The sequence below is a fragment of the Streptomyces sp. NPDC001410 genome, from assembly GCF_042895235.1.
Classification (GTDB): Bacteria; Actinomycetota; Actinomycetes; order Streptomycetales; family Streptomycetaceae; genus Streptomyces.
Genome location: NZ_JBIAWE010000030.1, coordinates 1 through 56,696, shown reverse-complemented (window position 1 = coordinate 56,696; position 56,696 = coordinate 1). Strand labels below are relative to the sequence as shown.

The 56,696-nt window shown below is 71.4% G+C and carries 51 protein-coding genes and 1 pseudogene (1 of these 52 running past the window's edge); 33 read left to right on the top strand and 19 right to left on the bottom strand.

The window, feature by feature from the left end; translation table 11 throughout:
- Positions 1–414, bottom strand: the beginning of a protein-coding gene (locus ACFY3C_RS42850) for a ricin-type beta-trefoil lectin domain protein (protein ID WP_390774763.1). The gene continues 1,134 nt to the left of window position 1, outside the view; only the first 414 of its 1,548 coding nucleotides appear in the window; it begins with the start codon at positions 412–414; the stop codon falls past the left edge of the window.
- Positions 415–595: 181 nt separating this feature from the next.
- Positions 596–1,501, bottom strand: a complete 906-nt coding sequence (locus ACFY3C_RS42845; protein ID WP_390774762.1) for an RNA polymerase sigma factor SigF — start codon at positions 1,499–1,501, stop codon at positions 596–598.
- Between the two features lie 249 nt (positions 1,502–1,750).
- Between ACFY3C_RS42845 and ACFY3C_RS42840 the strand changes: the two genes are divergently transcribed.
- The 6 genes from ACFY3C_RS42840 to ACFY3C_RS42815 all read left to right on the top strand — a co-directional run bounded on the left by ACFY3C_RS42840 (position 1,751) and on the right by ACFY3C_RS42815 (position 7,027).
- A complete protein-coding gene (locus tag ACFY3C_RS42840; RefSeq protein ID WP_386573152.1) occupies positions 1,751–2,128 on the top strand; it encodes an STAS domain-containing protein in 378 nt (125 codons plus the stop codon).
- Between the two features lie 231 nt (positions 2,129–2,359).
- Complete coding sequence (locus ACFY3C_RS42835; RefSeq protein ID WP_390774761.1) at positions 2,360–2,932, top strand: ATP-binding protein; 573 nt, start codon at positions 2,360–2,362, stop codon at positions 2,930–2,932.
- 179 nt (positions 2,933–3,111) lie between these two features.
- Positions 3,112–3,798 (top strand): LPXTG cell wall anchor domain-containing protein, encoded by a 687-nt coding sequence (locus ACFY3C_RS42830; RefSeq protein ID WP_390774760.1) that lies wholly within the window; start codon positions 3,112–3,114, stop codon positions 3,796–3,798.
- A 48-nt stretch (positions 3,799–3,846) separates the two neighbouring features.
- Entirely contained in the window at positions 3,847–4,692 is an 846-nt protein-coding gene (locus tag ACFY3C_RS42825; RefSeq protein ID WP_390774759.1) for a hypothetical protein, read from the top strand.
- Entirely contained in the window at positions 4,689–5,762 is a 1,074-nt protein-coding gene (locus ACFY3C_RS42820) for a hypothetical protein (RefSeq protein ID WP_390774758.1), read from the top strand. Before ACFY3C_RS42825 ends, ACFY3C_RS42820 begins: the two co-directional genes overlap by 4 nt.
- A 2-nt stretch (positions 5,763–5,764) precedes the next feature.
- Positions 5,765–7,027 (top strand): hypothetical protein, encoded by a 1,263-nt coding sequence (locus tag ACFY3C_RS42815; RefSeq protein WP_386573146.1) that lies wholly within the window; start codon positions 5,765–5,767, stop codon positions 7,025–7,027.
- A gap of 70 nt (positions 7,028–7,097) precedes the next feature.
- On the opposite strand, the gene ACFY3C_RS42810 is transcribed toward ACFY3C_RS42815, so the two are convergent.
- Positions 7,098–8,603, bottom strand: a complete 1,506-nt coding sequence (locus tag ACFY3C_RS42810) for a peptide MFS transporter (protein WP_390774757.1) — start codon at positions 8,601–8,603, stop codon at positions 7,098–7,100.
- A gap of 493 nt (positions 8,604–9,096) precedes the next feature.
- On the opposite strand from ACFY3C_RS42810, the gene ACFY3C_RS42805 reads away from it, so the two are divergent.
- Entirely contained in the window at positions 9,097–9,774 is a 678-nt protein-coding gene (locus tag ACFY3C_RS42805; protein ID WP_020940464.1) for a response regulator transcription factor, read from the top strand.
- A 41-nt stretch (positions 9,775–9,815) separates the two neighbouring features.
- Entirely contained in the window at positions 9,816–11,090 is a 1,275-nt protein-coding gene (locus ACFY3C_RS42800) for an ATP-binding protein (protein ID WP_386573144.1), read from the top strand.
- Positions 11,091–11,123: 33 nt separating this feature from the next.
- On the opposite strand, the gene ACFY3C_RS42795 is transcribed toward ACFY3C_RS42800, so the two are convergent.
- Positions 11,124–11,627, bottom strand: coding sequence for a GtrA family protein (locus ACFY3C_RS42795; protein WP_386581491.1), 504 nt, complete (start codon positions 11,625–11,627; stop codon positions 11,124–11,126).
- A 183-nt stretch (positions 11,628–11,810) separates the two neighbouring features.
- Between ACFY3C_RS42795 and ACFY3C_RS42790 the strand changes: the two genes are divergently transcribed.
- Genes ACFY3C_RS42790 through ACFY3C_RS42780 form a run of 3 tightly spaced genes read left to right on the top strand, consistent with a single transcriptional unit; the run spans position 11,811 to position 14,679 of the window.
- Positions 11,811–12,974: a 5-(carboxyamino)imidazole ribonucleotide synthase gene (locus ACFY3C_RS42790; protein WP_390774756.1), complete on the top strand. Its 1,164-nt coding sequence runs from the start codon at positions 11,811–11,813 to the stop codon at positions 12,972–12,974.
- Positions 12,971–13,495 (top strand): 5-(carboxyamino)imidazole ribonucleotide mutase, encoded by a 525-nt coding sequence (purE, locus tag ACFY3C_RS42785; RefSeq protein ID WP_386581487.1) that lies wholly within the window; start codon positions 12,971–12,973, stop codon positions 13,493–13,495. Before ACFY3C_RS42790 ends, purE begins: the two co-directional genes overlap by 4 nt.
- A 5-nt stretch (positions 13,496–13,500) precedes the next feature.
- Positions 13,501–14,679, top strand: a complete 1,179-nt coding sequence (locus ACFY3C_RS42780; protein ID WP_390774755.1) for a dipeptidase — start codon at positions 13,501–13,503, stop codon at positions 14,677–14,679.
- Here ACFY3C_RS42780 and ACFY3C_RS42775 read toward each other — a convergent pair.
- A complete protein-coding gene (locus ACFY3C_RS42775) occupies positions 14,628–15,089 on the bottom strand; it encodes a hypothetical protein (RefSeq protein WP_390774754.1) in 462 nt (153 codons plus the stop codon). The genes ACFY3C_RS42780 and ACFY3C_RS42775 overlap by 52 nt on opposite strands.
- Before the next feature lie 215 nt (positions 15,090–15,304).
- On the opposite strand from ACFY3C_RS42775, the gene ACFY3C_RS42770 reads away from it, so the two are divergent.
- Positions 15,305–16,411, top strand: coding sequence for a dipeptidase (locus ACFY3C_RS42770; protein WP_390774753.1), 1,107 nt, complete (start codon positions 15,305–15,307; stop codon positions 16,409–16,411).
- A gap of 12 nt (positions 16,412–16,423) precedes the next feature.
- Here ACFY3C_RS42770 and ACFY3C_RS42765 read toward each other — a convergent pair whose 3' ends face one another.
- Positions 16,424–16,780, bottom strand: coding sequence for a VOC family protein (locus tag ACFY3C_RS42765; RefSeq protein ID WP_386581482.1), 357 nt, complete (start codon positions 16,778–16,780; stop codon positions 16,424–16,426).
- 115 nt (positions 16,781–16,895) lie between these two features.
- On the opposite strand from ACFY3C_RS42765, the gene ACFY3C_RS42760 reads away from it, so the two are divergent.
- Complete coding sequence (locus ACFY3C_RS42760; RefSeq protein WP_390774752.1) at positions 16,896–17,402, top strand: CGNR zinc finger domain-containing protein; 507 nt, start codon at positions 16,896–16,898, stop codon at positions 17,400–17,402.
- 129 nt (positions 17,403–17,531) lie between these two features.
- Here the strand turns inward: ACFY3C_RS42760 and ACFY3C_RS42755 are convergent, their stop codons facing one another.
- On the bottom strand, positions 17,532–18,875 hold the full coding sequence (locus ACFY3C_RS42755; RefSeq protein WP_386581479.1) for a UDP-glucose dehydrogenase family protein: 1,344 nt from the start codon (positions 18,873–18,875) through the stop codon (positions 17,532–17,534).
- A gap of 180 nt (positions 18,876–19,055) precedes the next feature.
- Between ACFY3C_RS42755 and ACFY3C_RS42750 the strand changes: the two genes are divergently transcribed.
- The 4 genes from ACFY3C_RS42750 (at position 19,056) to ACFY3C_RS42735 (ending at position 22,503) form a co-directional block, all read left to right on the top strand.
- A complete protein-coding gene (locus ACFY3C_RS42750; RefSeq protein ID WP_390774751.1) occupies positions 19,056–20,213 on the top strand; it encodes an acyl-CoA dehydrogenase in 1,158 nt (385 codons plus the stop codon).
- A 125-nt stretch (positions 20,214–20,338) separates the two neighbouring features.
- Positions 20,339–21,118: an SDR family oxidoreductase gene (locus ACFY3C_RS42745; protein WP_386581475.1), complete on the top strand. Its 780-nt coding sequence runs from the start codon at positions 20,339–20,341 to the stop codon at positions 21,116–21,118.
- 125 nt (positions 21,119–21,243) lie between these two features.
- Positions 21,244–21,609, top strand: coding sequence for a four-helix bundle copper-binding protein (locus ACFY3C_RS42740; protein WP_386581474.1), 366 nt, complete (start codon positions 21,244–21,246; stop codon positions 21,607–21,609).
- 75 nt (positions 21,610–21,684) lie between these two features.
- Positions 21,685–22,503 carry a class I SAM-dependent methyltransferase gene (locus ACFY3C_RS42735; RefSeq protein WP_390774750.1) on the top strand — a complete coding sequence of 273 codons (819 nt, stop codon included), beginning with the start codon at positions 21,685–21,687 and terminating at the stop codon, positions 22,501–22,503.
- Here ACFY3C_RS42735 and ACFY3C_RS42730 read toward each other — a convergent pair.
- Positions 22,500–23,801, bottom strand: a complete 1,302-nt coding sequence (locus ACFY3C_RS42730; RefSeq protein WP_390774749.1) for an LCP family protein — start codon at positions 23,799–23,801, stop codon at positions 22,500–22,502. The genes ACFY3C_RS42735 and ACFY3C_RS42730 overlap by 4 nt on opposite strands.
- A 119-nt stretch (positions 23,802–23,920) precedes the next feature.
- Here ACFY3C_RS42730 and ACFY3C_RS42725 point away from each other — a divergent pair, with 119 nt between their 5' ends.
- Positions 23,921–24,469 carry an acyl-CoA thioesterase gene (locus tag ACFY3C_RS42725; RefSeq protein ID WP_386581469.1) on the top strand — a complete coding sequence of 183 codons (549 nt, stop codon included), beginning with the start codon at positions 23,921–23,923 and terminating at the stop codon, positions 24,467–24,469.
- Positions 24,470–24,483: 14 nt separating this feature from the next.
- On the opposite strand, the gene ACFY3C_RS42720 is transcribed toward ACFY3C_RS42725, so the two are convergent.
- On the bottom strand, positions 24,484–25,866 hold the full coding sequence (locus ACFY3C_RS42720; RefSeq protein WP_390774766.1) for an LCP family protein: 1,383 nt from the start codon (positions 25,864–25,866) through the stop codon (positions 24,484–24,486).
- A 248-nt stretch (positions 25,867–26,114) separates the two neighbouring features.
- On the opposite strand from ACFY3C_RS42720, the gene ACFY3C_RS42715 reads away from it, so the two are divergent.
- Complete coding sequence (locus tag ACFY3C_RS42715) at positions 26,115–27,143, top strand: glycosyltransferase family 2 protein (RefSeq protein ID WP_386581467.1); 1,029 nt, start codon at positions 26,115–26,117, stop codon at positions 27,141–27,143.
- 55 nt (positions 27,144–27,198) lie between these two features.
- On the opposite strand, the gene ACFY3C_RS42710 is transcribed toward ACFY3C_RS42715, so the two are convergent.
- The 4 genes from ACFY3C_RS42710 to ACFY3C_RS42695 all read right to left on the bottom strand — a co-directional run bounded on the left by ACFY3C_RS42710 (position 27,199) and on the right by ACFY3C_RS42695 (position 32,966).
- Positions 27,199–28,797, bottom strand: coding sequence for an LCP family protein (locus ACFY3C_RS42710; RefSeq protein WP_386581495.1), 1,599 nt, complete (start codon positions 28,795–28,797; stop codon positions 27,199–27,201).
- A gap of 128 nt (positions 28,798–28,925) precedes the next feature.
- Entirely contained in the window at positions 28,926–30,680 is a 1,755-nt protein-coding gene (locus tag ACFY3C_RS42705) for an LCP family protein (RefSeq protein ID WP_390774748.1), read from the bottom strand.
- Between the two features lie 232 nt (positions 30,681–30,912).
- Positions 30,913–32,112 (bottom strand): LCP family protein, encoded by a 1,200-nt coding sequence (locus tag ACFY3C_RS42700; RefSeq protein WP_390774747.1) that lies wholly within the window; start codon positions 32,110–32,112, stop codon positions 30,913–30,915.
- A 98-nt stretch (positions 32,113–32,210) separates the two neighbouring features.
- Entirely contained in the window at positions 32,211–32,966 is a 756-nt protein-coding gene (locus ACFY3C_RS42695; protein ID WP_390774746.1) for a TIGR03089 family protein, read from the bottom strand.
- 74 nt (positions 32,967–33,040) lie between these two features.
- On the opposite strand from ACFY3C_RS42695, the pseudogene ACFY3C_RS42690 reads away from it, so the two are divergent.
- A pseudogene (locus ACFY3C_RS42690) lies at positions 33,041–33,292 on the top strand (hypothetical protein); the annotation flags it as partial.
- A 34-nt stretch (positions 33,293–33,326) separates the two neighbouring features.
- Positions 33,327–34,409: a sugar phosphate nucleotidyltransferase gene (locus ACFY3C_RS42685; protein WP_386581460.1), complete on the top strand. Its 1,083-nt coding sequence runs from the start codon at positions 33,327–33,329 to the stop codon at positions 34,407–34,409.
- Between the two features lie 229 nt (positions 34,410–34,638).
- Here ACFY3C_RS42685 and ACFY3C_RS42680 read toward each other — a convergent pair whose 3' ends face one another.
- From ACFY3C_RS42680 to ACFY3C_RS42665, 4 genes are all read right to left on the bottom strand, one after another.
- On the bottom strand, positions 34,639–35,652 hold the full coding sequence (locus ACFY3C_RS42680) for a DNA-3-methyladenine glycosylase family protein (RefSeq protein WP_386581459.1): 1,014 nt from the start codon (positions 35,650–35,652) through the stop codon (positions 34,639–34,641).
- Between the two features lie 116 nt (positions 35,653–35,768).
- A complete protein-coding gene (locus ACFY3C_RS42675) occupies positions 35,769–37,076 on the bottom strand; it encodes a coenzyme F420-0:L-glutamate ligase (RefSeq protein ID WP_390774745.1) in 1,308 nt (435 codons plus the stop codon).
- Complete coding sequence (gene cofD / locus ACFY3C_RS42670; RefSeq protein ID WP_390774744.1) at positions 37,073–38,032, bottom strand: 2-phospho-L-lactate transferase; 960 nt, start codon at positions 38,030–38,032, stop codon at positions 37,073–37,075. The genes ACFY3C_RS42675 and cofD overlap by 4 nt, the downstream gene beginning before the upstream one ends.
- Positions 38,033–38,114: 82 nt before the next feature.
- Entirely contained in the window at positions 38,115–38,621 is a 507-nt protein-coding gene (locus tag ACFY3C_RS42665) for a cysteine dioxygenase (protein WP_386581456.1), read from the bottom strand.
- A gap of 632 nt (positions 38,622–39,253) precedes the next feature.
- Here ACFY3C_RS42665 and ACFY3C_RS42660 point away from each other — a divergent pair.
- The 3 genes from ACFY3C_RS42660 (at position 39,254) to ACFY3C_RS42650 (ending at position 44,841) form a co-directional block, all read left to right on the top strand.
- Entirely contained in the window at positions 39,254–39,517 is a 264-nt protein-coding gene (locus ACFY3C_RS42660) for a WhiB family transcriptional regulator (protein WP_003975777.1), read from the top strand.
- 171 nt (positions 39,518–39,688) lie between these two features.
- Positions 39,689–43,336, top strand: a complete 3,648-nt coding sequence (locus ACFY3C_RS42655; RefSeq protein ID WP_390774743.1) for a glycosyltransferase — start codon at positions 39,689–39,691, stop codon at positions 43,334–43,336.
- Positions 43,333–44,841 (top strand): DUF5719 family protein, encoded by a 1,509-nt coding sequence (locus ACFY3C_RS42650; RefSeq protein WP_390774742.1) that lies wholly within the window; start codon positions 43,333–43,335, stop codon positions 44,839–44,841. The genes ACFY3C_RS42655 and ACFY3C_RS42650 overlap by 4 nt, the downstream gene beginning before the upstream one ends.
- Positions 44,842–44,911: 70 nt before the next feature.
- Here the strand turns inward: ACFY3C_RS42650 and ACFY3C_RS42645 are convergent, their stop codons facing one another.
- Complete coding sequence (locus ACFY3C_RS42645) at positions 44,912–45,364, bottom strand: metallopeptidase family protein (protein WP_386581493.1); 453 nt, start codon at positions 45,362–45,364, stop codon at positions 44,912–44,914.
- A 306-nt stretch (positions 45,365–45,670) separates the two neighbouring features.
- Between ACFY3C_RS42645 and ACFY3C_RS42640 the strand changes: the two genes are divergently transcribed.
- The 8 genes from ACFY3C_RS42640 (at position 45,671) to ACFY3C_RS42605 (ending at position 54,058) form a co-directional block, all read left to right on the top strand.
- Complete coding sequence (locus ACFY3C_RS42640) at positions 45,671–46,093, top strand: DUF3499 domain-containing protein (protein ID WP_351812215.1); 423 nt, start codon at positions 45,671–45,673, stop codon at positions 46,091–46,093.
- A 162-nt stretch (positions 46,094–46,255) separates the two neighbouring features.
- Positions 46,256–47,620 (top strand): phosphomannomutase/phosphoglucomutase, encoded by a 1,365-nt coding sequence (locus tag ACFY3C_RS42635; RefSeq protein WP_390774741.1) that lies wholly within the window; start codon positions 46,256–46,258, stop codon positions 47,618–47,620.
- Positions 47,621–47,800: 180 nt separating this feature from the next.
- Complete coding sequence (locus tag ACFY3C_RS42630) at positions 47,801–47,971, top strand: Trm112 family protein (RefSeq protein WP_078936097.1); 171 nt, start codon at positions 47,801–47,803, stop codon at positions 47,969–47,971.
- Positions 47,972–48,056: 85 nt separating this feature from the next.
- Entirely contained in the window at positions 48,057–49,184 is a 1,128-nt protein-coding gene (locus ACFY3C_RS42625; RefSeq protein ID WP_386581449.1) for an SIS domain-containing protein, read from the top strand.
- Positions 49,185–49,279: 95 nt separating this feature from the next.
- A complete protein-coding gene (gene manA / locus ACFY3C_RS42620) occupies positions 49,280–50,431 on the top strand; it encodes a mannose-6-phosphate isomerase, class I (RefSeq protein WP_386581447.1) in 1,152 nt (383 codons plus the stop codon).
- A gap of 132 nt (positions 50,432–50,563) precedes the next feature.
- A complete protein-coding gene (locus ACFY3C_RS42615) occupies positions 50,564–51,544 on the top strand; it encodes a cation diffusion facilitator family transporter (RefSeq protein ID WP_390774740.1) in 981 nt (326 codons plus the stop codon).
- 333 nt (positions 51,545–51,877) lie between these two features.
- Complete coding sequence (ahcY, locus tag ACFY3C_RS42610; RefSeq protein WP_390774739.1) at positions 51,878–53,335, top strand: adenosylhomocysteinase; 1,458 nt, start codon at positions 51,878–51,880, stop codon at positions 53,333–53,335.
- 108 nt (positions 53,336–53,443) lie between these two features.
- Positions 53,444–54,058, top strand: a complete 615-nt coding sequence (locus ACFY3C_RS42605) for a hypothetical protein (protein ID WP_390774738.1) — start codon at positions 53,444–53,446, stop codon at positions 54,056–54,058.
- 46 nt (positions 54,059–54,104) lie between these two features.
- Here the strand turns inward: ACFY3C_RS42605 and ACFY3C_RS42600 are convergent, their stop codons facing one another.
- Complete coding sequence (locus ACFY3C_RS42600; protein ID WP_390774737.1) at positions 54,105–55,145, bottom strand: RDD family protein; 1,041 nt, start codon at positions 55,143–55,145, stop codon at positions 54,105–54,107.
- Positions 55,146–55,288: 143 nt separating this feature from the next.
- Between ACFY3C_RS42600 and ACFY3C_RS42595 the strand changes: the two genes are divergently transcribed.
- The gene (locus tag ACFY3C_RS42595; protein ID WP_390774736.1) at positions 55,289–56,296 is read left to right on the top strand and encodes a stage II sporulation protein M; all 1,008 of its coding nucleotides are present in this window, start codon (positions 55,289–55,291) and stop codon (positions 56,294–56,296) included.
- Positions 56,297–56,696: the final 400 nt, after the last annotated feature.

The window sequence follows — 56,696 nt, the reverse complement described above, 5'->3', positions numbered from 1 at the left end:
CGTCTGGAACGCCGGGAGGAGGGGAGGGGTCGGGCCGTCGGGCAGGCCGCTGGAGTTCAGGACCAGGAGCAGGGCCGGGTCCACGCCCGCGGAGCGTTCGTCGGCCGCCCAGCCGGCGGCCAGTTGCGCGGTGAGCAGCAGGAGTTGGTGGCGCAGCGGGACGCTCGGTTCCCGGCCGCGGGCCGTCTCACGGGCCGCCGTGGTGATGGCCTCCGCCGCCAGCCGGCGTGCGGCGGACTCGCTCGCGGTGCACAGCCGGGCGTAGGCGAGCACCGCCGGGTGGTGCCGGCGGCGCAACTCCTGCAGTGCCGGGTAAGCCGTCGGGGTGGGGGCGCGCAGCAGTTCCGTCAGCCGCGCGTCCGGTGCGGCCGCGTGTTCCGCACCCGCTTCGGCCCGGTCGCCGCCCTGAGCCATCCCGCACACTCCGTCCCCCGAGGCCTTTGACGTACCAGTCAGTTGTGGGGGCCCATCGTGGTGGAGGGGTGCGGTTCGGAAAAGACGTTTCCCGGGGTAACCACATAACGGTTCGGGTGCTCGAACACGGCGAAGCGGCCCGGCGCCGTCGGCCGAGCCGCTTCCCACGGGTGACGGAGGGTCACTCCTCCAGGGTCAGGCCCCTGCGCAGCCGCACCAGGGTCCGCGACAGCAGGCGGGAGACGTGCATCTGGGAGATGCCCAGTTCCTCGCCGATCTCCGACTGGGTCATGCCCGCGACGAAGCGCAGGGAGAGGATCTTCCGGTCCCGGGGCGGGAGTTCGGCGATCAGGGGCTTCAACGACTCGACGTACTCGATGCCTGCGAGTCCGTGGTCCTCGTATCCGATGCGGTCCGCGAGCGCGCCCTCGGAGTCGTCCTCCTCGGGCTGGGCGTCCAGGGAGGAGGCGGTGTAGGCGTTCGAGGCGGCCATGCCCTCGACGACCTCGTCATTGGACAGGCCGAGCCGCTCGGCGAGTTCCCCGACCGTGGGGGCGCGGTCCAGCTTCTGGGCCAGTTCGTCCCCGGCCTTGGCCAGGTCCAGGCGCAGTTCCTGCAGCCGGCGCGGTACGCGCACGGACCACGAGGTGTCGCGGAAGAAGCGCTTGATCTCGCCGATGATGGTCGGCATCGCGAAGGTGGGGAACTCCACACCGCGAGTGAGTTCGAAGCGGTCGATCGCCTTGATCAGGCCGATGGTGCCGACCTGGACGATGTCCTCCATCGGTTCGCTGCGGGAGCGGAAGCGGGAGGCCGCGAACTTGACGAGCGCGAGGTTCAGTTCGACGAGCGTGTTGCGGACGTACGCGTACTCGTGCGTGCCTTCCTCCAGCGACGCCAGCCGCTCGAAGAGGTTCTTGGACAGGGCCCGCGCGTCGACGGGGTCGACCTCGTCGAAGGGCGGGATCTCCGGGAGCCCCGCGAGGGGGTCATGGGTGTCGACGGGATCGAGGGGGTGATCCAGTTGTTCCCGTGGGGGTGTCGACGTCGCGTTACGGGTAGGCGATTCGTCGAGCCGGGGTGACATGGGTGTCCTCCGTCGTTCTCGGCATATGGCTGCCGAAGCCAATACGTGCACTGCGGTGTGCGGCGCCTCCGAAGCCGGCGTGTAGGGATGTGTGTCCCTACTAGCCCTACCTGCTTCGGCAAGTCGATCGCAAGTACGTTCTGTAGTGATCTGTCCTACTATGTGAGGTTGTTCGGGTGTCGGAGAGTGTGAGGAAGGCGTAGTGTTCGAGGGCGTCAGTAGCAGCCACGACCTCGGGAGAGAGACGGCATGGACCACGGGATGGTCGGCAGCGCACAGTCGGGCCGGCTACTGGTGGAGGTGCGCGAAGTGGGCTCCAGTGCCGTAGTGACACCGGCCGGTGAGCTCGATCACCACACCGCCGATCTTCTGCGCGAGCCGTTCGACGACCTCCTGGGCAAAGGATTCTCACGCCTCGTGGTGGACTGCTCACGGCTGGAGTTCTGTGACTCCACCGGCCTGAACGTATTGCTCGGAGCCCGGCTGAAGTCGGAGGCCGCCGGTGGCGGAGTGCACCTGGCCGGGATGCTCCCGGCGGTCGCCCGGGTGTTCGAGATCACGGGAGCGGGGGCGGTCTTCACTGTCCATGACTCCCTGGAGGCGGCGCTGGCCGGCGAGGCCGACTGAGACCCGCGCCCCGGCCGTCCCCTTGTGGGGCCGTGGCCCGGCGTGGCGCGCGTCATGCCCAGGGCGGGGGTGTTCTCCCGGATCCGCCGGGCAGGAGAATGCTGAACGCGTCGGCCGTTGGGGGGGCGGACCGCCCGGGGAACCGGCGAAACGGCCCCCGGCGTGACGTATGAGCTATTGAGTCGTGTGCTTTTGAATCGTGTACTGGTGAATCGGTGAGGTGAAGCGCTGATGAGCACCACCCGGCCTTACTCGCCGGGCGACCGCGGCCCGGAGCCGAGCGGCGCTTCCGGGGCGTCCGAGGGGGGTGCGCCGGAGGACGGCGCGTCCACGGGGGCAGCCGCGCCGTCCGTGTCGTCCGAAGGCGTGCGGGAAACCCCGCGGGAGACCCCGGGGCGGCAGATCCGCAGGCTGCGCCTGGACGGTGAGAGCGGGGTCGTCCCGCTCGCCCGCGACTTCGCCCGCCAGGCGCTCTACGCGTGGGGCTGGCTGCCCGCCGCCTCCGCCGACCGGCGGGCCGCCGCCGAGGACGTCCTGCTCGTCGTGTCCGAACTGGTCACCAACGCCTGCCTGCACGCCGAGGGCCCGGAGGAACTGCTCCTCGCCCGCGACGACAAGGTGATCCGGGTGGAGGTGACCGACCGCGGCGCCGGCCAGCCGGCCCCCCGCACCCCGCACCGCGCCGGACGCCCCGGCGGCCACGGCATGTTCATCGTGCAGCGGCTCTGCCTGGACTGGGGCGTCGTCCGCACGCCGGGCCGCTCGGGCAAAACCGTTTGGGCAGAACTGGGCGCCCCTGTCTGAGTGTTCGGGTGGCCGGCCGGACCCGGTCACCTGAGTCTCCGTCTCCACTCGAACCCCCTTTCGCACGCGCCGGATCGACACAACTCCGGCGTGTGCTGCGTCTTCCCTCCTCAAGGCCCCCGGCGTACCTTGACGGCCGAATCTGATATGCCGTCAGGAATGAATGGGGTGGACCGACCGTGTCGTACCCGCAACGAACCGCCGCGCTCGTGTCCGCCGCGGCCCTGGCCGGCTCGGCGGTGCTGCTGGCCGCGCCGGCGGCCCACGCCGACGTCGTGGACGTCAACTACCACTGCAAGACGCCGATCGGCGACAAGAGCGCCGTCTCGCCCATCGACATCAAGGGCGTCAAGAGCGGCAACGGCTACAAGATCACCATGTCCTGGCAGAAGGGTGTCTCCTCCAGCCCGGTCGAGCTGGGCAAGGGCGCGATGAAGCCGAGCGCCACCATCAACCTCGGCGGCGCCGCCAGCGGCACCATCCCCGTCACCGGACCGGCCAACGCGGCCGCGATACCCGCCAACACCCCCATCAAGATCAGCGACTTGAGCGGCACCTACACACCGGAGAAGACCGGCAAGGTCACCTTCACGGCGGGCACGCTCACCATCAAGGCGCTCGGTACGACGACCACCTGCACCCCCACCAACAGCCCCAAGCCGTCCCTGACGCTGGACGTGACGGCGGCCGGCGGATCGTCCTCCTCGTCCTCGTCCTCGTCGTCGGGCGGCTCCGGCGGGCAACTTCCGCAGACCGGCCCCGAGGACTCCGCCGTCGCCCTCGGCACCCTCGGCGGAACGGTTCTCCTCGCGGGCGCGGCGGGCGCGTTGTGGCTGACCCGGCGGAACCCGGCCACGCGCCGCTGAACCAGCCGTACGCCGCAAAACCGCAGCCTCCGACCGCTGGAGCCGCCCATGCCGTCCGCCGCCGCCCGTGTCCTCGGCCTCGCCCTGTTCCTGCTGCCGGTCTCCGCACCGCACGCGGAAGCCGCGGCAGCCTGGTCCCTCGCGCCCGCCGGCGCCGGACGCCCCTCCTTCTATGCCGAGGGCGCCCCCGGAACGGTCCTGCAGGACACGGTGTCCGTGACCAACCGCGGCCAAAAGCCGCTCACCGTCCAACTGCGCGGCACCGGCGTGCGGATCGCGTTCGCCCGGACCGGGCTGCGCGTCCCGGCGCGCACCCGCGCCGAGGTGCCGTTCACGGTGACCGTGCCGACCGGCGCCGCACCCGGCGACCGCTCCGGCACCATCACCGCCCGGGACGCGGACGGCCGTACGGCGGCCGTCGCGCTCCGGCTGCGCGTGGGTGGCCCGGCCCTGTCCGCGCTGACCGTCGAACATGTGGCGGTGCACGGCGACCGGATCACGTACGAGCTGGTCAACCGCGGTACGACCACCCTCGTACCGAAACTCGCGGTCCACGCGGACGGCCTTTTCGGCCCGGTCCTGGACCGCCCCGCGCGCACCCTGCCGGTCCAGCTGCCCCCGACCTCCCGCCGCACCCTCAGCGAGCCGTGGCCCGACCGGCCCGCGCTGGACGACGTCGACGTACGGCTGACGGTCACGGCGGCGGGCGGCGCCCACGACACCACGCACACCTCGGCCCGGTTCGTGCCCTGGGGTGCGGTGACCGGGGTCCTCGGGGCGGTGGGGGCGGCGGCCGCACTCGTGGCCGTACGGCGCGGCAGGCGTCGTAGGAGTACCGCCGAGGACGACGAACACGCGGATATGGACGTCGAGTTGACGGGAGCGGTGACGTGAGCGGCAAGGCCCGGATCCCCGTGCTGGCGGTGGTGCTCGCACTGCTCCTGCTGCCGCTCTCCGTCCCCGTGGCCGCGGCGGACGGGCCCGTCGTCAAGCTGTCCACCTCCCAGGCGGGCACGGGCGGTTCGGTCACCGTCAGCGGGAGCGGCTGGCGGCCGCACACGCTGCTCATGATGCTGATCTGCGGCCGGTCCACCCCGTCCCGGGGCGTGATCGGTGGCACCAACTCCTGCGCCAACGGCGACGGCCGGGCCGTGACCACCGACGCCGGCGGGTCCTTCGCCAGGAAGCTGCCGGTCGCCGAGCCGCCCGTGCCGTGCCCCTGCGTGGTGCACGTCGCCACGGTGACCGGTGCGAAGGCCGAGGCGGACGCCGTGCTCCAGGTCGCCGGGCATCCCGTCGCCCCGCTGCCCGCCGAGCCCTCCGGCGGCCGACTGTCGATCCTCTCCGACACCCGGCTGACCGGCTCCAGCGGCGTGCTCACCTGGTTCGGGGCGCCGCCGAGCCGCACCCTCGTCTTCACCGCGGGCAACATCGGCTCCACCGAGATCAAGAACCCGGTCTTCCGCATCGGCACCGCGCACGGCGTCTTCGCGCCCCAGTGGGACGAGCAGCAGTGGCGCGGCACCCTCGCACCCGGGAAGAAGGCGCAGATCAAGCTGCCCGTCGAACTGTCGGCCGGGGCGCACGGCGACTACACCGTCTCCCTCCGGTACGACGGCAAGGTCCTGGCCGAGCAGCCGTGGGGCGTGGGCCGCCCCTGGGGCGTGACGCTGTTCTGGATCCTGCTCTGCCTGGTCGTCCCGGCCGCGCTCTTCCGCGTCGGGATGGCCGTCGTGGACCGGGTACGGCCGCGCCGGCCGGGCGGCGTCCGCCACCGGAAGCTCACCCGCCCGGCGCTGCGACTGCCCCGCTCCCGCACCCCCGGGCCCGGGCCCGAACCGACTCCGACCCTGCCGTGGTTCACCCCGGACTCCGCTCCGGGCGGCCCGGCCGGCCGGCTCTCCGCACCGCACGACGACAGCCCGACGAGTCCTACGACTCCCACCACGAAGGGACCCAAGTGAGCATGCGAAGGAGAGTCACACCGGCCCGCAGGACGGGCGCCGCCGGCGCCGCACTGGTGCTCTGCTCGGCGGGCGTGCTGCTGGGCGTGGCGGCCACGCCCGCGCAGGCGGCCGAGGTGTCGTTCGCCACCCACTGCGTGCCGCCCGCGGGCATCGACCCGGTCGACGGCACCACGAAGGTCGAGATCACCGCGCCGGCCACGGCCAAGGTGGGCGACACGGTCGACATCGTGTGGAAGTTCGTCCAGGCCGCCTCCAAGAACCCGGACATCATCGACCTGCCCGCCAACTCGGTGCAGCCGTCCGGGGTGCTCAAGGCGGCCGGTGCGCAGACCGCCGACATCGCCATGCAGGGCCCGCGGGAGAACCCGGCGATCCCCAAGGGCGGCGACATGGTGCTGTCCGACATGAAGGGCACCCTGAAGCTGACGACGGCCGGCGAGGTGACGCTGACGCCGGACGCGTACACGGTCAACGCGATGTCGACGGACACCAAGTGCACGCCGAAGGAGACCGTGCAGAAGGCGGCGACGATCCAGGTGACGCCGGGCGGCGGCGGCACGTCCAGCTCGCCGCCGACGCAGTCGGCCACGCCGACGAAGAGCGCGACCCCGACCGGCGGCACGGGCCAGACCGACTTCCCGGGCAAGGAGGTCCAGGTCCCCTACGCCTGCAAGACGCCGATCGGCGACAAGAACGCGACCTCGCCGGTGCAGATCAACGCCAAGAAGAACGGCGGTGACTACGCCCTCACGGTGCAGTTCAAGAAGTCGGTGATGAACAGCCCCGCCGACATCCCGAAGGACTCCGTGAAGCCGTCGATGGAGGTGGTGCTGGGCGGCGCGGACAAGGGCACCGTGCATGTGGAGGGGCCGACGAACGCGCAGCCCATCAAGTCCGGCGACCCGATCGAGATCCCGGACCTCACCGGCACCTACAAGCCGGGCGCGAGCGGCACCTCGACGCTGGCGCCGGGCGTCCTCACCATCAAGGCCCTGGGCACGACGACGACCTGTACGCCGGAGAAGTCGCTGGTCTCCCTCACCCTGGACACCGCCCAGCAGCCGGGCGGCGCCTCGGGCGGCACGTCGGCCTCCGGAGGTTCGTCGTCCACCGGCGGCGCCGGCAGCAGCGGTGCGGGCGGCCTCGCCGAGACCGGCTCCGGTGACCACGGCGCCCTCAAGGCCCTCGGCCTGGTGGCGGGCACGGCGATCCTGCTGGGCGCCGCGGTGTTCACGTTCATGCCGAAGCGCAGGACGCGCTAGTTCCCGGACAACGGAAGAGGGCCACCGCACCGTCAGGGATGCGGTGGCCCTCCTCAGAGCCTGGGCTACGTCAGTGGACGTCGCCCATGAGCTTGTTGACCTTCTTGCGGTACATCCACACCGCGACACCGGCGACCACGGCGAGCACGGCCTCCAGGGTGACGAAGCCCGTCTTGTCGAGGTTCACCCCGCCGACGGCCGGGTTGGACAGCAGCGCGGTGAGCGAGTCGCCCGCGGTGACCGCGAGGAACCAGACGCCCATCATCTGCGAGGCGTACTTCTTCGGCGCCATCTTCGTCGTGACGGACAGACCCACCGGAGACAGCGTCAGCTCACCGACCGTCTGGACGAAGTAGATCGCGACCAGCCACATCGCCGCGGCCTTGTGACCGCCCTCGGCGATCGACAGCGGGGCGAGGAAGAGGAAGAACGACGCACCGATCAGCACCAGGCCGGAGGCGAACTTCACGATCGTGCTCGGCTCCTTGCCGCGCCGGTTCAGCCACAGCCACAGCCAGGCGAAGACGGGCGCCAGGGCCATGATCATGACCGGGTTGACCGACTGGTACCAGGAGACCGGGAACTCCCAGCCGAAGATGGTGTTCTCGGCCTTGCCCTCGGCGAAGAGCGAGAGGGTCGAACCACCCTGGTCGTAGATCATCCAGAAGATGGCGGCGGCCACGAAGAACCAGATGTAGGCCGACACCTTCGAACGCTCGGCCCGGTCGATGTCCTTGTCCCGGAGGATGCGGGAGATGACGATGATCGGCACGATCAGACCGATGAGCGTGAGCGGAATCAGCGCCCAGTTCAGGGTGAAGTGACCGGTGAAGCCCACGACGCCGTAGAAGACGACGGCGATCGCCAGCCAGATCAGGCCCTTGCGCAGCGTGACGGCCTTCTCCTCGCCGGACATCGGCGTCGGGACGACATTGCTCTTCGCGCTCAGGTGGCGGCCGCCGAGCAGGTACTGGGCCAGACCCAGCGCCATGCCGAGCGCGGCCAGCGCGAAGCCGAGGTGCCAGTTGACGTTCTCACCGACGGTGCCGATGACCAGCGGAGCGGCGAACGCGCCCGCGTTGATGCCGATGTAGAAGATGGTGAAGCCACCGTCACGGCGCGGGTCGTCCGGACCCTTGTACAGGTGGCCGACCATCGTGGAGATGTTGGCCTTCAGCAGACCCGAGCCGATGGCGACGAGGCCGAGGCCGACGAAGAAGCTGACGCTGGCCGGCAGTGCCAGGCACAGGTGGCCGAGCATGATGATCAGGCCCGCGAACGCGACCGTCTTGCGGGGGCCGAGGAAGCGGTCGGCGACCCAGCCGCCGGGCAGGGCCAGCAGGTACACGAGCGACACGTACACCGAGTAGATCGCGGTCGTCGTGCCCGGGCTCAGGTGCAGGCCGTTCGGGGCCAGCAGGTACAGCGGGAGCAGGGCCCTCATGCCGTAGTAGGAGAATCGCTCCCACATCTCGGTCATGAAGAGAGTGGCCAGTCCGCGGGGGTGGCCGAAGAAGGTCTTCTCGGAACCGGGGGTGCCCGGGTGGACCGAGTCCTTCGTCAGGCTGGACGCCATGGTCGTTCCTTGCTGGTCGGGACGCGGCAGCTGGAGCGTTGCGCGCCCGGTGGGGGTGCGGCCGGCACCGGCGGGGTCGGTCGTCCACCCCCACGCCCAGGGGGAGTCCGCTCCGGATCACGGAGCGGCGGACGGCGACCACCGGGATCCACGCCCTGGACGCGTCACTGCGTCCGGAGCCCGGCCAGAGGTCATTCCTTTCAAGGCTGATCTTCATCAGCCCGCACACAAAAGAGACCTTCAGCGTCATTCCCGCCAAAGGTCCCCGGTGTGCTACAGGCGTTCAGGGGTCACCATACGGCAGGACAGTGCCGGATATGGAAGGACTTGAGACGCGGATCACAGGTGTCGAGGGAACCGTGCAACCTGTTTCGAAGGCGTTATCTACGATCGCACCTCTCGGGCAATGGTTCGTACCAGGGGACCGGCAAGGTAAGAACTCCCGGAACCGATCACACCCCAGCACTGCGCGCGGGCGGTCTACCATCACCTCATGACCCGTGTACTGCTCGCCGAGGACGACGCGTCCATCTCGGAGCCGCTGGCCCGCGCCCTGCGCCGGGAAGGTTACGAGGTCGAGGTGCGCGAGGACGGCCCCACCGCGCTCGACGCCGGAATGCAGGGCGGCGTCGATCTGGTCGTACTGGACCTCGGCCTGCCCGGCATGGACGGCCTGGAGGTCGCCCGCCGGCTGCGCGCCGACGGCCACACCGTGCCGATCCTCATCCTGACCGCGCGGGCCGACGAGGTGGACACCGTCGTCGGTCTGGACGCGGGCGCCGACGACTACGTGACCAAGCCCTTCCGGCTCGCCGAACTGCTCGCCCGGGTACGGGCCCTGCTGCGCCGCGGCGCCGCGGAGCCGCAGCAGCCGCCGGCCACGCACGGCGTGCGGATCGACGTCGAGTCGCACCGCGCGTGGATGGGCGACGAGGAACTCCAGCTGACGGCGAAGGAGTTCGACCTGCTGCGGGTGCTGGTGCGGGACGCCGGCCGGGTCGTGACCCGCGACCAGCTGATGCGCGAGGTCTGGGACACCACGTGGTGGTCGTCCACCAAGACGCTCGACATGCACATCTCCTGGCTGCGCAAGAAGCTGGGCGACGACGCGGCGAACCCCCGGTACATCGCGACGGTGCGCGGCGTGGGCTTCCGCTTCGAGAAGAGCTGAACCCCGCACCGGGGTCCGGTAGTCCCTTCAGGTAACGGAACATGCGTCGACGTCTCATCCAGTCCACCCTCGCCGTAGTCCTCGTGGTGATCGCGGTCTTCGGCGTGTCCCTCGTCATCGTCGAGACGCGGACGATCAGCAACAGCGCCCAGGAGCGGGTGGAGTCCGAGGCGGTGCGGCTGGCCAGCATCGTGGACAGCCGCATCCTCGCGGCGGAGAACGTCAACGCCGACGTCCTGCGCAACCCGGTCAGCAAGGAGCAGTACGCCGAGATCCGGGTCCCGGGCCGGCCGGCGATCGAGATCGGCACCAAGCCCGAGGGCGAGGTCATCCGCTCCACGCAAAGGGGCGAGGAGGGCGAGATCGTCACCGTCGAGGAGCCCCGCTCCGCGGTGACCCGCGAGGTCGGCCGGACCCTGCTGATCATCGGCCTGGTGGCGCTGCTGGCGGTGGTCGCCGCCGTCCTGCTCGCCGTACGCCAGGCCAACCGGCTCGCCTCCCCGCTGACCGACCTCGCCGAGACCGCCGAACGCCTCGGCTCGGGCGATCCGCGCCCGCGGCACAAGCGCTACGGCGTCCCCGAGCTGGACCGGGTCGCCGACGTGCTCGACTCCTCGGCCGAGCGCATCGGCCGGATGCTGACCGCGGAGCGGCGCCTCGCCGCCGACGCCTCCCACCAGCTGCGCACGCCCCTGACCGCGCTGTCCATGCGGCTCGAGGAGATCACCCTCACCGACGACCCGGACACGGTGAAGGAGGAGGCGACGATCGCGCTGGGGCAGGTGGAGCGGCTGACGGACGTGGTGGAGCGGCTGCTGACCAACTCGCGCGACCCGCGCACCGGCTCCGCCGTCTCCTTCGACCTGGACGAGGTCATCCAGCAGCAGCTCGCCGAGTGGCGGCCCGCCTACCGCAGCGTGGGCCGGGCCATCGTCAGCTCCGGAAAGCGGCATCTGCGGGCCGTCGGCACGCCCGGCGCGGTCGCGCAGGTGCTGGCCGCGCTGATCGAGAACTCGCTGATGCACGGTGGCGGCACGGTCGCCCTGCGTACCCGGGTCACCGGCAACCAGGCCGTGGTCGAGGTCACCGACGAGGGACCGGGCGTCCCCGGCGACCTGGGCGCCCGGATCTTCGAGCGCACGATCAGCGGGCGCAACTCGACGGGGATCGGGCTGGCCGTCGCCCGCGACCTCGCGGAGGCCGACGGCGGACGCCTGGAGCTGCTCCAGTCCCAGCCACCGGTCTTCGGCCTGTTCCTGTCCCGCACGCCCCCGGCCCGCAAGCCGGCGGACGAGGACCAGCCGACGGTCCGCTAGTGCCCTGCCGGCGCACTAGGTCCTGGCGGGCAACTACGGGACGCGCTGCTGGGGTGCGGGCTTTCTCGACTCCTGCTCCAGGATCGATTCCGCACGCGCCACGGTCTCGCGGGCGGGCATCGTGCGGAACACCCAGGTGCGGTACGACCAGAACCGGAACAGGGTGGCGACGCCGATGCCGAGGAACTTGAAGACGTTGCTCTGCAGCGGGCTGTCCCAGCCGAAGCCGTACGTCGCGAGGAAGAGCACGCCGTTCTCGATCACCAGGCCGATCGCGCTGAACATCAGGAACAGCGTGAGTTCCTTGGTGCGGCCGCTCTTGTCGCGGTCCCGGTACGTCCAGTAACGGAAGCCGACGTAGTTGAAGGCGATCGCGACGACGGTCGCGATGATGCTGGCGCGCACCACCGGCAGGTCGGAGAAGTGCCGGACCAGGTTGAACACGCCGAGATTGACAAGGACGCCGGCGCCTCCGACAGCGCCGAACTTGGCCACCTCGCGTACGAGCCGTTGCAGCCCCGAGGAACGAGGTTCCATGGCTGTGCAGCTCCCGTCGGTAGGTTTCGTCAACCCAGTCATGCTATCCAGGCGACCTGTCCGCCGCCCCCGGACCAGGCCACAGCTTGGGAACGGGTCGGAAAGAGCCGGGAAAGCCCAGGGTAAGAGGGGGTGTGAGGGACGTAATCCGGTCCCGGTCGGCGTGGCCGATACCCTAGGGGTGTGACGTTCCCGGTAGTCGGCATGGTCGGCGGGGGGCAGCTCGCGCGTATGACGCACGAAGCGGGCATCCCGTTGGGCATCAGGTTCAAGCTTCTCAGTGACACCCCTCAGGATTCTGCGGCGCAGGTCGTCAGTGATGTCGTCATCGGCGACTATCGCGACCTGGACACGCTGCGTGAGTTCGCGCGCGGTTGCGATGTGATCACCTTCGATCACGAACATGTACCCACCGAGCATCTGCAGGCCCTGGAGGCGGACGGCATCGTCATCCGCCCGGGCCTCGACGCGCTCGTGCACGCCCAGGACAAGGGCGTGATGCGCGCGAGGCTCGACGCGATCGGCGTGCCGTGCCCACGGCACCGCATCGTGAGCGATCCGCAGGACGTGGCCGCATTCGCGACGGAGCTGGGCGGGCGGGAGGGAACCGGCACAGACGGCTTCCCGGTCGTCCTCAAGACCGTCCGCGGCGGCTACGACGGCAAGGGCGTGTGGGTCGTCGACTCCGTCGAGGAGGCCGCCGAACCGTTCAAGGCGGGCGTCCCGGTCCTCGCCGAGGAGAAGGTCGACTTCGTCCGCGAGCTGGCCGCCAACGTCGTGCGCTCCCCGCACGGCCAGGCCGTCGCCTACCCGGTGGTCGAGTCGCAGCAGGTCGACGGCGTCTGCGACACCGTGATCGCGCCCGCGCCCGACCTGGACGAGGAGCTGGCCCTCCAGGCCGAGGAGCTGGCGCTGCGCATCGCCAAGGAACTCGGCGTCGTCGGCCACCTCGCCGTCGAGCTGTTCCAGACCCGCGACGGCCGCATACTCGTCAACGAACTGGCGATGCGTCCGCACAACTCGGGCCACTGGACCCAGGACGGCGCGATCACCTCCCAGTTCGCCAACCACGTGCGTGCCGTGCTCGACCTCCCGCTGGGCGACCCGCGCCCGCGCGCCAGGTGGACGGTCATGGCGAACGTCCTCGGCGGCGACTACCCGGACATGTACTCCGCGTACTTGCACTGCATGGCCCGCGACCCCAAGCTCAAGATCCACATGTATGGCAAGGACGTGAAGCCCGGCCGCAAGGTCGGACACGTCAACACCTACGGCGACGACCTGGACGACGTGCTGGAGCGCGCCCGTCACGCAGCCGGCTATCTGAGAGGCACGATCACCGAATGAGCCCCGTTGTTGGCATCGTCATGGGGTCGGACTCCGACTGGCCCGTCATGGAGGCCGCTGCCAAGGCCCTGGACGAGTTCGAGATCGCGTACGAGGTCGACGTCGTCTCCGCGCACCGCATGCCGCGCGAGATGATCACGTACGGCGAGCAGGCCGCCGACCGCGGCCTGAAGGTGATCATCGCCGGTGCCGGCGGCGCCGCCCACCTGCCGGGCATGCTCGCCTCGGTCACCCCGCTGCCGGTCATCGGCGTGCCCGTGCCGCTGAAGTACCTCGACGGCATGGACTCCCTGCTGTCCATCGTGCAGATGCCGGCCGGCGTCCCGGTCGCCACCGTCTCCGTTGCCGGCGCCCGCAACGCCGGTCTGCTCGCGGCCCGCATCCTCGCCGCGCACGACGAGGACCTGCTGCAGAAGATGCGCGACTTCCAGCAGGACCTGAACGACCAGGCCACCGAGAAGGGCAAGCGGCTGCGCACCAAGGTCGAGGGCGCCGCGAGCGGCTTCGGCTTCGGGAAGTGACGCCCGTGACCTCGCTGGACGACGCCCGCGCACTGCTGCGCGAGTTCCCCGTCGTCGACGGGCACAACGACCTGCCGTACGCGCTGCGCAAGCAGGTCCGCTACGACCTCGACGCCCTCGACCTCGCCGCCTCCCAGAGCGCGAGCCTGCACACCGACCTGCCGCGGCTGCGCGAGGGCGGGGTCGGTGCCCAGTACTGGTCGGTGTACGTCCCCTCCGACCAGCCGGACGCGGTCCCGGCGACGCTGGAGCAGATCGACGGCGTCCGGCAGATGCTGGCCCGCTACCCCGCGCAGCTGGCCCCGGCCCTGACGGCGGCCGACATGGAGGCGGCCCGCGCGGACGGCCGTATCGCCTCCCTGATGGGCGCCGAGGGCGGCCACTCCATCGGGAACTCCCTGGGCACGCTCCGCAGCCTGTACGCGCTCGGCGTGCGCTACCTGACGCTCACCCACAACGACAACGTGGCCTGGGCGGACTCGGCGACCGACGCACCGAACGTGGGCGGCCTGTCCGCCTTCGGCCGCGAGGTCGTCCGCGAGATGAACCGGCTCGGCATGCTCGTGGACCTCTCCCATGTGGCGGCCACGACCATGCGGGACGCGCTGGACGCCTCGTCCGCGCCGGTGATCTTCTCGCACTCCTCCGCCCGCGCCGTCTGCGACCACCCGCGCAACATCCCGGACGACGTCCTGGAGCGGCTGCCCGGCAACGGCGGCATGGCGATGGTGACCTTCGTGCCGAAGTTCGTGCTCCAGGCGGCGGTCGACTGGACGGTCGCGGCCGACGAGAACATGCGCGCGAACGGCTTCCATCACCTCGACACCACCCCCGAGGCGATGAAGATCCACCGCGCCTTCGAGGAGCGGCACCCGCGCCCGGTCGCCACGGTGTCCACGGTCGCGGACCACCTCGACCACATGCGCGAGGTGGCGGGCATCGACCACCTCGGAATCGGCGGCGACTACGACGGCACCGCCTTCACCCCGGACGGCCTCAGCGACGTCTCCGGTTACCCGAACCTGATCGCCGAGCTGCTCGACCGCGGCTGGTCCCGGGCCGACCTGGCCAAGCTGACCTGGCAGAACGCGGTGCGGGTGCTGGGCGCGGCGGAGGACGTGGCCCGTGACGTTCAGGCCACGCGCGGCCCGTCCAACGCGACCATCGAGTCGCTGGACGGCTGAGCGTCGAGGGTGGGGTAGTCGGTGTAGCCGTCCGCCCCGCCCACGTACATCAGGTACCGGTCCCGGACCGGGTTGAGCGGCGCGCCCAGGCGCAGGCGCGTGACCAGGTCCGGGTTGGCGAGGAACGGCCGGCCGAGCGCCACCAGGTCGGTCCCGGCGGCCAGCATCCGCGCGCTCTCCCGGATGACGGCCTCGGTGGTGAGGTCGCTCAGGTCCGGGTTGCCGATCAGGGTGCCGGGCCAGTTTGCGCGGATCCGCCGGTACCAGCCGGCCTCCGGGGCGGGGCGCACCAGGTGCAGATAGGCGAGGTCCAGTTCCTTCAGGCGGGCCGTGAGGGCGGCGTAGAGGCCGTCGGTGTCGTCCTCCAGGACGCCGTTGACGGTGGAGCCGGGAGAGATCCGGACGCCCACCCTCCCCCACTCTCGGTTTCGCTCGAGCGGGGGACCCCCATTGGGAGACCCTCGACGAGGTGATCCGGGCGGCCGGCGACGCGTGACCGGCCGTACCCCCGAACGCCCCACTCACCAGGAAGGATCCCCGCGCCCCGTGCGACCGTGGCGGTACGCCAGCCGCATCAGACGTAGCTCACGACCGACGTAGCTCTCGACGACGTACGGAGCCCGCCATGGCCGACCTCCAGGACGACAGGCCCGCCACGACCGAGGTCGGCGGGGACCACGGCCTGCCGGACGACCCGTTCCCCGAGGAGGCGTACGCCCCGGCCGACGAGACGCTGCGGCGGGCGCACTCCCTGCTCGTCGACCACCCCGTCGCCGACGGCTACAGCGGACTGCCCTGGGCCCTGCGCCATCTGCCCTGGTACGACCTGGAGCTGGGCGAGCTGGCCGTCGACACCGACGTACCGCGGATGCGCGAGGGCCATGTGGGCGTCCTGTTCTGGTCGCTGCACCTGCCCGAGGGCCTGGCCGGGGACCGCGCCTTGGGCGCCACCCTGGAGCAGCTGGACCTCGTCCACTCGGTGATCGACTCCCATCCGGAGGGACTGCGCCTGGTGCGCACCGCCGGGCAGATCATCGACGCCCGCAACTGCGGCCGGGCCGCCGTCGTGCTGGGCCCGGCCGGGGCGCCCGCGCTCGACGACTCCCTGGGCATCCTGCGCGTCCTGCACGCCCTCGGCCTGCGCGTCCTCACCCTGACCGGCACCGCCTGGGCGAGCGACGCGGGGCTCACCCGGTTCGGCGAGGAGGTCATCCGCGAGATGAACCGCCTCGGCGTCCTGGCCGACCTCTCCGGCGCCTCCGACGCCACCGTCAGCCGGGCCACCGCGCTCTCCAAGACCCCGGTGCTGTGCACCCGCTCCGCCGCCCGCGCGCTGCGCCCGCACCCGGCCAACCTGCCCGACGACCTGCTCGCCGAGCTGGGCGCCGCGGGCGGCCTGTGCATGGTGCCGCTGACCGCCGAGCAGACCGGCCCGACCGTCCGGGACGTCGCCGACCACCTCGACCACGTCCGCGCGGTCGCCGGCCCCGAGTGCGTCGGCCTGTCCGGCACCTACGACTCCGGCGCCGCCCATCCCCACGACCTGGCCGACGCCTCCCGCTATCCCCACCTGATCGCCGAGCTGCTGCGCCGCGGCTGGTCCGAGTCCGAGCTGTCCCTGCTGACCTGGGGAAACGTCCAGCGGGTGCTCCGCAGCGCGGACTTCATGGCCCGCGCCGCACAGCACCGCCGGGAGCCGTCCAACGCCCGGATCGCCGAGCTGGACGGCTAGGGCCTGGCCCGCTCAGCAGGCGCAGAGGCAGAAGGGATGTCCGGCCGGGTCCGCGTAGACCCGGAAGCTGCTGCCGCCCTGCGCGGCCAGCGGCTTCGCGCCCAGCTCCAGCACGCCCTTCTCGGCCGCGTCCAGGTCCTCCACCACCAGGTCCAGATGGAGCTGCTGGGAGGCGTCGGCCGCGGGCCACTTCGGCGGCACGAACCCGGGCGCGCGCTGGAAGGCCAGCGCCTGACCGCCCGGCACGTTCAGATCGACCCAGTCGCCCTCGCCCTCCACCGTGCCGCCCAGCACCCCGGCGTAGAAGCCGGCCAGCGCACGGGGGTCGGGACAGTCCAGGACGACCACACCCAGCTTGGCGAGTGCCATGACTTCCTCCTCGAAGTCGGAGTTACCTTTAAAAGCATGTAACCGGTAACGCGTTACCTGATGCTCCCGCATCGGCGGTAACGCCGCAACCGCATTCGGGAGGTAACTTGCAGTCATGAGTGAGAGATCGCCCGCGCCCGGAGGCCTGACCCTGGTCGAGTCCCTGGTGAACACGCTGGACATCGAGTCGGGCGCCGACTCGCTCGACACGGTGGACGGACGGGCGCGCCTCGGACTCACCGAGGACGAGCTGCCGCAGGCCCGCGCGCTGCGCGAGTCGCTGCGGGCCGCGCTGCTCGCCCACGCCGGCCATCCGCCGCACCGCGAGGTCACCCCGCTCGGCGAGCTGCTGGCACACGCCCCCCTGTATGTCGCCGTGGACGACCACGACGGCTCCGCGAGCCTCGCCCCGGCCGACACCGGCCCACTGCTCTCCCGCGTCGCCGCCGCCGTGGCCGAGGCGCTGGTCGCGGGCACCTGGACCCGTCTCAAGGCGTGCGAGGCCGAGACCTGCCACTGGGCGTACTACGACCGCAGCCCCGCCGGACGGGGCCGCTGGTGCTCGATGCAGGTGTGCGGGGCGCGCGCGAAGATGCGCCGCTACCGCGCGAAGGAGGCGTGAACCACAGGGAGTTCATCGGCCATGTATGTGTCCGGTGGTGCAGAATGCGGGAAGACGCCGGTTCGGCCGACTGAGCCTCGGCCGAACCGGCGTCCTCGTGGATGCCTCTGCGGGGATGTTTTTGTGGGGCTACGCGGTCGGGCGGCCCATCGCCCGGTACGTCCACCCGGCCCGCCGCCACAGCTCCGGGTCCAGGGCGTTGCGCCCGTCCAGGATCAGCCGGGCCGCCGCGACGCTGCCCAGCGCCGCCGGGTCCAGCTCGCGGAACTCCCGCCACTCCGTCAGGTGCAGCACGACGTCGGCGCCCCGGACCGCGTCGAGGGCCGAGTCGGCATAGCCCAGGGTGGGGAAGACCCGGCGGGCGTTCTCCATGCCCTTCGGGTCGTACACGGTCACCTGGCCGCCCTGAAGATGGATCTGCCCGGCCACGTTCAGCGCGGGCGAGTCGCGGACGTCGTCCGAGTCCGGCTTGAAGGTGGCGCCGAGCACCGCGACCCGCTTGCCCAGGAAGGGACCGCCGCCCAGCGCCTCGCGGGCCAGCTCCACCATCTGGCCGCGCTGGCGCATGTTGATGGAGTCGATCTCGCGCAGGAAGGTCAGCGCCTGGTCCGCGCCCAGCTCACCGGCGCGCGCCATGAACGCCCGGATGTCCTTCGGCAGACAGCCACCGCCGAACCCGATGCCGGCGCGCAGGAACTTCTTCCCGATCCGGTCGTCGTGGCCGATGGCCTCCGCCAGCTTCACCACGTCACCGCCCGCGGCCTCGCAGACCTCCGCCATCGCGTTGATGAAGGAGATCTTGGTGGCGAGGAAGGAGTTCGCCGAGGTCTTCACCAGCTCGGCGGTCGGGAAGTCGGTCACCACGAACGGTGTGCCCTCACCGACCGGCGTCGCGTACACCTCCCGCAGCAGCTTCTCCGCGCGCTCGCCGCGCACGCCCACCACGATCCGGTCCGGGTGCAGCGTGTCCTGCACGGCGAAGCCCTCGCGCAGGAACTCCGGGTTCCAGGCCAGCTCGGCGTCCGCACCGGCGGGCGCGTGCTCGGCCAGATAGGCGGCCAGCCGCTCGGCCGTGCCCACGGGCACGGTCGACTTGCCGACCACCAGGGCGGGCCCGTGCAGATGCGGGGCGAGGGAGGCGAAGGCGGCGTCGACGTACGACATGTCCGCCGCGTACTCCCCGTGCCGCTGAGGAGTGTTCACGCAGACGAAGTGCACGTCACCGAAGGCCCCGACCTCGGCCCAGTCCTGGGTGAAGCGCAGCCGCCCGGTGGACCCCTCGAAGCCCGCGACGTGCCGGCGCAGCAGCTCCTCGAGCCCCGGCTCGTACATCGGGGTCTCGCCGCGCTCCAGCATCGCGATCTTCTCGGGCACGACGTCGAGCCCCAGCACCTCGAAACCGAGTTCGGCCATGGCCGCGGCGTGCGTGGCGCCCAGGTATCCGGTGCCGATCACGGTGATCTTCAGGCTCATGGATGTGCTCCAGATCGGGTACGTCGGTGATGCGGCCCCGAGCATAGTCGGGGCGTCCACCGGGCAATTTCCCGGCTGTCGCCCATCTCACGTAGGCGTCCTTCGGGCGGCCCTCTAAAATTTGAGTTACTTAACGGTAATTAGCGTCAGTATCACTGCGTCTTTGGAGCGTGAGAGACCGTGGCCGGATCGGCTGACTTCGACCTGTACCGCCCGTCCGAGGAGCACGACATGCTCCGCGACGCCGTCCGTTCGCTGGTCGAGGCGAAGATCGCGCCGTTCGCCGCCGCGGTCGACGAGGAGGCCCGCTTCCCGCAGGAGGCCCTCGACGCCCTGGTCGCAAACGACCTGCACGCCGTGCACGTACCCGAGGAGTTCGGCGGCGCCGGCGCCGATGCGCTCGCCACGGTCATCGTGATCGAGGAGGTGGCCCGCGCCTGCGTGTCCTCCTCCCTCATCCCGGCCGTGAACAAGCTGGGCTCGCTCCCGGTGATCCTGTCCGGCTCCGAGGACCTGAAGAAGAAGTACCTCACCCCGCTCGCCAAGGGCGACGCGATGTTCTCGTACTGCCTCTCCGAGCCGGAGGCGGGCTCGGACGCGGGCGGCATGAAGACGAAGGCGGTCCGCGACGGCGACCACTACGTCCTCAACGGCGTCAAGCGCTGGATCACCAACGCGGGCGTCTCCGAGTACTACACGGTCATGGCCGTGACCGACCCGACCAAGCGCACCAAGGGCATCTCCGCCTTCGTCGTCGAGAAGTCGGACGAGGGCGTCTCCTTCGGCGCCCCGGAGAAGAAGCTCGGCATCAAGGGCTCCCCGACCCGCGAGGTCTACTTCGACAACGTCCGCATCCCCGCCGACCGCATGATCGGCGAGGAGGGCACCGGCTTCGCCACCGCCATGAAGACCCTGGACCACACCCGCATCACCATCGCGGCCCAGGCCCTCGGTGTCGCCCAGGGCGCCCTCGACTACGCCAAGGGCTACGTCCAGGAGCGCAAGCAGTTCGGCAAGCCGATCGCCGACTTCCAGGGCATCCAGTTCATGCTCGCCGACATGGCCATGAAGATCGCCGCCGCCCGCGCCCTGACCTACCAGGCCGCGGCCGCCTCCGAGCGCGGCGACAGCGACCTCACCTTCCAGGGCGCCGCCGCCAAGTGCTTCGCCTCGGACGTGGCCATGGAGGTCACCACCGACGCCGTCCAGCTGCTCGGCGGCTATGGCTACACGCGGGACTACCCGGTGGAGCGGATGATGCGCGACGCCAAGATCACCCAGATCTACGAGGGCACGAACCAGGTGCAGCGGATCGTCATGGCCCGCAACCTGCCGTAAGGCACGCTCCCCCCGTTTCCCGGCAGCCCCCGTCCGCCTCGGACGGGGGCTGCCGGCGTATCGGCGTAGCGTGGACAGTGGGGGCGTTCCCGGGCCCGGTCCCGGTCACGGAAGGCACCGTCACCATGCCCACCAGCGAATCCCTCGACGGCCGGCGCGCGCTGGTCACCGGCGGCACCAGGGGCACCGGAGCCGCCGTCGCCGAACGCCTGCGCCGGGCCGGCGCGAGCGTGCTCGTCACCGCCCGCAGCCGCCCCGACGAGGTCGAGGAGAAGACGTTCATCGCGGCGGACCTCTCCACCGTCGAGGGCGCCGCCGAGGTCGTCTCCGAGGTGAACGCCCGCCTGGGCGGCGTCGACATCCTCGTCCACGCCCTGGGGGGATCCGAGGCTCCGGCCGGCGGCTTCGTGGTCCTCGGCGAGGACGACTGGGCCCGCGAGCTGACCGTCAACCTGCTGGCCGCCGTACGCCTGGACCGCGGCCTGCTGCCCGGCATGATCGAGGCCGGCCGGGGCGTGATCGTGCACGTCACCTCCATCCAGCGCCGGATGCCGCTGTGGAACGGCACCCTCGCCTACGCCGCCGCCAAGGCCGCGCTGACCACCTACAGCAAGGGCCTGGCCAACGAGGTCGCCGCGCACGGGATACGGGTCACCGCGGTCTCGCCCGGCTTCATCCGGACCAGCGCGGCGGACCAGTTGGTGACCCGGATCGCCGAGGAGGCGGGCGTCACCCGGGAGGTGGCTCTGGACCGGCTCATGGACTCCCTCGGCGGCATCCCGCTCGGTCGCCCCAACCGCCCCGAGGAGGTCGCCGACCTGATCGCCTTCCTGGTATCGGACCGCGCGGCTGCCATCCTCGGTGCCGAGTACGTCATCGACGGTGGCACGACCCCCAGCGTCTGAAGTCGCCCTGTGGGCCGAACGGGTGCGAAGCGGGACAGGCGTCAAATGGCAGGGCGGGGCACTCGGGCGTAGGACGGAAGCACACGGGGCCCGCCCCGGACCCCTCTCCCTCCCCAGGAGGAGCCATGCCCCAGCCCGGAACCGCCATGCCCGCCATGACCAAGGAGATGCAGGACTGCGTCGAGGCCTGCATGTCGTGCCACAACGTCTGCGAGGAGACCATGAGCTCCTGCATGCAGATGGGCGGCCAGGCCCAGATGCAGATCATGCGCGCGCTCATGGACTGCTCCGAGATGACCCGCATGTGCGCCGACATGATGATGCGTCGCTCGCCGATGTCGGCCGAGATGTGCGCGATGTGCGCCAAGGCCTGCGACATGTGCGCCGAGGCGTGTATGTCCATGCCCGACGACAAGCAGATGATGCGCTGTGCCGAGGCGTGTCGCCGCTGCGCGGAGATGTGTCGCGCGATGGCGGGCGCGCGGATGTGACCCGCTGCTGCCCATGAGGGCGTTCAGGGGCACCCCCGTGGGTGCCCTTGATCCTTTGTGCGGCACGCTGGGGCCATGATCGAGACGGATGCGACGGCGGCCTTCGACGCCGCCGAGCGGGCGATGTGGGCGGGGCGGACCGAGGCGTACGCCGGGAGCTTCGGCCGGCTGTGCGCGTACCCGGTTCCCGCGCTGCTGGATGCGGCCCGGGTCGGCGCGGGGACGCGGGTCCTCGACGTCGGGACCGGGACCGGCACGGCCGCCCTGGCGGCGGGGGAGCGGGGCGCGCTGGTGCGGGCCGTGGACGCCGACGCCGGCATGGTCGCCGAGGCACGCCGGCGCGGGGTGGCCGCGGAGGTCGCCGTCCTGCCCGAACTGCCCTTCCCGGACGGGGAGTTCGACGCCGTGGTCGGCAACTTCGTGCTCAACCACGTGGGCCGGCCGCGGGCCGCGCTCGCCGAGCTGCGGCGGGTGCTGCGGCCCGGCGGAAGGATCGCCCTGACGCTGTGGGGCGCCCGGCGCGGGGCCGGGCAGGAGCTGCTCGGGCAGGCCTGCGCGGCCGGCGGTGCCGTACCGCCGTCGTACCTGCCGCGCCTGGACCCGGACGAGGACTTCGCGCGCACCCCGCAGGGCCTGGCGGAGCTGCTCACGCAGGCCGGGTTCGGCGGTGCCGAGGCGGCGGAGCTGGCCTGGGAGCACCGGGCCGGCATCGAGGAGTGGTGGGGCGGCGCGGCCGGCGGGGTCGCCACCGTCGGGCTGGTGGTGACCTCGCAGGACGCGGAGACGGTGGCCCGGATCCGGCGGGAGTACGAGCGGCTGAGCGCCGGATACGCGGACGGGGAAGGGCAGCTCGCCCTTCCCCATGTCTCGCTGCTGGCCTCCGCGACGGCCTAGTTGCCGGTGACGGTCACCTTCTCGTCGTTCTTCAACTGGCTCACCAGCGTCTTCACCTTCGCCTTGTCCCAGACGAGGTTGCCGCCGGTGGACCCGGAGATCGGCATGTTCATCGAGGTGCCGTCACCGCCGCTGACGCCCTTCATCGCCCAGAACATGGACGCCAGGTCCCACAGGCCCATGTCCTTGTCGACGATCAGGGAGTCCAGGCCCGCGCCCATGGTCGGGTAGAGCTTGAAGGGGTTCAGGACCGTCGAGGGGGTGGCGACCTGGTGGGCCAGCGCGGCCAGGAACTTCTGCTGGTTCTTGGTGCGCTGCAGGTCGCTGGTGGCGAAGGCGTGCCGGGTGCGGACGAAGGCGAGGGCCTGCTGGCCGTTGAGGGTCTGCTTGCCCGCCTTGAAGTCGGCGCCGGACCACTTGTCCTTGAAGCCCTTGTCGATGTCGATGTCGACACCGCCGACCGCGTCCACGATGTTCGCGAAGCCCTGGAAGCCGATCTCCACGTAGTGGTCGATGTGCAGGCCGGTGTTGTACTCGATCGTGCGCACCAGGAGGGTCGGGCCGTCCTCGGCGTAGGCCGCGTTCAGCTTCTCGTGCCGGCCCTTGGCCGGGTAGATCTTCCCGGACGTCGACCCCTTGTACGAGGGGACCTCCACGTCCGAGTCGCGCGGCAGCGAGATCAGCGTGTCGCCGTTGTCGCCGACGTGCAGGATCATCATCGAGTCGGTGCGCTTGCCCTGGGCGCCACCGGTGTGCAGCTTCTTCTCGTCCGCCTTGGACATGCCCTCGCGGCTGTCCGAGCCGACGATCAGGTAGTTCGTGCCCGAGCCGGTCTCCGGCCGGTCGATGACCGTCGACAGGTCGACCTCGCGGCGCAGCTTGGAGTCGGCCCAGAAGTACGTCGCCACTGACGTGACAATCAGCACACCGGCGACGGTGATCGCGGTCCACTTGATGCGGCGGCGCCAGTTCGGCCGGGGCCGGTAGCGCCCGACGTCCGGGTCCACGTCGTTGTCGTTGGGCACGAAGCCGCCGCCGTGCCCGCCGCCGTAGACCTGGCCGGTGTTGTAGCCGCTGTCGTAGTCGTCGTAGCCGGCGCCGTCGTCGTAGCCCTGGCCGTCGACGTACGACGGCTGCTGCGGGACACCGCCGCCGTACCCGCGCTGCCCGGGCGGTCCCGCCGGGCCGCGCCGCACCTGGCGCATCACACGGGCGCCTTCCGGCTGCGCGCCGCCGCTGCCGCGTCCGTAGCGCGGGCTGCGATTGTCGTCGGACCATCCCTGGGGCCAGTCATTCATGCGCCCCAGTGTGCAGGGCGCGGGTGCGGGCCTTACAAGGGGTGTCGGAAAATCAGAGCGGCGCTGTTGCGAAGCCGTCACAAATTCCGTGAATGTCGCTTCGGCATAAGGTGGGGGCCATGACAGACCAGGCCTCGGACGCGGATCCGGACATCCCGGGCAAGCCCATATCCGCTTCCCGCACCACCCTCAGCCACATCATGACCCACAACGACACCAACCTCCTGGGGACGGTGCACGGCGGGGTGATCATGAAACTGGTCGACGACGCGGCGGGCGCGGTGGCCGGCCGGCACTCCGGCGGTCCCGCCGTCACCGCGTCCATGGACGAGATGGCCTTCCTTGAGCCGGTCCGCGTGGGCGACCTGGTCCATGTGAAGGCCCAGGTCAACTGGACCGGCCGGACCTCGATGGAGGTCGGCGTGCGGGTCCTGGCCGAGCGCTGGAACGAGTCGACCCCGCCGACCCAGGTCGGCTCGGCCTATCTGGTCTTCGCGGCCGTGGACGCCGACGGCAAGCCGCGCCGGGTGCCCCCGGTGATCGCGGAGACCGACCGCGACCGCCGCCGCAACCAGGAGGCCCAGATCCGCCGCACCCACCGCCTGGCCCGCCGACGCGCGATCCGCGAGCTGCGTGAGAAGCGCGCGGCGGAGGGCTTCGAGGACTGAGCCTCTTCAGCGGACTAAGCCTCACCAGAAGCCGGGCAGACCACCTCGTTGCCGCGCAGCGCGCTCTGCTCCGGCTTGGCCGGGTCCTCGACCTTCACCTGGTGCACGGCCTTGAAGTCGGAGCCGCCGGTCACCTTCAGCGTCTTGCCCATGCCCGGTACCGCGCGCAGTGCGCTGCCGGGCAGGGCCGCGGCCAGGGTGCGGGCGGAGCGGTCCCAGCGGGGGTCGTAGGAGATCACCGTGCGCCTGACGTCGTGCACGGCCGCGGTGGTCGGCTGGTGGGTGGTGACGAAGCCGGCCGCCGCGAGAGCCGCGTCGATCCGCTTGGCGAGCCCGGCCGTGCCGGTGCCGTTCTCCACCTGGACCCGGACCTGCCGCGGCTCGACCTCGACGGGCGCGGGCCGAGGCCCGCGGTGCGGGTGGTCCACGGTGAGCGGCTTGTCGTCGCGCAGGGCCTGGAAGAGCTTGCCGGACGCCGCCGGGTCCCACTTCAGGGTCGAGCCGAGGTCCTTCACCGGGAAGTTCATCTGCCCGATGGGCACCGTGGAGAACTCGGAGGAGGACGGGGAGAAGTTCCGCATCGCCCGGCCGAGGTCGAGCAGCTCGTCGGTGCCGAAGCCCGAGTCGGCCCGCACCGAGCCGAGCACCGCCCGGGTCACGTCCCGGAACCGCATCGGGTTCAGCAGCACCCCGGAGGAGGTGGCCCGCTCGATCAGCGCGGCCAGGAACCGCTGCTGCCGGTTCATCCGGCCCAGATCGCTCACCCCGTCCACGTGCCGGGCGCGTACGTACTGCAGCGCCTGCCCGCCGCCCAGGGTGTACGTGCCGGGCGCGAGGTCGAGTCCGGTGTACGAGTCCTTCAGCCGCGTCGTCGTGCAGATCCGGACGCCGCCGAGCACGTCCACGGTCTTCATGAAGCTGGTGAAGTCGATCTCCAGATAGTGGTCGATCTTCAGATGCGTCATGTTCTCGACCGTGGCGATGGTCAGCTGGGGGCCGCCCTCGGCGTAGGCCGCGTTCAGCTTGACGGGGTGCGGGGCGTGCCGCCGGCCGGTGCCCGGGTCGACGCGCTCGGGCACCTCGGCGTAGGAGTCGCGCGGCAGGCTCACCACGCTCGCCCGTTCCCGGTCCTCCGAGATGTGCACGATCATCATCGTGTCGGTGCAGTGGCAGGGCTGCCCGCCCAGCCGGTACGCGCGCCGCTGCGACTCGCTGATCCTGTCGCGGCCGTCGGTGCCGACCAGCAGGACGTTCATGCCGTGCCCCGCGCGGGGCCGGTTCTTCATGTCCTTGAAGGCGTCGACCCGGGTGATGCCGGCGTCCAGGCTGGTGACGACGGCGTGACCGATCCCGGCGGAGGCGAGCACGACCACGGACAGCGTGGTCACCGCCCGCATGGCCCAGCGCGGCCGCCTGGGGCGCGGGGGCCGCACGACCCGCCCAGGCTGCCGTGGCACCCGGCGGGGCGGTTGCGGTCGGCGCTGCGGCCGGGCGGGGGACCTGGGCGGGCTGGGCAAGGGACACCTCCGGACTGCGGCCGTATGCGGGATTTGTGAGCACCGTAGGCCGATACGATCTCCAGCCCGCCCGCACGCGCCCGGCGGCACGCACCGGTGTCCCCCGTTCGCGGTAACGTGAGCCCCCTATGAACGCCAAGCCCGACGTGCGACACCCCGCCGTTTCTGTGATCATGCCCGTTCTCAACGAGGAGCGGCATCTGCGCGGGGCCGTCCAAGCGATCCTCGCGCAGGAGTACGCCGGCGAGATGGAGGTCGTGATCGCCCTCGGTCCGTCCACGGACCGCACGGACGAGATCGCCGCCGAGCTGGTCGCAGAAGACCCCCGTGTGCACACCGTCCCGAACCCCACCGGCCGCACCCCCGCCGCGCTGAACGCGGCGATCAAGGCCTCCCGGCACCCGATCGTGGTCCGCGTCGACGGCCACGGCATGCTCTCGCCGAACTACATCGCGACCGCCGTGCGGCTCCTGGAGGAGACCGGCGCGCAGAACGTCGGCGGCATCATGCACGCCGAGGGCGAGAACGACTGGGAGCACGCGGTCGCCGCCGCCATGACCTCGAAGGTCGGTGTCGGCAACGCGGCCTTCCACACCGGTGGCCAGGCGGCCCCCGCCGAGACGGTCTACCTCGGTGTCTTCCGCCGCGAGGCGCTGGAGCAACAGGGCGGCTACAACGAGGAGTTCATCCGCGCCCAGGACTGGGAGCTGAACTTCCGCATCCGCGAGGCGGGCGGCCTGATCTGGTTCTCGCCGGAGCTGAAGGTGTCGTACCGGCCGCGGCCGAGCGTGAAGGCGCTCGCCAAGCAGTACAAGGACTACGGCCGCTGGCGTCATGTCGTCGCCCGCTACCACGAGGGCTCCATCAACCTGCGCTACCTCGCCCCGCCGACCGCGGTGTGCGCCATAGCGGCGGGTCTCGTGGTGGGCGCCGCTCTGACGCCGTGGGGTCTGGTGATCCCCGGCGGCTATCTGGCGGCGATCGTGGCGGGTTCGGTCCCGGCGGGCAAGGGGCTGCCGGTCAGGGCCCGGCTGCAGATCCCGGTGGCCCTCGCGACCATGCACATGTCGTGGGGCTGGGGCTTTCTGACCAGCCCCAGGTCCCTGGCGAAGCGAGTGATCGCCTCGCGGCGGCCGGCGGTGCTCGAACCCCGCTGAGCACAGGAACGAAGAGGGCCCCTCCGCACGTCGCGGAGGGGCCCTCGTGTTGCGTTCACCACTGGTAGGGCTTGTACACGTCCATGCACTGGGAGGTGTCCGAGCCGTTGATGGCGTCGGAGTTGCCGGGCAGGTCGCCGGCCTTCGGGGCGGACTTCTTGGGGTAGGCGTCGCCCGTGCGCCAGTCAGCGCCCACGACGAGGGTGACCCCCGACACGTCGGTCGACTGCTTCACCTGGCTCATCGGGATGCCCAGCGCCTTGGCGACGGCCTGTGCGTCCCCCTCCAGATCGGCGCTCGGGTAGCGCACGACGGTCCGGTCCGCGGACAGCGTCGCCGAGGTGTCGGCCGTGGCCCTGCCGTACCCCTTCCGCACGAGCGCCTGGCTGATCGTTCCGGCCCGGCCGCCGACCGCGGCCTCGGTGGAGGACTGCGTGGCGTTCTGCACCAGCACCCCGAGCCGGGCCGCGTCGACCGAAGGGGTCTTCGTCGGCTGCGACTTGCTCGCCGCCTTCTTCGCCCCCGACGGCTTGCCGTTCTTGTCGAAGGGCACGTCGTCGCGGAGCATCTGCCACAGCTTGTCGGCGCCGGCCTTCTCCGGTACGACGTGCTCGCTGTTCTGCGCGTCCTCGACGTTGGGCATCGTCACCGACGTGATGCGGTCCGACGGCACCGACTTCAGCTCCATGCCCAGGTCGTAGAGCTTCTTGACGGTGCCGATCTCCTCGGACACCTTCAGGGACTTGGTGGCCGCCTCGGCCAGGTCCATCAGCCGGCCGGTGTCGGTGAACACGTTCTGGTGCTGCAGCGTGCGGATCATCGAGTTGAGGTACATGTGCTGGGCGCGGGCCCGCATCACGTCACTGCCCCAGGCATGCCGCGTGCGCAGCCACTGCAGGGCCTGCACGCCCTCGACCTTCTTCCGCCCGGCCTTCATCTTCAGACCGGAGCCGCCGCGTTGGGCGGGCGTCGAGTGGTCCCACACGTTCTGCCGTACGCACACCTCGACGCCGCCGATGGCGTCGGCCATCTTCACCACGCCCGCGAAGTCGATCGTCATCCAGTGATCGATGTAGACACCGGTGAGGTTCTCCCAGGTGGCCAGCGTGCAACCGGCCCCGCCCCGGGCCAGGGTGGTGTTGATGATGGCGTTGGTGGCCTGGTAGACCTTGCCGGTGTCGGGGTCCGTGCACTTGGGGATGTCGACCCGGGTGTCCCGGGGAATGCTCACCATGGCGGCGCTCTTGCGGTCCGCGGAGAGGTGGATGAGCATCTGCACGTCGGCGAGCGGTGGGCTTCCGCGGTCGTACTTGGCGCCGCCGAGCTTCACGTTCTCGTCGGAGTTACGGCTGTCGGAGCCGATCAGCAGGATGTTCAGCGGGGTCTGGCCGGCCGCGTTCGGCCGGGTCCGCTGTGCCTTGGAGTCGTCGCCGTTGCTGCGGCGACCCTTCTGGATGTTGCCGTTCAGGTGCTCGTAGTACAGGTATCCGGCGCCGGCCGTGCCGAGTATCACCACCGCCAGCACGGTCGCCGACCAGCGCAGCGCGCGCCGTTTGGGCCCCCGCCGCCCGGTCTTCGGGCCGCCGCCGCGACGCCCGCCGCCGTGCCGTCCGGACCCCTCGGGCGCCTTGGCGGCCTGCGGCGTGAGCGCCATCGTGTCCTCGACCGCAGGAGGCTCCCCGCGCACATCGCTCTGCGACAACTCCCTGCCCTCCCCACCCTGCGCCATGAAACGGGTCCGTCCCGCGCCGAGTTAGACGCACGACGGACCCGATGGGTTACCTACGAGGCGCACTGAACCTTGTCCGCCGTGGACTTGTCGACCGACGGAGCCTTCGTCGGAGCGGTGAGGCGGACGCCCGCACCCTTGAAGTCCTTGCCCAGGGTGAGCGTCATCGCGGGCAGCCCCTGGGAGTTGGTCACGCTCTTGCCCGGCTTCAGCGCGCTTCCGGACAGCCCCATCAGGGCTGCCAGTTCACGCGCCTGGGGCGCCTGGTCGGGCGCGTACTCGAGCGTGGTCCTGCTCAGTTCCGCGGGCGCGTTGCCCGCGTTCTCCGACTTGAGCACGCCCTCCTGGGTCTGCAGCCACTGCAGGGTCTCCTGCGCGCTGCCGGCCTCGGCGCCGCCGTTGAGGACCCGCACCCGCACCTCGGAGGGCTGGGACTTGCTGCCCTTGAGGCGGGCGGCCGCCGCGTCCTTGGCCGCCTTCTGCTTCTTCTTCACCTCGGTGAAGGAGACGTCGTTCCTGATGGCGTCGAAGACCTCGGGCGCCCTCGTCTTGTCGACGACGACCGTCGCGTGGACCTTCTCGGCCGGGTTGTCGACCACCGGCACCGTCATGAACGAGATGTTCTTCGGCGGCACCTTCTTCAGCTCCAGCGCCACGTCCTTGAGCGTGCTCACCTTGCCGATGCCCTTGTCGACGGTCAGCGCCTTGGTGGCCGCCTCCGCCAGCTTCACCAGCTTGGTCGGGCTGGTGAGGGTGTCGCTGGAGGACATCTTGCGCATCAGCGAGCCCATGAACTGCTGCTGCACCTTGATGCGGTCCAGGTCGCCCTGGTTGCCCCAGCTGTGCCGGGTGCGGACGAACGCCAGCGCCTGCTCGCCCGCGATCTTGGACGCGCCGGCGGGCAGGTCCAGATGCGACTGCTTGTCCTTCACGGCGTGCTTGAGGCACACGTCGACGCCGCCTACCGCCGTGGTCAGCGTCTTCACGGCGTTGAAGTCGACCATCATGAAGTGGTCGGGCTCGATGCCGGTGACCGCCTTCACCGTGCGCATCGTGCAGCCCGGGTCCCGGCCCTCCTGGCCCAGGCTGGTGTTGAAGCGCACCCCGTCGGTACCGGGAATGACCTTCTTGGTGTCGTCGGCCTGCGTGGTCTCGCAGTCCGGCACGTCCACGATCAGGTCGCGCGGAATGCTCAGCGCGGTCGCGTTCGTCCGGTCCTTGGCGACGTGCAGCAGGATGTTGGTGTCCGCGTGCCCGACGCTGCCGGAGTCGCCGTAGCCCTCGTTGCCCTTGCCGGTCCGCTTGTCGGTGCCGATGATCAGGATGTTGAAGGCGTCGTCCTTGCTGAAGCTGTTCTTGGCCGCGTCGCCGACGTCCGTGGTGGTGACGTTGCCTTCCAGGTGCTTCAGGTAGAGGTAGCCGGCCGTGCCCACGGCGACCAGGACGAACGCCGTGCCGCCGGCGGTCCACGCCAGCACCTTCTTGGCCTTCGACTTCTTCTTCACCGGCCGCCGACCGCGCCGCGTCGGCGGCGGCTCGGGCTCGGCGCCCCGGCGCCGGCCCGACCGGGGACCCGGCACCTCGGCGCCGCGCACCTCCCGCATCTCGCGCGTCTGCCCCCCCGCCGCGTCGCCGCGGCCGCGCCGGGCACCGCCGGAATCACGGGAGTTCGGTCTCCGCGGACCGGGAACCGACGACTGCGGTGCGGAAGCGCTCAGTCGCAGTTCGTATTCGCCGGTGTTCGGATTGAGTACCCACTGGTCTGCGGGGTCGATGTTGTCCGCCCGCCCACGGCCTTGCGCGTCCACGGTTGTTCGAATCCTCCGTCGGGGCCACGCGGCGCCTTCCCCCTCAAAGGCGCTCGGGTCTCGGTGAATCAGTGCGCGACCCCAGGACGGACCTCGTGGCCGGGTGCACCGGATCGCTCACACTATCCGCCCAGTTCAGCGTCAAGCGACGCCGGTGACAAATTCCACCTTCCTACAACTGGGCAATCCCCCTCATATTTCTGAACTGAAGTTCGTCGTCTTGGTGCGCGCCTCACTCGCAGGTGTGCTCGGCCGCTGTGTTCCCACGGAACGTCGGAGCGGCGGAGGGACCGTTCCCCGGACCCGCCCCGGGGGTCTCCGTGAGAACTTCCTGAGAATCCGACCGCGCCACCACCACCGGCTCGTCCGCCCGCAGCCGCGCGAACAGCCTCTCGGCCTCCGGCTCCACGAGTTGGTCACGATTGGCGTCGTAGACGTACGACTCGCGCGGAACCGTCAGGAACTGCACATGTTCCGCGGGGATGTCCCGCAGTCCGCGGACCAACTGGTACAAACCGCGCAGACTTGCCAGTTCCGGATCCGTGGTGAGCGAGGAAGTGGCCGCGTCCAGCACCGGATACAGCTTCACGGGGTTCAGCAGGACGTCGTTGCTCTGCACCTTGTTGACGAGCGCGCCCAGGAACCGCTGCTGCCGCTCCATCCGCTCGGTGTCGCTGCCGTCGCCGATCGACTTGCGGGCCCGCACGTACCCGAGTGCCTGCTCCCCGTCGAGGGTCACCCGGCCCGCGGGGAGCTTCAGCTTGGCCGCCTTGTCGTCGATGGGCTCCTTCAGGCACACCTGGACCCCGTCGACGGCGTCGACCATCTCCTTGAACCCGCTGAAGTCGACCACCATGTGATGGTCGACCCGGATGTCCGTCAGCTTCTCGACGGTACGGATGGTGCACGCCGAACCGCCCACCTGGAAGGCGTGGTTGAACATCGCGAACACCGGATCGCTGCGGCTGCCGTCCGCCCGCCGGCAGCTGGGGACGTCCACCATCAGGTCCCGGGGCAGCGAGACGGCGGTGGCGCTGCGCCGGTCGGCGGCCAGATGCAGCAGGATCGTGGTGTCGGACCGCTCGCTGCCCAGGTCCCGCCCGTACTGCCCGTTCCCGTCCCCGGCCCGGGTGTCCGACCCGATCAGCAGGATGTTCTGCGCGCCCCGCACCAGCGCGGTGGGCCGCTCCCGCTCGTACCGGGCGAGTTCCGCCGCGGCCGCGTCGTCCGGGGTGATGTTGGCGCTGAGCTTGGCGTACACGGCCCACCCCGCCCCGGCCGCCGCCACGACGACCACGCCCACCGCCAGTGCTGCCCCTGAGACCCACCGCCGCCGGCGCCGCAGGAGCCCCTCCCCGGCGGCCGAGGCCCCGAGCCCCCGACGAACGCTGTCGTTCACGGTGCGGGCCCCCTCATGGCGTACGAGCGTCATGCCTCTGCTCTTACGACGATGGCGGGGGAGCGGGGCGGGAGCCGCCCTTTGCTGCTCCACCTGGGTGAGGGCCGGCCCGATGACCGCCCCCGCCCCTCTCAGCGGCGCAGCACGGTCACCCTCTCGCTCTCGACCCGCTTGGCGAGAGCTTCCTCATCCAGCCGGTCGACATTCCTGCACAGCACCACGGACCCCCCGGAAGCCAACGGCGCGTACAGCCCCGCGCTCAAGCCCTCCCACGTGTCGTACGACAACCCGGACAGCAACCGGGACCCGGGCCCGGTCAGCTCCAGCGAAGCCGCATCCGCCAGGGCCCGCTCGACCACCTCGCCTCCACTGAACTCGGCCCCCGCGACGATCAGCGCCGCCTCCTCGGGATCCACGGGCGCGAACGGCACGAACCGATCCCCCTGGCTCGGCACCTCCACGGCATAGTCGGCGAAGCCGTCCGGCGCCTGCGGGAACCGCCCGCCCAGCGGCCGCAGCGCGAGAGCGACCCGCTCCCCGCGGCACGCCCGCGCCGCCTCCAGGGAGTCCGGCCCGCTGACGACGACGTCGGCGGCGGCCGGGTCCCCGGCCACATCCGCCACCGCCCCCACCGACGCACAGGCGAGCAGCCACACGGCCGTCTGCCAGTGCGCGGGCAGCAGCAGTGCGACCCGGTCGCCGGGTCCGGCGGACAGGTCGCCCTGAAGGAGATTCGCGGTCTTGGCCACCCAGTTGGCGAAGGTGGCGACGGACAGTTCGACGCGTTCGCCCGTGGCGTCGTCGTAGAAGGTCACCAGCGGGCGGCCGGGATCCGCGGCGAGCGCGGAACGCAGCAGGTCGGCAGGGGTGCGATCGGTGGCATTCACCCGCGCAAGAGTACGCCGGGGCCGGCCCGTCACCTGCTCCCAGACCCCCTCCGTCATCCGCGGTATCCACCGCTACTACGAAGCTCGGGCTCTTCGGGGCCAATCCCAGCGGAAAGACATATCTGACGTCGGGCAGTGGCAATCTCCACCCAAAGGGGAAGAACGTACGACTGAACGTGATCTCCGGCCATCGGGACGGGTGGGGGAGGCTCGCGGACGGCGGGGGGTCGGTCGGGGGAAACCGGACGCCGATCTCGCGGGACACCGCGCGGCCGACCAGGGCGCCGTCGCACGGTCTGCATACACTGGCCGGCCGAAACGAGTAGTTCGGCCGGTCCCGGCAGGAAGCAGAGACGACAGGTGACAGAAGCGATCCTCCTGGTCGGCGGCAAAGGCACCCGGCTGCGTCCGCTCACGGTGCACACGCCGAAGCCCATGGTCCCGGCGGCCGGGGTGCCGTTCCTCACGCACCAGCTGGCGCGGGCGAGAGCGGCGGGCGTGGAGCACATCGTGCTCGCGACGAGCTATCTCGCCGAGGTCTTCGAGCCCTACTTCGGTGACGGCGCCTCCCTCGGGCTGCACATCGAGTACGTCACCGAGGAGGAGCCCCTCGGCACGGGCGGCGCCATCCGCAACGTGGCGTCGCGTCTGCACTCCGGCCCCGACGACCCGGTGCTGATCTTCAACGGCGACATCCTGACGGGCCTGGACATCAGACGGCTCGTGCACACCCACGCTTCGACGGGCGCGGACGTCTCCCTGCACCTCACCAAGGTGACGGACCCGCGCGCCTACGGCCTGGTCCCCACCGACGACACCGGCCGCGTCCTCGCCTTCCTGGAGAAGCCGCAGACACCGGAGGAGATCGTCACCGACCAGATCAACGCGGGGGCGTACGTCTTCCGCCGCTCGGTCATCGACACGATCCCGGCGGGCCGTCCGGTGTCGGTGGAACGCGAGACCTTCCCGGACCTCCTCTCCGCCGGGGCCCACCTCCAGGGCATGGTCGACTCCACGTACTGGCTCGACCTCGGCACCCCCGCCGCCTTCGTCCGCGGCTCGGCGGACCTCGTCCTCGGCCGGGCCCCTTCCCCCGCCGTCCCCGGCCGCTGCGGCGACCGTCTGATCCTGCCCACGGCCACGGTCGCCCCGGACGCGAAGCTGACGGGCGGCACGGTGGTCGGCGAGGGCGCGTTCGTGGCGCAGGGCGCGCGGGTCTTCGGCTCGACGATCCTCCCCGGCGCCGTCATCGAACCCGGCGCCGTCATCACCGACTCCCTCATCGGCACCCGGGCCCGAGTCGGCGAACGCTCCGTCCTCACCGGCACGGTCATCGGCGACGGCGCGGTGGTCGGCCCCGACAACGAACTCCGCGAGGGAGTACGCGTGTGGTGCGACGCCCACATCCCAGCGGGTGCGCTCCGCTTTTCTTCGGATCAGTAGCCTGCGGGGCCCCCTTCGGACCGTCGTTCGCCTGCGGGCCGGTGGGGGCTGATCGCGCAGTTCCTCGCGCCCCTAAAAACCTGCGTAGCTGCGGGCAGTCGTGCCGCTGGGGCGATGGGGGTCCCCCCTGCTCGAGCGAAGTCGAGAGCTTGGGGGAGGGTGGGCGCAGCGGCACCCCGCCAGCGCCGGTGAGCGGACCCACCCCCGGCCGGCTGCAGCGCAGGGCGACTTACAGCAAACCGATGTCCACCCGAGGCATCTTCGGCGCCCTTCGCGCAGGCACCTGCCCGCTCAGCAGGATCAACCGAGCCGCCCGATGCCGCTGCCCGGCATACGGCTCAAGCAAGCGCAGCATCTCCGCATCGTCGGCATCCCGATCCCCGGCCAACGCCCACCCCACGATCCCCGGCAGATGCAGGTCCCCGACCGTCACGGCATCCGCCGCCCCATGACTCCGCTGCACAACCTCAGCCGACGTCCACGGCCCGATCCCCGGCACGACCTCCAACCGCGCCTGAGCCTCACCCGCCGACATCCCCACCCCCTGCTCCAGCCGCGCGGCAACCCGCACGGCCCGCAGAATCGTGGAGGCCCGCTTGTCGTCGACCCCGGCCCGATGCCACTCCCAGGAGGGAATCAGCGCCCAGGTCCGAGGCGCCGGCATCACCCACATCGGCCGCTCGCTCACCCCCGCAGGCCCGGGCGCCCGCTCCCCGAACCTCCGCACCAGCAACCGCCACGCCCGATACGCCTCATCGGTCGTGACCTTCTGCTCCAGCACCGACGGAATCAACGACTCCAGCACCAGCCCGGTCCGCGTCAGCCGCAGCCCCGGCCGCCGATGCCGCGCCAGCGCCACGACCCGGTGCCGCGGCACGAACGCGTCCGGATCATCGGCGGCACCGAGCAGCTCCGGCACCTGCTCCAGCAGCCACTCGGCACCCGGCCCCCACGCCTGCGCGCGCACCTCACCGCCGTGGACGTACACCCGCAGCGTCCCGGGCCCGGCGGGCGTCCGGCAGGCCCGCCACACGGACCCGTCCCGCGTCGCCCGGAACGTCGGATCGGCCGGCCCGCGCCGCAGCGGCCCCAGCACCAGCCCGAGATCGAGCGGCCCGTCCGGCACCCAGCTCCGCACCCGCGCAGCGGCCCCCGCCCCCTGCCCGGGGACCCCGGCGGGCACGGCGACCTCTCCACCGCGCACGGTCGTACGAGTGGGCCGCGGAGCGAATCGTCCTGCCACGAATGAGTCCTACGAGTCCGAGTCCTAGGTGTCCTGAGAGTCCTGCGGGTGTCGGCGCCATCGGCGCCGCCGCCGTCCTACGAGACTAGGCGAGAGCGGGCGGTCGTACGGGCCCCTCACCGCACCTCGATGAACGCCCCCGCGTCCCGCTCGGGCCGCGGCCTCGGCTCCTCGGCCGGATCCCCGATCGCCACCGCCCCCATCGGATCCCAGTCCGTCGGCAGCCCCAGCACCTCGCGCACCACGTCCCGGCAGAACATCGTCGAGGACACCCACGCCGAGCCCAGCCGCTCCCCGGCCAGCGCCACCAGGAAGTTCTGCACGCCCGCCCCGGCCGCGACCACGAACATCTCCCGCTCGGCGCCGTCCCGCCGCGGGTCCCCGTAGGTGTGCGAGCCGTCCATGACGAGGCAGGGCACGGCCAGATACGGCGCGTGCCGCAGTACGTCCCCACGCCGGACCCGCTTGGCGATGGACTCCTCGCTCTTGCCGTCCCGGCGCAGATCCGCGATCCAGGCGTCGCGCATCGCGTCGAGCAGCCGTACCCGCGACTCCTCCGACTCCAGCAGCACGAACCGCCAGGGTGTGGTGTGGTGCGGCGCGGGCGCGGTCACCGCCGCGGCCACCGCACGCCGGACCGCGCCCGGGTCCACGGGGGCGTCGGTGAAGGCCCGCACGGTACGGCGCTGGGCCACCGCTTCCCGCACGGCCTCGGACGTGCCGAGCCGGAACATGTCGTCCTGCGCGGTACGCACCAGCGCCCGCGCCCCCTCGCCGTGCTCGTCGGCCACGGCGTGGGCCAGGCCGCGCACCACGGCGACCGGCCGTCCCGCCGCCTTGCCCTTGACCAGGTCACCGGCGGCGGCCAGTTCGTCCGCGGTGGCGACGACGGTGGCGCTGAGCGGATTGCCGTACGCGTCCGTGCCCCCGCGCAGATCGTCCAGCACACGCACCCCGGCGGCGCCGATCGCGACGTCCGTGAGCCCCGAGCGCCAGGGCCGCCCGAAGGTGTCGGTGACGACCACCCCGACGTTGACGCCGAGGGTGTCGCGCAACCCGTCGCGGATCGCGCGCGCGGAGGCGTCCGGGTCCTCGGGCAGCAACAGCACTGTCCCGACAGGGGTGTTGGAGGCGTCGACCCCGGCGGCGGCCATGACCAGGCCCTGCCGGTTCTCGACGATGCGCAGCGTGCCGCGCCGGGCCACCACCCGCACGGTCTCGGCTTCGATCGCGGCCTCCCGATCGGCCGCCTCGACGATCCGCCCCTCGGCCTTGGACACGATCTTGGACGTCACGAGCAGCACGTCCCCGTCGACCAGGCCGGGCTCGGTCGCGGCGATCAGCTTGGCGAGATCGTCACCCTGCTGCACCTCGGGGATGCCGGGCAGGGCCCAGACCCGGTACTCCGCGCGCTCCTCGCTCACGCTCCCCGCACCTCCTCGGCGAGCGCCAGCGCCTCCCGCGCCATCTGCGCGGTCGCGTCCAGGTCGGTCATCATCAGCGGTACGGCCCTGCAGCGGATCCCGTCCGCCTCGACCCGCTCGACCGCGCCCGCGTCGACGGTGTCGACCAGCCAGCCGTCCAGCAGCCCGGAGCCGTAGTGCTCGGCGACCGCCGCCGCCGTGGACTCCACGCCGACCGCGGCGAGCACCTTGTCGGCCATCCCGCGCACGGGCGCGTCACCGACGATGGGGGAGAGGCCCACCACCGGCACGCCCGCGTTCGCGATCGCCTCCCGGATGCCGGGCACGGCGAGGATCGTGCCGATGGACACGACCGGGTTGGACGGCGGGAAGAGGATGACGTCCGCCTCGGCGATGGCCTCCAGGACACCGGGCGCGGGCTTGGCCTGCTCGGCGCCGACCGGCACGACCGCCTCGGCCGGGACCGAGGCGCGCAGCCGTACCCAGTACTCCTGGAAGTGGATCGCCTTGCGCTCGCCGTCCGTCTCGACCGCCACGTGCGTCTCCACGCGGTCGTCGGTCATCGGGATCAGCCGCACGCCCGGCTTCCAGCGGTCGCACAGCGCCTCGGTGACCGCGCTCAGCGGATAGCCGGCGCCCAGCATCTGGGTCCGCACGATGTGCGTGGCGAAATCCCGGTCGCCGAGCCCGAACCAGTCCGGGCCGACGCCGTAGGCCGCCAGTTCCTCCTTGAGATGGAAGGTCTCGTCGGCCCGCCCCCAGCCCTGCTCCTCGTTGATGCCGCCGCCCAGCGTGTACACCACCGTGTCGAGGTCGGGGCAGACCTTCAGCCCGAAGAGGTGGATGTCGTCACCGGTGTTGCCGATCACCGTGATGTCCGCGTTCGGCGCGGCCTGCTTCAGACCGCGCAGGAACCGGGCACCACCGATGCCGCCTGCCAGAACCACAATGCGCATGGGGACAAGTCTGGCAGGCGGGTACGACAACGCGTCAGGTGGTCAATCGGTCAGACGATCATTCGGCCGGACGGTCGACCGCTCAGGCGGTCACCGGGCGCGACTCGGTGCGCGCCTCGCAGTGCTGGGCCGTGTGCATCGGCATCTCGGTCAGGCCCGGGTAGTAGACGTGCAGGCTCACCGCCGGCTCCAGCGCGTCGTTCACCACCTCGTGCACGTACCCGGGCGCGAACACCCGCTGCGCGCCCGGCGTCAGCGCGCGCGTGGTCCGCTCGGTCCGCTCGGTCAGCGTGCCCTCCAGAACGGTGAGGACACCGGAGGAACGGCCGTGGTCGTGCAGCCCGCTGCCCTGCCCGGGCACCCAGGACAGCAGCCACACCTCGTAGCCGGGGCCCGTGCGCAGCCGGTGGTACCAGCGGGTGGTGGCGTCGTAGCGGACGAGGTGCGCCCACTGGGAGCGGTCGGCGGCGATCTCGCGGGCGAGGCCCACGAACTCGGCGACGGTGGCCGGGTGCTCGCGCGGCGGCTGGAGCAGGTGCGGGACTTCGAGGATGTCGCCGGCGATCTGGAGGTCGCTGTCGCTGTTCATAGGGATGCTGTGATTCCTCGGCGGAAGAGCGGAAGAGCGGGGTGCCCTGAACTGGGGGTTCTGCGAAGGAGAAAACGGCCGGGTCACAGGACTCGGCGACAGCCGGAGCGCGTCTGGCTCAACAGCTGGGACAGCAACAACAGCTACAGCGGACCTGGGCAGCACCGAAGGACCCGGCGGTGCGGGTCGAGGTGAGTGCCAAGTTCGCGAGCATGCCCCCTAGGACAGCGGTTCACACCCGCACTGTCAACTCGGCGCCCGGAATGTGGGACATGTTTCACCTCATCCGGTTCATCTGTCAGGTGAAAGGTTTGTTCACCTGGCCCCCAGGACACATGGCGCACAACCGAGCGCTCAAGCCTCGCGGAACGCGATCGAACGCGGGGGCGTCCTTCTTCGTACAGAGGTACGTACGGGGTCCGTCGCCCCTCTGGGCCTCGCTTGCGTGGCAAGGTTTATGCCGATTTGAACACTTTCCGCACGGCCTTGGTTCCGCAGAGTGAATAACGGGCTCAATAGCAGATCTCGGCTTGACTCGCCCGGAGCAGCACACTTGTAATTTCACTCGTGTCGTTCAGCCGAAATCGGTAGCGGCTACACACGGGGACGCGAAAGACAGACGAGGGGCGCACATGACCGAGCTGGTGCAGCAACTGCTGGTCGACGACGCGGACGAGGAACTCGGCTGGCAGGAGCGCGCGCTGTGCGCCCAGACCGACCCCGAGTCCTTCTTCCCCGAGAAGGGCGGCTCCACCAGAGAGGCGAAGAAGGTCTGCCTCGCCTGCGAGGTGCGCTCCGAATGCCTCGAGTACGCCCTCGCCAACGACGAGCGCTTCGGCATCTGGGGCGGTCTGTCCGAGCGTGAGCGCCGCCGCCTGAAGAAGGCCGCCGTCTGAAGGCACGAACACACACAAACTGCGCGAACGGCCCGTTGCCGGTGGGTTATCCACAGGCGGCGGGCCGTCGTCATGGCTAGCCGATAGTGTGGTCGCTCGTCCGAGACGCCCCGCTGCCCCCCGTGGGCACAGGCGTCCACCGCAGTCCATCGAACCGGGGCCCGTACCTCGATGTCCGTGCACAGCCATACGGCAGCCCAAGAGCAGGCAGCCACTGCAGCATTTGACCCGGCCCGCCCGCCCGAGTTTCCGCGTCATGTGGTGACCGCGGTCCTCGTCTCCCACGACGGCGCCCGCTGGCTGCCCGACGCGCTCGCCGGGCTGCTCGGCCAGGAGCGCCCCATCCAGTACGCGGTGGCGGCCGACACCGGCAGCGCGGACGACTCCGCCCGGCTGGTCACCGAGGCCCTCGGCGACGACCGCGTGCTGCACCTCGCCCGGCGCACCGGCTTCGGCCAGGCCGTCGAGGAGGCGTGCCGCACCGTCCCCGTCCTCACCCCGGACGAGCTGCCGTACCTCAAGCGCCCCAGCGGCTGGGACCCGGTCACCCGCTCGTGGCGCGACGACGCCTACGACATGCCCGAACTGCCGCACGGCGAGCCCGTCCAGTGGCTGTGGCTGCTGCACGACGACTGCGCACCCGAGCCCGACGCCCTCGCCCAGCTGCTCCGCGTCGTCGAGAACGAAGTCGAACTGGGCCGTGACGACGTGGCGGTCGTCGGCCCCAAGCTGCGCGGCTGGTACGACCGCAGGCAACTGCTGGAGGTCGGCGTCTCCATCGCCAACTCCGGCCGCCGCTGGACCGGCCTGGACCGCCGCGAACAGGATCAGGGCCAGCACGACCACGTCCACACCGTGCTGTCCGTATCCACCGCCGGCATGCTCATCCGCCGCGACGTCTTCGAGCAGCTCGGCGGATTCGACCGCCGGCTGCCCCTGATGCGCGACGACGTCGATCTGTGCTGGCGCGCCCACCGGGCCGGCCACCGCGTCCTCATCGCCCCGGATGCGGTCGTACGGCACGCCGAGGCGGCCTCCCGCGAGCGCCGTACCGTCGACTGCGTGGGCCGCACCGCCGCCTCCCCGCACAAGGTCGACAAGGCCGGCGCCGTCTACACCCTCCTCGTCAACACCCGTGCCGCCGTGCTGCCCTGGGTGCTGCTGCGGCTCGTCCTCGGCACCGTCCTGCGGACCGTCGCCTATCTCGTCGGCAAGGTCCCGGGACAGGCCGTCGACGAGATCCGCGGCCTGCTCGGCACCCTGCTGCGGCCCGAGCGGATCCTCGCCGGACGGCGCCGCCGCGGACGCTCGCAGATCGACAAGGGCGAACTGCGCCAGCTCTTCCCGCCGCCCGGTGCCACCGTCCGCGCCACCGTGGAACAGATCGCCGGCAACTTCTCCGGCGGCTCCGACACCGACACCACCTCGGCCGGCCGGCACGGCGGCGCCGTGGAGTCGGGTCCCGGCGGCGACGACGCCGACTTCCTGGAGATCGAGCAGTTCGCCCGGCTCAAGCGGATCGCCCGCAAGCCCGGCCCGGTGCTCTTCCTGGCCCTCCTCCTCGTCTCCCTCGCCGCCTGCCGCGCCCTGCTGGGTGGCGGCGCGCTCGCGGGCGGCGCCCTGCTGCCTGCCCCGGCCGACGCCGGCGACCTCTGGTCCCGCTTCGCGGACAGCTGGCACCCGGTCGGCGCCGGCGGCACCCCGTCCGCACCGCCCTACCTCGCCGTCGTGGCGGCGCTCGCGTCGGTCCTGTTCGGCTCCACCGGACTCGCGGTCACCGTCCTGCTGGTCTGCTCGGTGCCGCTGGCCGGCTTCACCGCCTACTTCGCCTCCCGGCCCCTCGTCACCTCCCGCCTGCTGCGCGCCTGGGCGGCCATCGCCTACGCCTTCCTGCCCGCCACCACCGGCGCCCTGGCCGGCGGCCGCATCGGCACCGCCGTCCTCGCCGTGCTGCTGCCGCTCATCGCGCGCGCGGGCATCGCCGCGAGCGGCCTCGCCCATGCCTCCGGCGCGCGCGGCAGTTGGCGCGCCACCTGGGCGTACGCGCTGCTGCTGACCGTCACCACCGCGTTCACGCCGATCGTCTGGCCCATCGCCCTGATCCTCGGCCTCGCCGTGCTGGTCCTGCGCCGCGGCGACCTCGTCGCCCACGGCCTGCGCTTCGTCGCCCAGCTCGGCACCCCGCTGCTGGTCCTCGCCCCCTGGTCGCTCACCCTGCTCCCGACCGGCTTCTTCAAGGAAGCGGGCCTGGAGTACGGCTCCTCGTCCGCCACCGCGCTCGACCTGCTCGGCGCGAGCCCGGGCGGCCCCGGTACCGTCCACGGCCTGATGCTCATCGGCATCGTCCTCGCCGCCCTGGCCGCACTCCTGCGCTCCGAACGCCAGTTGGGCATCCGGACCGCCTGGGCGGTCGCCCTGGCCGGCCTCGTCTTCGCCGCCTTGTCCAACCACTCCACCTGGGCCGGACCCGCCACCCTCGTCTACGGCATCGCCCTACTGGCCGCCGCCGCGCTCGGCGCCGACGGAGCACGCGCGCGCGTGGCCGAGCAGAGCTTCGGCTGGCGCCAGCCGGTCGCCGCCCTCATCGCCTTCGCCTCGGCCGCGGGCCCACTGCTCGTCGCCGCCGGCTGGATGATCCGCGGCGCCGACGGCCCGCTGGAGCGCCGTGACCCGGTGCAGGTCCCCGCGTTCGTCGCCGAGGACGCCACCACCGCTGACCAGGCCCGCACCCTGATCCTCGACAGCGACTCCACCGCGCGCGTGCGCTACACCCTCGTCCGCGGCTCCGGCGCCCGCCTGGGAGACGCCGAACTCGCCGCCGCCGACGGCGAGAACGCGGGGCTCGACAAGGTCGTCGCCAACCTCGTCGCCGGCTCCGGCGCCGACCAGGCCGGCCAGCTCGGCGGCTTCGCGGTCCGCTACGTCCTCGTCCACAAGGGCGCACCCCGCGAGGTCACCCGAGTCCTGGACGCCACGCACGGCCTGAGCAGGCTCAGCCAGCAGAACGGCAGCGCCCTGTGGCGGGTCGACCAGCAGGTCTCCCGCGCCACCATCGTGTCCGCGGGCGGCTCCGGCGCCGCCCAGTCCGTCGCCGCCGGGCCGGTGGAGATCCACACCACCGTTCCCTCGGGCTCGGGCAGCCGCGTCCTGCGCCTGGCCGACGCCGCGTCCGACGGCTGGACGGCCACCCTGGACGGCAGGCCGCTCACCCGCACCACGGTCGACGGCTGGGCCCAGGGCTTCCAGCTGCCCTCCACCGGCGGGAGGCTCGACGTCACCTACGACGCCCCGGTCACCCACACCGCCTGGCTGTGGACCCAGGGCGCGCTCGCCGTCGTCCTCGTCGTCCTCGCCCTGCCCGGCCGCCGCCGTGACATCGACGACGACCTCCCCGAGGAGCAGCCGCTGCCCGCCCAGGCCACCGCGGGCGAGGGCCGCCGCGCCCGCCGCCTGCGCGCCCAGGCCGAGGAAGCGGCCGACCAGGAACAGCCCGGTGTGCCTCCCGTCCCGGAGGAGGTCCCGGCCGCCGTCCCGCACCAACAGCAGTACGCCGACTGGGACGCCGCGTCCTACCAGGGCACCGAGTACACCGGCTACGGCACCGACCAGTACCAGGGAGCGGACCAGTACCCGGCAGGCGGCTACGACCAGCAGGCGTACCAGTCCGACCCCTACCAGAACGGCCAGTACGACCCCTACGCCTACGGCGGTACGGACGGGCAGCTGCCGTACGACCCGACGGCGTACCAGCAGGGCTACGACCAGGCCCAGCACCCCTACGGCACCGGCAGCGAGCGTCCCGACGGGAGCCAGCAGTGAACCGCACGACCCTGTCCCTGATCGCCGGCACGACCGCACTGGCCGCCGTCACCGCCTTCGCCGCGCTCGACACACCGTCCGCGTCCGGCGCAAGCCCCGCCAAGGCGGCTGCCGAGCTGCCCGTGGAGCGTGCCGGCCTGGTGTGCCCCGCGCCCAGCCTCTCCGACATCGCCGACACGTCGTACACGTCGTTCACGCCCGTCACCAAGGGCGCGGCGAGCGGCGGCAAGGCCGAACTCCAGGCGGCCGCCGAGGAGTCGGCGGACGGCACGAGTGACACCAAGACCGGCAAGGGCACCAAGAAGAAGGCCGAGAAGCCGGTCCTCACCCCGAAGGAACCCGGCACCCCGGTCACCGGTGACACCTCCGGCGCCGACGCGCCCGCGCTGGTCGGCACCGCCGACGGGAAGTTCGCGCCGGGCTGGACCGTCCAGGAGACCACCGAGGTCGCCGCGGGCACCGGCCGTGGCCTCCAGGGCGTCAACTGCACCGCCCCGGACAGTGAGTTCTGGTTCCCGGGCGCCAGCACGTCCACCGACCGCACCGACTACGTGCACCTCACCAACCCGGACGACTCCGCCGCCGTCGTCGACATCGAGCTGTACGGCAAGGACGGCGCGATCAAGTCCACGGTGCCGGACGGCTTCACGATCCCCCCGCACTCGAACAAGCCCATCCTTCTGTCCACCCTCACCGACGAGCAGCAGACCGACCTGACGGTGCACGTCAACGTGCGCAGCGGCCGGGTCGGCGCGGCGGTGCAGGCCCTGGACGACAAGGTGGGCGGTGACTGGCTGGCCGCGGCCGCCGACCCGGCCGGCAGCCTGGTCCTGCCCGGCATCCCGAAGGACGCCACCGACGTCCGCCTGATCGCCTTCACACCCGGCGACGCCGACGCGGACCTGAAGGTCCGCCTGGCCTCTCCCGACGGCCTGATCACCCCGGCCGGAAACGAGACCCTGCACGTCAAGTCCGGCATGACCACCGCGGCCGATCTCGGCGACGTCACCCGCGGCGAGGCGGGCTCCCTGGTCCTGACACCCACGGACCGGTCGGTCCCGGTCGTGGCGGCACTGCGCGTGATCCGCGGCAAGGGAACCAAGCAGGAGACGGCGTTCATCCCGGCCACGGCCCCCGTCGGCACGCGCGCGACGTCGGCCGACAACAGCGGCAAGTCCTCGACCCTCTCCCTGACCGCTCCCACCGCGACGGTCACGGTCAAGGTCACCGCCTCGGCGGGCAGCGAGGGCGGCACGCCGGCGACGAAGACCTACACGATCAAGTCCGGCACCACCCAGGACATTTCGGCCCCGGTCCCCTCAGGGCTGAAGGGCACGTACGCCCTCACGGTGGAACCCACCTCCGACGCCCCCGTCTACGCCGCCCGAACCCTCTCGGCCACAGAGTCCGGCATTCCGGGCTTCACCATCCAAACCCTCCCAAGTGACCGCGGTCTGGTGGCAGTACCGGAGGCGGACGAGGACTTGTCGGTACTGCAGAAGTAGCCGGCCAGGAGCGGGGCCGGGGCGAAACCAGCCCCGGCCGGCCGCTGCACCGGGCTACCGGAAATCCCGGCTAATCCTCCCCGTACCGAGGATCGACAGTCTCCGGAGTCAGCCCCAACAGCTCGGCCACCTGCTCCACAACCACCTCGTGCACCAGCGCGGCCCGCTCGTCCCGCCCCTTGGTCCGGATCTCCACCGGCCGCCGGTACACCACGACCCGAGCCCGCCGACCGTCCCGCGCGGGAATGATCCCGCCCAACGGCACAGCCTCGTCGCTCCACACCTCGGTGCTCCGCCCCTCCAGCCGAGGCACTTCGAGCACCAGGAAGTCGATCTCCGCCAGCTGCGGCCACCGCCGCTCAAGACGCTCCACGGAGTCCTGCACCAGGTCGGCGAACACCTCGGCACGGCTGGCCGCCAGTGGCACCTGGGGCGGCGCGACGGGCCCCCTCATGCCCCGCCCGTGTCGATCACGTCGACGGGGCCCGGGGCCGGTGGCGCGGGGCGGTACACGGTTGTCCATCACTGGTGAAGCGTAGTCCCCGTACGCTCCCCCCGCCCGGCGCCCACGCGGCAACCGGCCCCCGACCGCACCGCAACCGGCCACCGACACCCCCGTGTCGCAGGATGACCATTCCAGCCAAGGTCTGGCTCGTTTCCGCAACCCTCCAAGACCGCCGAACTCAAGGCAATTGACGTTGTTTGTACCGACTCATGACCGGACGGATTCCCGACCAGCACCTCCAACAGGCCCGTCCCCGCAGGTCAGAAGGGCGTGTTCGGAGGGGCGTGTGGGGCGTCTCACAGCACGACACGGTGGAGTGACCTGGTGGAGAGTCGTCGCGGCCCGCTCAAGAGTGCGGTACCGTCCAACGTCGTGAGCCCTGTACGTCGCTGTTCGCGAACCGCCTGCGGCCGACCCGCCGTCGCGACGCTGACGTACGTCTACGCCGACTCGACCGCGGTCCTCGGTCCGCTCGCCACCTACGCCGAACCCCACTGCTACGACCTGTGCGCCGAGCACTCCGAGCGCCTCACCGCCCCCCGCGGCTGGGAGGTCGTCCGCCTCCTCGACGGCTCCGCTCCCGCCCGGCCCAGCGGCGACGATCTCGAAGCGCTCGCCAACGCCGTGCGCGAGGCGGCCCGCCCCCAGGAGCGCGCGGCCCAGGCGGGCGGCGGAGGGCGTACCGCGGACCCCATGGAGGTCGCCCGCCGCGGCCACCTGCGCGTCCTGCGTTCCCCGGACAACTGAGCCCCGCCCAACGGCAGTCGGCCCCCAGGCACCACCCCACGCCACCCCCGCCCCGCGTTACGGCTCGGAGGCGCCACAGGGTCCACTTGGTGTCCGCACACCCACCCCTTACCCCCGACGGGTAGTTTGTGGGCACCCATAGGACTTTCAGGAGGGTTGGCCGTGGCTGCTGATCTGTCGCAGATCGTGAAGGCGTACGACGTACGCGGAGTGGTCCCGGACCAGTGGGACGAGTCGCTGGCCGGCCTCTTCGGCGCCGCCTTCGCCGAGGTGACGGGTGCGGCGGCGATCGTCGTCGGCCACGACATGCGCCCCTCGTCCCCCGCCCTGTCCCGCGCCTTCGCGCGCGGCGCGGCGGACCGCGGCGTGGACGTCACCGAGATCGGCCTGTGCTCCACGGACCAGCTGTACTACGCCTCCGGTGCGCTGAACCTCCCGGGCGCGATGTTCACGGCGTCCCACAACCCGGCGCAGTACAACGGGATCAAGATGTGCCGCGCGGGCGCCGCCCCCGTCGGCCAGGACACGGGCCTCGCGCAGATCCGTGAACTGGCCGAGCGCTGGCTGGAGTCGGGCGCTCCCGAACCGGTCGCCGAGCCGGGAACCCTCACCACGCGCGAGACGTTGGAGGATTACGCGGCGCACCTCCGCTCCCTCGTCGACCTGACCTCCATCCGCCCCCTGAAGGTCGTGGTCGACGCCGGCAACGGCATGGGCGGCCACACGGTCCCCACGGTCTTCGCAGGCCTGCCCCTGACCCTCGTCCCGATGTACTTCGAACTGGACGGCACCTTCCCGAACCACGAGGCCAACCCGCTCGACCCGGCCAACATCGTGGACCTGCAGAAGCGGGTCCCGGAGGAGGGCGCCGACCTGGGCATCGCCTTCGACGGCGACGCCGACCGCTGCTTCGTCGTGGACGAGAACGGCGCCCCGGTCTCCCCGTCGGCGATCACCGCGCTGGTCGCCGCCCGCGAGCTGGCCCGCAACGGCGGCAAGGGCACGGTCATCCACAACCTGATCACCTCCCGCACGGTCCCGGAGGTCGTGAAGGAGAACGGCGGCACCCCGGCCCGCACCCGCGTCGGCCACTCCTTCATCAAGGCCGAGATGGCCCGCTCCGGCGCGATCTTCGGCGGCGAGCACTCCGCCCACTACTACTTCAAGGACTTCTGGAACGCCGACACGGGCATGCTGGCGGCCCTGCACGTCCTCGCCGCCCTCGGCGGCCAGGACGGCCCCCTGTCCGCCCTCGTCGCCCAGTACGACCGCTACGCGGGCTCCGGCGAGATCAACTCCACGGTCGCCGACCAGACCGCCCGCCTCGCCGCGATCCGCGCCGCCTACGAGGGCCGCCCCGGCATCACCCTCGACGACCTCGACGGCCTCACGGTCTCCGCCGCCGACTGGTGGTTCAACGTCCGCCCGTCCAACACGGAACCCCTCCTCCGGCTGAACGCGGAGGCGAAGGACGAGGCAACGATGACCAAGATCCGCGACGAGGCACTGGCGATCATCAGGGCCTGACCCACGAAACCCGCTCCATCGCGCTTCTCGGCCGACCGAGATCAGGCGGGCGGGCGGGAAAAAATCCGGGAGCCCAGGGGGCAGAGCCCCCTGGGCGGCACGCAAGCCCAGCTCAACCCACCCACCAGCGGTACGCTGACCGCACATCAGCAAAGCCGTCACCCCCCGAAGGGAAACCCCATGCCGCTCGAAGCCGGCCTTCTGGAGATCCTCGCCTGCCCGGCGTGCCACGCCCCCCTCGAGGAGCAGGACACCGAGCTGATCTGCACCGGCCAGGACTGCGGCCTGGCGTACCCCGTCCGCGACGGCATTCCGGTCCTGCTCGTCGACGAGGCCCGCCGCCCCGCGTAAGAGGCCCACCGCCCCGCGACGGCGAGGCGCCCACCCCCGCGCTCGACCCCCGCACTGGACCCCCGGCGATCGGAGGCTGCCGCCCATGCTCGACGAATCGCTGCTCGACGCCCCGGAGGGCCTCGCCGAGGCCGACCACCGAGGCCTCCTCCGCGGCGCGGCGGAGGCCGGCGCCCGCGTCCGCACCGCGGCCCGGCACGCCATCGAGGCCGGCGTCGGCGACCTCAAGCCCGACGGCCGGCCCCGCGCCGTCCTGATCGCGGGCCCGGGAGCAGCCGCCACCCACACGGCCGACTTCATCAGCAGCCTCGCCGGCCCCGGCAGCCCCGTCACCCGATTGGCCCCGACCGGCGTCGCCCCGGCAGCGGGCGCCCTGCGCTGGGACCTCCCCGGCTGGGCCGGCTCCGTTGACCTGCTGCTGATCGCGACCCCGGACGGCACCGAACCCAGCCTCTCCATGCTCGCCGAGCAGGCCTACCGCCGCGGCTCCTCGGTCGTCGCCGTGGCCCCCGCCGGCACCCCGCTCGCCGAGGCGATGGCCGGCGCGCACGGCCTGTTCGTACCGATGGCGACATCGCCGTACGACCAGGAAGAACCCCTCGCCGCGTCCTCCTCGGGCGTCTTCTGGGCCATGCTCACCCCGCTGCTGGCCCTCCTCGACCGCATCGGCCTGCTCACCGCCGGTCCGGACGCCCTGGAGAAGGTCGCCGACCGCCTGGACCACATCGCCGAACGCTGCGGCCCGGCCATCGCGACCTACAGCAACCCGGCCAAGACCCTGGCCGCCGAGCTGGCCGACGCGCTGCCCGTCGTCTGGACGGAGGGCAGCTCGGCCGGGCCCGCGGGCCGCCGCTTCTCCGCCGCCCTCGCCGAGCTGGCCGGCCGCCCCGCCCTGGTCGCCGAGCTGCCCGAGGCACTCGCCGCGCACAGCGCCCTGCTGGCCGGTCCCCTCGCGGCCAGCGCCGACCCCGAGGACTTCTTCCGCGACCGCGTGGAGGAGACGCCCGCGCTGCACGCGCGCGTGGTGCTGCTCCGCGACCGCCCCATCGGCGGCCTCACCGCCGCTCCTGGCGCCCGTGACCTGGCCCTCAGCCACGACACGCCGATCAGCGAGCTGGAACCGGAGGAGGGCGGCGATCTGGAGACCCTCGCGGAACTGATCGCCATCACGGATTTCGCCGCCGTTTACCTGGCGCTCGCTTCCGGGGCCTGACCTTGCTCCAGGTCGTCCGGCCCGCGCCCACCACCGGTGCGCGAGCGGCGACGGCGCCGGCCGAGCAGCGTACGTAACGGAGACAGAGAAACCACATGGACCGCCTCGACAACACCGTCCGCCCCTACGCCTGGGGTTCCCCCACCGCCATCCCGCACCTGCTCGGCGTGGAGCCGACCGGCGAACCGCAGGCGGAGATGTGGATGGGAGCGCACCCGGGTGCTCCCTCGCGCACCGCGCGCGGGACGCTCGTCGAGGTCATCGACGCCGACCCGGAGAAGGAACTGGGAGCGGAGGCCGTCGCCAAGTTCGGTCCCCACCTGCCCTTCCTGCTCAAGATCCTCGCCGCCGGCGCCCCCCTCTCCCTCCAGGTGCACCCCGACCTGGCCCAGGCCAAGGAGGGCTACGCCGACGAGGAGCGGCGCGGCATCCCCGTCGACGCCCCGCACCGCAACTACAGGGACGCCAACCACAAGCCGGAAATGATCTGCGCGCTCACCGAGTTCGACGGCCTGTGCGGCTTCCGAGACCCGGTCCAGACGGCCGACCTGCTCGCCGGTCTCGGCGTCGACTCCCTCAAGCCGTACGTCGACCTGCTGCACGCCCACCCGGAGGACGCGGCCCTGCGTGAGGTCCTCACGGCGGTCCTCAGCGCCGACCCGGAGGAGATGGCCCACACGGTCGCCGAGGCCACCGCCGCCTGCACCCGTCTCGGCGGCGACTACGCGCCCTACGCCGACCTCGCCCACCACTACCCGGGCGACCCCGGCGTCATCGCGGCGATGCTGCTCAACCACGTCCGCCTGCAGCCCGGCGAGGCCCTGTTCCTCGGCGCCGGAATCCCACACGCCTACCTCAACGGCCTCGGCGTCGAGATCATGGCCACCTCCGACAACGTCCTGCGCTGCGGCCTGACCCCCAAGCACGTCGACGTCCCCGAACTCCTGCGCATCGTCCGCTTCGAAGCCGGCGACCCGGGCGTGTTGCGTCCCGAGGCCTCCCCGGACGGCGAGGAGCTCTACGAGACGCCGATCGACGAGTTCCGGCTCTCCCGGTACGTGCTCCCCGAGGGCGGCACCACCCACGACCTCACCCTGCACACCCCGCAGATCCTGCTCTGCACGGCCGGTTCCGTCCGGGCGGGCGAGCACGAACTCGCCCCCGGCCAGTCGGTCTTCGTCCCCGCCGGCGAGACGGCCGAGGTGTCCGGTGCGGGCACGGTCTTCCGTGCCACTGTGATCGTATGACCGGGGCTGTGGATACCTGAGGCGTCGCCGCCCGGGCGGACTGCAAGAATGGCCCACCGGCAAAGCACGGGCAAAGCCGGGCGCACGCCCGGACGGCGTGGACGGACGAGGGCGAAGGGACAACGCGGACACATGAGCGCGTCAGGCGGTACCAGGGCGATCGTGGCGGCACTCGGCGCCAACCTCGCGATCGCGGCATCGAAGTTCGTGGCGTTCGCGTTCAGTGGCTCCTCGTCGATGCTCGCCGAGGGTGTCCACTCGCTCGCCGACTCGGGGAACCAGTTCCTGCTCCTGATCGGCGGCAAGAAGGCCCAGCGAGAGGCGACCCCGCAGCACCCCTTCGGCTACGGCCGCGAGCGGTACATCTACGCCTTCCTCGTCTCGATCGTCCTGTTCTCCGTGGGCGGCATGTTCGCCATCTACGAGGGCTACGAGAAGATCCTGCACCCGCACGAGATCGAGCACTGGTACTGGCCGGTGGGCGTCCTCGTGTTCGCGATCATCGCCGAGGGCTTCTCGTTCCGTACGGCCATCAAGGAGTCGAACGAGCTGCGGGGCAAGCTCTCCTGGTCGCAGTTCATCCGCCGCGCCAAGGCGCCCGAGCTGCCGGTGGTCCTGCTGGAGGACTTCGGCGCGCTCATCGGTCTGGTCCTCGCCCTCGGCGGCGTCGGCCTCGCCCTGCTCACCGGCGACGGCGTGTGGGACGGCATCGGCACCGTCTGCATCGGTGTCCTGCTCGTCCTGATCGCCCTGGTCCTGGCCGCCGAGACCAAGTCGCTGCTGCTCGGCGAGGCCGCGGGCATCGACGAGGTCAAGAAGATCGAGGCCGCGATCGTCGACGGCGACACCGTCACCGGCGTCATCCACATGCGCACGCTCCACCTCGGCCCCGAGGAGCTGCTGATCGCCGCCAAGATCGCCGTCCGGCACGACGACACGGCCGCCGAGATCGCGACCGCCATCAACGCGGCCGAGGACCGCATCCGCGCCGCCGTCCCCATCGCCCGGGTCATCTACCTGGAGCCGGACATCTACAGCGAGGCCGAGGCCGCCAAGGGCCCGGACCCGAAGGCGACCCCGGGCGGCCCGACCCCGCACCCGGTCGGTCACTGAGGGACGTACCGCAAGCGCACTCGCCGCGCGGTAACTCTTCCTCGGCCGTGAAACCCCGCTCTGACCTCCGGCTACGCCCCCAGAACGGCCTGAACTGTTCGCATGCGGACTGGGGACGACCCGGACCTCCGGTGTAGCTTGGGACGGAGCCAGACGTCGCTGCTGATGGCGGTCGGGCGGTCCCCCTGCGGACCGACCGAGGGAGAGAGGGCCTCCGACGGACTGCGCTGCGCGTACGTGGGCATGCCTGTGCCTCCACTCGGGCACCCCTGTGTCCGCCGCCGCGCAGACCAGCCGTACCCACCTCGACCCAACCCCGAGGAGCAGCTCGCAATGACGACTGTCGACAACCGACAGGACTTCAAGGTCGCCGACCTCTCCCTGGCCGAGTTCGGCCGCAAGGAGATCACCCTCGCCGAGCACGAGATGCCGGGCCTCATGGCGATCCGCAAGGAGTACGCCGAGGCGCAGCCCCTCGCCGGCGCCCGTGTCACCGGCTCCCTGCACATGACCGTGCAGACCGCCGTGCTCATCGAGACCCTCGTCGCCCTGGGCGCGCAGGTCCGCTGGGCGTCCTGCAACATCTTCTCCACCCAGGACCACGCGGCCGCCGCCATCGCCGTCGGCCCGAACGGCACGCCCGACAACCCGCAGGGCATCCCGGTCTTCGCCTGGAAGGGCGAGACCCTGGAGGAGTACTGGTGGTGCACCGAGCAGGCGCTGACCTGGCCGGACAGCCCCACCGGCGGCCCGAACATGATCCTGGACGACGGCGGTGACGCCACCCTCCTCGTCCACAAGGGCGTCGAGTACGAGAAGGACGGCAAGGTCCCGTCCGTCGACACCGCCGAGTCCGACGAACACCGCGTCATCCTCGAACTCCTGCACCGCACCATCACGGACGGTTCGCAGAAGTGGACCCAGCTGGCCTCCGAGATCCGCGGCGTCACCGAGGAGACCACCACCGGCGTGCACCGCCTGTACGAGATGCAGCGCGACGGCGTCCTCCTCTTCCCGGCGATCAACGTCAACGACGCCGTCACCAAGTCGAAGTTCGACAACAAGTACGGCTGCCGCCACTCCCTGGTCGACGGCATCAACCGCGCCACCGACGTCCTGATCGGCGGCAAGACCGCCGTCGTCTGCGGCTACGGCGACGTCGGCAAGGGCTGCGCGGAGTCCCTGCGCGGCCAGGGCGCCCGGGTGATCGTCACCGAGATCGACCCGATCTGTGCCCTGCAGGCGGCGATGGACGGCTACCAGGTCACGACCCTCGACGAGGTCATCGACAAGGCCGACATCTTCATCACCACGACCGGCAACAAGGACATCATCATGGCCTCGGACATGGCCAAGATGAAGCACCAGGCCATCGTCGGCAACATCGGCCACTTCGACAACGAGATCGACATGGCCGGCCTCGCCAAGGTCCCCGGCATCGTCAAGGACGAGGTCAAGCCGCAGGTCCACACCTGGACCTTCCCCGACGGCAAGGTGATCATCGTGCTGTCCGAGGGCCGCCTGCTGAACCTGGGCAACGCCACCGGTCACCCGTCGTTCGTGATGTCCAACTCCTTCGCGGACCAGACCCTGGCCCAGATCGAGCTGTTCACCAAGCCCGACGAGTACCCGACCGGCGTCTACACGCTGCCCAAGCACCTCGACGAGAAGGTCGCCCGCCTGCACCTGGACGCGCTCGGCGTGAAGCTCACCAAGCTGCGCCCCGAGCAGGCCGCGTACATCGGCGTGGAGGTCGACGGCCCGTTCAAGTCGGACCACTACCGCTACTGAGTCGTAGGTCCGCAGCCAGTTCCTCCGAGGCAGGCCCCCGCACCCCCGTGCCGGGGGCCTGCCCCTTTGGCCTCAGGCCGGACCCGCCCGTCAAGCCCCAGGACCCCCATGCCCCGCGGCCGCTATTCGCTCCACGATCCGCACGATCACACCCCCCTCGCGGAAGAACACTTCCAGTGCGCCCCCGGTCCGTCCGGCTGGCGCTACGTCTCCCAGCTGACCACCCCCGCGGGAGACCACAGCGGCTCGATCGACCTCGCCCTGGACGACCTCGGCCGCCCCATCCGCCTCGAACTCCACGCGGGAGGCTGGCAGGTACGCGGCGCCGCCCTCGACGGCGTCACCTGGGTCCGCACCGACCCCACCGGAACTCATGCCACCGAAGGCAATGTGCGCGCCCACGCCTTCACCGGCACGTCCCCCGCGTTCCTCGTCGCCACCGCCCGTCTGCTGCGCCTCACCCCCTCGTCCGCCGCCACCCGCGTACGCCTCGTGGCCTTCACGGACCCGGTCCTCGCCCCACGCACCGTGGACCAGTCCTGGGCCTTGGTGAACAGCGAAGCACACGCCACTGACAGCGGCCCCCTGACCGTGGACGAATACCAGGTCACAGCCCTGGACACGGGCGAACAGCACACCGTGCACATCGCCGGGGACGTGGTCCTGTCCGCGCCCGGAATCGAGCTGGAAGACCTCCAGTCACCGCCGTCGAGATTCGACTGAGCCGACGCCGCCCGAACCGGCGGCGCTTGCCGGCGGACGCGGCCTGCTACGCCGGCGGAGCAAACCCGGTGGAACCGGAACCCTTGGCCGGCCGATCGGACGGCGATTCGTCCCGCCGCGCCGACGCGGGCGGCACGACCGGAGCCTGAGGCAGCGGCCATCCCGGTGCCTGGGACGGGCCGGGCTGACCAGGATTCTGCGGCCAGACCGGCGCCTGCTGCCGATACCCGTTCGCCACGGGCGCCTGAGGCGCCGGCGGCGGATAGCCACCGGGCCCAGCACCACCGGGCACGCCGGACCCGAAGCCGGCGGGCGCACCCCCGGCCACCACGGGCCCCGGACCCCCGAAGGCCTGCCGCGCCTCGCGAGCCTGCCGCTCATGGACCACAGCCGCCAGGAAGGCGGCCGGGTGCACGCCCTGCGGCGCCGGAGCCCCCGTACGAGCCGCGAGATCGGCAGCGAGCCGCTGACCCATGTCCCAGGAAACCTGAGGATCGAGCTGCTGCATCCGCGTCAGGTACTGCCGGACGGCGAGCCACAGCCCATCCGGTACCGCCGACAGGTCCAGCGCGGCGAACCGCCCCGCGAGCCCCGGCGGAGGCGGAGGCACGAGGCCGGCCCGTCCCACGGGAATCCGCTCGCGTACGACCAGGGTGCCCGCGAAGACGTCCCCGAGCCGCCGGCCCCGCGCCGACACCAGAGAGGCGATGCAGGCCACGATCCCGAACGTCATCAGGATCTCGACCACACCGATCGAGCCCCGCACCAGCGCGTGCCGGAACCGGATGGGCCCACCGTCGTCCCGCACCACCCGCAGCCCGAACGCCAGCTTCCCGAGCGAGCGCCCATGACTGAGCGTCTCCACCGCGATCGGACCGCCGACCAGCACCAACATGAAGGTCGCGATCGACACCGCGAGCTGGGCCGCCTCGTCCAACGACGAAGTCGCGGCCACCAGCGCGAAGGTCACGCCCATGTACACGAGCACCGCCACGACCAGGTCGAGCAACACCGCCAACGCCCTGCTCGGCAGCTTGGCCGGGCGCAGTTCCAGCGCCACCGCCTCGCCGGTCACCAGCTCACTCATGCCCGCCGTCCTTCCCCTGGCCTGCCCCGTGAAGCGCAAGTCTGCCAAGCTGAGGGCGCATCGCGCCGCAGTAGGACAAGCTGACAGCATCACGAGCCCCCACCAAGAGCAGTGGACGACCAGCCAAGGAGCAGGCAGACCCGATGGACCTGGACGTCTTCGTCTCCGCACACCGAGCCGAATGGGACCGCCTCGACGCCCTACTCCGCCGCCAGCGCCGCCTCAACGGCGCCGAGGCCGACGAACTCGTCGCCCTCTACCAGCGCACCGCCACCCACCTGTCCCTCATCCAGTCCAGCGCTCCCGATCCACAGCTGACGGCACGGCTCAGCCAACTCGTGGCACGCGCGCGCAGCGCCGTCACCGGAACCCGCCGCGCCTCATGGCGCGACGTCACGCGCTTCCTCGGTCAGGGATTCCCCGCCGCGGTCTACCGCGCGCGCCACTGGTGGGTGCCCACTGCGCTCATCTCCACCGCCATCGCGATCCTCCTGGGCTGGTGGATAGGCACCCACCCGGAGGTGCAGTCGACCATCGCGGCCCCCAGCCAGCTGCGCGAGCTGACCCGTCCCGGCGGCGAGTACGAGACCTACTACTCGAGCCACCCCGCCGCCTCCTTCGCCGCCCAGGTGTGGACGAACAACGCCCGGGCCGCCGCGATGTGCCTGGTCCTGGGCGTCTTTCTGGGGCTGCCCGTGCTCTGGATCCTCTTCGAGAACATGCTCAACCTGGGCGTCGGCATCGGCCTGATGTCCTCCGCCGGCCGCCTCGACACCTTCCTCGGCCTGATCCTCCCGCACGGCCTGCTCGAACTGACCGCGGTCTTCGTCGCCGCGGGCACCGGCCTCCGCCTGGGCTGGACCGTCATCGACCCGGGGCCCCGAAGCCGCCGTACCGCTCTCGCCGAGGAGGGCCGGGCGGCCGTGGGCATGGCGATAGGCCTAGCCCTGGTCCTGTTCGTCTCCGGCGCCATCGAAGGCTTCGTCACCCCGTCCGGCCTCCCCACCTGGGCCCGCATCGGCATCGGGGTCGCGGCCGAGGCGGCCTTCCTGGCGTACGTCTACGTCCTCGGCGGTCGCGCGGTACGTGCCGGTGAGACGGGCGACCTCGACGCGACCGAACGCAGCACGACCCTCCCAACGGCCGCCTGATGTGCGTCCGGGGCCTGTGAGCTGCTAGTCTCCTCTTCGCCCCGCAAGACCCGTTGACACGGGTGGCGCGAGGAGGTAGATTCAATGAGTTGCCTAGAGCTGGACAAGTTCAGGGCTGATCGTTCAGAATCTATCTGCTTCCCGAGGCGTCGCGAATGTGATCCTGAGAAGCACCCCCGACTTACTACTCGGAAATGAGCAGCCGGTTAGACCGGCCAAAAACTTCTGATAAAGTCGGAACCGCCGGAAAGGGAAACCGCGCGAGCGGAAACCTGGAAAGCACCGAGGAAATCGGATCGAGAAAAGATCTGATAGAGTCGGAAACACCGAAGGGAAGCCCGGAGGAAAGCCCGAGAGGGTGAGTACAAAGGAAGCGACCGTTCCTTGAGAACTCAACAGC

What these genes read in the sequence shown, in the direction of transcription:
- ACFY3C_RS42845 (WP_390774762.1), bottom strand. Translation starts at nt 1,501, where the DNA reads ATGTCACCCCGGCTCGACGAATCGCCTACCCGTAACGCGACGTCGACA.
- ACFY3C_RS42840 (WP_386573152.1), top strand. Translation starts at nt 1,751, where the DNA reads ATGGACCACGGGATGGTCGGCAGCGCACAGTCGGGCCGGCTACTGGTG.
- ACFY3C_RS42835 (WP_390774761.1), top strand. Translation starts at nt 2,360, where the DNA reads ATGAGCACCACCCGGCCTTACTCGCCGGGCGACCGCGGCCCGGAGCCG.
- ACFY3C_RS42825 (WP_390774759.1), top strand. Translation starts at nt 3,847, where the DNA reads ATGCCGTCCGCCGCCGCCCGTGTCCTCGGCCTCGCCCTGTTCCTGCTG.
- ACFY3C_RS42815 (WP_386573146.1), top strand. Translation starts at nt 5,765, where the DNA reads ATGCGAAGGAGAGTCACACCGGCCCGCAGGACGGGCGCCGCCGGCGCC.
- ACFY3C_RS42810 (WP_390774757.1), bottom strand. Translation starts at nt 8,603, where the DNA reads ATGGCGTCCAGCCTGACGAAGGACTCGGTCCACCCGGGCACCCCCGGT.
- ACFY3C_RS42805 (WP_020940464.1), top strand. Translation starts at nt 9,097, where the DNA reads ATGACCCGTGTACTGCTCGCCGAGGACGACGCGTCCATCTCGGAGCCG.
- ACFY3C_RS42800 (WP_386573144.1), top strand. Translation starts at nt 9,816, where the DNA reads ATGCGTCGACGTCTCATCCAGTCCACCCTCGCCGTAGTCCTCGTGGTG.
- ACFY3C_RS42795 (WP_386581491.1), bottom strand. Translation starts at nt 11,627, where the DNA reads ATGGAACCTCGTTCCTCGGGGCTGCAACGGCTCGTACGCGAGGTGGCC.
- purE (WP_386581487.1), top strand. Translation starts at nt 12,971, where the DNA reads ATGAGCCCCGTTGTTGGCATCGTCATGGGGTCGGACTCCGACTGGCCC.
- ACFY3C_RS42770 (WP_390774753.1), top strand. Translation starts at nt 15,305, where the DNA reads ATGGCCGACCTCCAGGACGACAGGCCCGCCACGACCGAGGTCGGCGGG.
- ACFY3C_RS42765 (WP_386581482.1), bottom strand. Translation starts at nt 16,780, where the DNA reads ATGGCACTCGCCAAGCTGGGTGTGGTCGTCCTGGACTGTCCCGACCCC.
- ACFY3C_RS42760 (WP_390774752.1), top strand. Translation starts at nt 16,896, where the DNA reads ATGAGTGAGAGATCGCCCGCGCCCGGAGGCCTGACCCTGGTCGAGTCC.
- ACFY3C_RS42755 (WP_386581479.1), bottom strand. Translation starts at nt 18,875, where the DNA reads ATGAGCCTGAAGATCACCGTGATCGGCACCGGATACCTGGGCGCCACG.
- ACFY3C_RS42745 (WP_386581475.1), top strand. Translation starts at nt 20,339, where the DNA reads ATGCCCACCAGCGAATCCCTCGACGGCCGGCGCGCGCTGGTCACCGGC.
- ACFY3C_RS42740 (WP_386581474.1), top strand. Translation starts at nt 21,244, where the DNA reads ATGCCCCAGCCCGGAACCGCCATGCCCGCCATGACCAAGGAGATGCAG.
- ACFY3C_RS42735 (WP_390774750.1), top strand. Translation starts at nt 21,685, where the DNA reads ATGATCGAGACGGATGCGACGGCGGCCTTCGACGCCGCCGAGCGGGCG.
- ACFY3C_RS42730 (WP_390774749.1), bottom strand. Translation starts at nt 23,801, where the DNA reads ATGAATGACTGGCCCCAGGGATGGTCCGACGACAATCGCAGCCCGCGC.
- ACFY3C_RS42725 (WP_386581469.1), top strand. Translation starts at nt 23,921, where the DNA reads ATGACAGACCAGGCCTCGGACGCGGATCCGGACATCCCGGGCAAGCCC.
- ACFY3C_RS42720 (WP_390774766.1), bottom strand. Translation starts at nt 25,866, where the DNA reads ATGCGGGCGGTGACCACGCTGTCCGTGGTCGTGCTCGCCTCCGCCGGG.
- ACFY3C_RS42715 (WP_386581467.1), top strand. Translation starts at nt 26,115, where the DNA reads ATGAACGCCAAGCCCGACGTGCGACACCCCGCCGTTTCTGTGATCATG.
- ACFY3C_RS42710 (WP_386581495.1), bottom strand. Translation starts at nt 28,797, where the DNA reads ATGGCGCTCACGCCGCAGGCCGCCAAGGCGCCCGAGGGGTCCGGACGG.
- ACFY3C_RS42700 (WP_390774747.1), bottom strand. Translation starts at nt 32,112, where the DNA reads ATGACGCTCGTACGCCATGAGGGGGCCCGCACCGTGAACGACAGCGTT.
- cofD (WP_390774744.1), bottom strand. Translation starts at nt 38,032, where the DNA reads ATGCGCATTGTGGTTCTGGCAGGCGGCATCGGTGGTGCCCGGTTCCTG.
- ACFY3C_RS42665 (WP_386581456.1), bottom strand. Translation starts at nt 38,621, where the DNA reads ATGAACAGCGACAGCGACCTCCAGATCGCCGGCGACATCCTCGAAGTC.
- ACFY3C_RS42660 (WP_003975777.1), top strand. Translation starts at nt 39,254, where the DNA reads ATGACCGAGCTGGTGCAGCAACTGCTGGTCGACGACGCGGACGAGGAA.
- ACFY3C_RS42655 (WP_390774743.1), top strand. Translation starts at nt 39,689, where the DNA reads ATGTCCGTGCACAGCCATACGGCAGCCCAAGAGCAGGCAGCCACTGCA.
- ACFY3C_RS42645 (WP_386581493.1), bottom strand. Translation starts at nt 45,364, where the DNA reads ATGGACAACCGTGTACCGCCCCGCGCCACCGGCCCCGGGCCCCGTCGA.
- ACFY3C_RS42630 (WP_078936097.1), top strand. Translation starts at nt 47,801, where the DNA reads ATGCCGCTCGAAGCCGGCCTTCTGGAGATCCTCGCCTGCCCGGCGTGC.
- ACFY3C_RS42625 (WP_386581449.1), top strand. Translation starts at nt 48,057, where the DNA reads ATGCTCGACGAATCGCTGCTCGACGCCCCGGAGGGCCTCGCCGAGGCC.
- manA (WP_386581447.1), top strand. Translation starts at nt 49,280, where the DNA reads ATGGACCGCCTCGACAACACCGTCCGCCCCTACGCCTGGGGTTCCCCC.
- ACFY3C_RS42615 (WP_390774740.1), top strand. Translation starts at nt 50,564, where the DNA reads ATGAGCGCGTCAGGCGGTACCAGGGCGATCGTGGCGGCACTCGGCGCC.
- ahcY (WP_390774739.1), top strand. Translation starts at nt 51,878, where the DNA reads ATGACGACTGTCGACAACCGACAGGACTTCAAGGTCGCCGACCTCTCC.
- ACFY3C_RS42605 (WP_390774738.1), top strand. Translation starts at nt 53,444, where the DNA reads ATGCCCCGCGGCCGCTATTCGCTCCACGATCCGCACGATCACACCCCC.
- ACFY3C_RS42600 (WP_390774737.1), bottom strand. Translation starts at nt 55,145, where the DNA reads ATGAGTGAGCTGGTGACCGGCGAGGCGGTGGCGCTGGAACTGCGCCCG.
- ACFY3C_RS42595 (WP_390774736.1), top strand. Translation starts at nt 55,289, where the DNA reads ATGGACCTGGACGTCTTCGTCTCCGCACACCGAGCCGAATGGGACCGC.